Source organism: Camelimonas fluminis (genome assembly GCF_014656355.1).
Classification (GTDB): Bacteria; Pseudomonadota; Alphaproteobacteria; order Rhizobiales; family Beijerinckiaceae; genus Camelimonas; species Camelimonas fluminis.
Genome location: NZ_BNCG01000019.1, coordinates 1 through 56,592, shown reverse-complemented (window position 1 = coordinate 56,592; position 56,592 = coordinate 1). Strand labels below are relative to the sequence as shown.

The following is a 56,592-nucleotide window of genomic DNA, read 5'->3' as shown; positions in this document are numbered from 1 at the left end:
AGCGGAGATTTATCATGCTGCGCGAGGCCTTTGCGACCGCCCAGAAAGAAGCCCTGCGCTCCGGCGACAAGATGCGGCTCGCCGCCGTGCGCCTCATCACCGCAGCCCTGAAGGACCAGGACATCGCGGCGCGCGGCGATGGTCGCGAGCCCCTGTCCGACGCCGACATCCTGGCGTTGCTGCAGAAAATGGTGAAGCAGCGCCGTGAGGCGGCCGACATTTACGCCAAGGCTGGCCGCCAGGAACTCGCCGACCAGGAGCTCGGTGAAATCAGCGTTCTGGAAAGCTTCATGCCCGCGCAAATGGACTCCGCCGCCATTGGCGCCGCCGTTCGCGAGGCGATCGCCGAAACCGGCGCCGCATCCATGAAAGATATGGGAAAAGTCGTCGCGGCGCTCAAGGCCAAATATACCGGCCAGATGAATTTCGCCGAGGCCAGCGCGGCGGTGAAGGCGGCGCTGTCGGCGTGAACTCCGGCTGCGGCGTTTCGTCTGAAATGCAGACGGCGCGCCAGCTTTGACCGGATCCGTCTGGCGCCGCAGGTCCGCTGCTCCAGAGCGGAAATGAAAGTGACGCGGAAACGCGTTGCGGGTGTGGTAGTTTTCCATGCCGGTTTTTCAGGCGGAGGCGGTCGTCGTCTCCGCCATCAATTTTTGTGACAGGCCGATGCGTTTTCCACCGTCGATTCTGGATGAAATCAGGGCGCGGCTGCCGGTCTCGGCGGTTGTCGGCCGGCGCGTGCGGCTGATGAAGGCCGGGCGCGAATGGAAGGGGCTGTCGCCGTTCAACGCCGAAAAAACCGCGTCGTTCTTCGTCAATGACGACAAGCAGCGCTATTTCGATTTCTCCTCGGGCCGCAACGGCGACATCTTCAATTTCGTCATGGAGACGGAAGGGCTGAGCTTCGGCGAAGCGGTGGAGCGCCTTGCCGCCGAGGCCGGCGTCAGCCTGCCGCGCGAGACGCCTGAGGACGCCCGGCGCGAGGAGAAGCGTCAGGGTCTGCACGAGATCGTCGAACTGGCGGCGCGCTGGTTTGAATATGAGCTGACCACGGAGCGCGGCGCGCGGGCGCGGGACTATCTGGACCGGCGCGGCCTGGGGCCGGACGTGCGCCGCCGCTTCCGTCTTGGCTACGCGCCGGCCGGCCGGCATGAATTGCAGAACGCCCTGGCGGCGAAGGGCGTTTCCGTCGAGGCGATGATCGACGCCGGCCTGCTGATCGCCGGCCAGGACATCCCCACCCCCTATGACCGTTTTCGCGACCGGGTGATCTTTCCGATCTGCGACGCGCGCGGCCGGCCGGTGGCTTTCGGCGGCCGGGCCATGGCGGCCGACGTCCAGCCCAAATATCTGAACTCGCCCGAGACGCCGCTGTTTCACAAGGGCGCGCTGCTCTACAATTTCCACAACGCCCGCAAGGCCGTGCATGGCGGCGGCGACGCCCGCGCGCCATTTCCCATCATCGTGGCTGAAGGCTATGTCGACGTCATCGCCCTCGACATGGCTGGCGCGCCCCAGGCCGTGGCGACCCTCGGCACGGCGATGACGCCCGATCATCTGGCCCTGCTGTGGCGTTCCGTCGATGCGCCGGTGCTGTGCTTCGATGGCGACAGGGCTGGCCGGCGCGCCGCCTTTCGCGCTCTCGATGTGGCGCTGCCGCTGCTGGCGCCGGGCAAGTCCGTGAATTTCGTGCTGCTGCCCGAGGGGCAGGACCCGGACGACCTGTTGCGCGCCGGCGGCCCCGAGGCGGTGCTGGCGGCCCTGGGCGTTCAGGTTCCGCTCATCGACATGCTGTGGACGCGGGAAACCGAGGCCGGAGCCCTCGACACGCCGGACCAGCGCGCGGCGCTGGAGCACCGGCTGCGCGACGTTGTGTTCCGCATCCAGGATGAGACGGTGCGCCGTCACTACCGGGCGGAAATCGACATGCGCGTCGCGGCGCTGATGCCGGGAGCCCAGGGGCGGGATGAACGCGCCTTCAGCGGGCGCAGGGGCAACTGGCAGGGGAACCCACAGGGCGGCTGGCGGCAGGGAAGCGGCGGCGGGCGATTTCAGTCTGGCGGCAGGGGCGGGCGCGGCGCGGCCGGCCAGATCAGCCCCGGCGCGTCGCTGGCGGCGCATCCAGGTTTCGCCGCCTCGGCGGAGTTTCCGCGCGAGATGCTGATCGTCGCCCTGCTGATCGCTCATCCGGATCTGCTGGCCGATCATGGCGAAGAACTTGCGGCGCTGGAGTTCCGGGGCCCGGAGGCGCGTCGCGCCGCGGCCGGATTGCTCGACTGCATCGCCGCCCACGGCGCCGATCAGGATTACAGCGTGGCGCTGCGCCGCGCGGTGCAGGACGCCGGCCTGCTGGCGCGGCTGGACGGCCTGCGCAAACGCATGGCGGCGGGGGCCGCCTGGGCGCTTGCCCCTGAAGCCGACCGCATCGACGTGGAAGGCATGCTGCGCCAGGCCATGACCTTGCAAAGCCGCTCCGGCGCTCTACATAGCGAACTGGCGGCTGCGGAGCGCGCCTTCGCAGAGGAGGAGTCTGAAGCGAATTTCAGCTGGCTGTGCGACGTGAAGGCCCGGCTGACGACCCTGGAAGGGGCAGAAGCCCAGGCTGATGAAGGTCGCTGGTGACAAACGTCGCCCCTGCCTGGCTCTCCGCTGCGGATGATTCGCGTCATATCAGCGCAAGCGCCTGGTCCGGCCGGCTGGAGGCGGTTGCGCGCGGCGATGAAATTCCCGCCCGGCGATGACGTGGCCGGGCCGGCGGATGGCGCAACGATTTGTAAGGGTCCTCAAGGCAAGCTGGCCGTTATGGCAAAGGCGCGCCACAGGCGCTGTGATCCACGCGGACGATGGTCTTCGGATGGCTATTGTGCTGAATCCGTAGCCGTCTGGTAAAATTGGGAGACAGCCGCACATTCAACTGATTCGACTTTTGCCGCTGCTCGGCGCATGACCATCAGCCGCCGGCTCCGGACACTCTCCTTGTGGAGCGCAAAAGACAGGAATGGCGTGGAGGTCCGGTCAGGTTCTGACCGGGGCGCTTTGGCGTTTGCGGGTTCGGTCGCCGGGGCGCGGGCGAATGCGGCAGGTCCGAAGCTGTTCGCCGATTGCGTCGGCAACGTGATGCGCTGTCACGTGGTGGTGGACAGGGATGGTGGTCAGGCGCGCGTGCGCGTCTGAAGCATTTCCCCTCGGGCCGTGAGCCCGAGAGGAAATGCTTCAGTGGAACGGCGGGATGTCAGGGTGGTCCACCTTGGGGGCGCCTGGCCTGAGGTCGCGGGGACCTCAGGAGCGCGCGTTTGACGTGCAAGGGCGGGAACCGGGGCGGCAGCTGGGGGCGGCGCCGTTTTGACGGTTCCGCCAGGCACAGGGCTGCGCCTGACGGCGCCGGCAACGGGACGGGCCCCTTCACAGGGGTTGAACATTCAGATGGTTTTCTCTGCAAGGGGAAATCCGGTGATGCGCTGGAGCGCGATCGCCGGCCGTGGACACGGCCAGGTTGATCGCTCTCCAACATATTGAATCGATACGGATTCGCCGTACATACCGGATCGCTGGAGCGATCCGGTATGTACGGGTCCGGATCCTGGCCGCCGCGCCTGGCGGCTGACAGTGGAGCTTGAGCGAATGGCGACCAAAGCGACGGAACGGGAAGACGCGCCGGAAGCAGCCGAAACCCAGACCGACGGCCCTCTCCTCGACCTGACCGACGCCGGCGTGCGCCGGATGATCAAGCTCGCCAAGAAGCGGGGCTATGTCACCTACGACGAACTGAACGAAGTGCTGCCGCCGGAGGAGTTCAGCTCCGAGCAGATCGAGGACGTATTGTCCCAGCTCTCCGAGATGGGCATCAACGTCGTCGAGGCCGACGAGAACGACGATAACCAGGAAGGCGAGGCCGAGGAAGAGGAAGCCGAGGGCGGCGAACTCGTCGAGGCGGCGCCGCGCGCCGTCGTCGCGCCCACGACAACGACCCGCGAGCCTTCCGAGCGCACCGACGACCCGGTCCGCATGTACCTGCGTGAAATGGGGTCGGTCGAGCTGCTGTCGCGCGAAGGCGAAATTGCCATCGCCAAGCGCATCGAGGCTGGCCGCGAGGCGATGATCGCCGGCCTGTGCGAGAGTCCGCTGACCTTCCAGGCCATCATCATCTGGCGCGATGAGCTGATCGAAGGCCGGGTTCTTCTGCGCGACATCATCGATCTGGAAGCGACCTACGCTGGGCCGGACGCCAAGAATGGCGCGGCGGCGGCGGCCGAGAACGCCGAAGGCGAGGAAGAGGCCGAAGGCGAGGGCGAAGAAGCCTCCGGCGACATGGACGAAGAGGACATGGAGAACAACATCTCCCTGTCCGCCATGGAAGCCGAGATCAAGCCGAAGGTGCTGGAAACCTTCGACAGCATCGCTGACAACTACAAGCGTCTGCGTCGCCTGCAGGACCAGGACATCGAAAACCGCCTGCAGAGCCTGCGCCTGTCGCCGGCCCAGGAGCGCAAGTACAAGAAGCTGAAGGACGAGATCGTCGCTGACGTGAAGTCCCTCTCGCTCAACGCCAACCGCATCGAGGCGCTGGTTGAGCAGCTTTACGACATCAACAAGCGCCTGATCGGCATGGAAAGCCGCCTGCTGCGCCTTGGCGAAAGCCATGGCGTCGGCCGCGAGGATTTCCTGCGCCAGTACCAGGGGGCGGAGCTTGATCCCAAGTGGATCCTGCGCGTTTCCAAGCTTGGCACCAAGGGCTGGAAGAACTTCGTCGCGGCGGAGAAGGACCAGATCCGCTCCATGCGTCAGGACATCCAGACCCTGGCGGCGGAAACCGGCCTTGAGATCGGCGAGTTCCGCAAGATCGTGCTGATGGTGCAGAAGGGCGAGCGTGAAGCCCGCCAGGCGAAGAAGGAAATGATCGAGGCCAACCTGCGCCTCGTCATCTCGATCGCCAAGAAGTACACCAACCGCGGCCTGCAATTCCTCGACCTGATCCAGGAAGGCAACATCGGCCTGATGAAGGCGGTCGACAAGTTCGAATACCGTCGCGGCTACAAGTTCTCGACCTACGCCACCTGGTGGATCCGTCAGGCGATCACCCGTTCGATCGCCGACCAGGCCCGCACCATCCGCATCCCGGTGCACATGATCGAGACGATCAACAAGATCGTCCGTACCTCGCGCCAGATGCTGCACGAGATCGGCCGGGAGCCGACGCCGGAGGAGCTGGCTGAGAAGCTGGCCATGCCGCTGGAAAAGGTCCGCAAGGTCCTGAAGATCGCCAAGGAGCCAATCTCGCTCGAAACGCCGATCGGCGACGAGGAGGACAGCCACCTCGGCGACTTCATCGAGGACAAGAACGCCATCCTGCCGATCGACGCGGCGATCCAGAGCAACCTGCGCGAAACCACGACGCGGGTGCTGGCTTCGCTGACGCCGCGCGAAGAGCGCGTGCTGCGCATGCGTTTCGGCATTGGCATGAACACCGACCACACCCTGGAAGAGGTCGGCCAGCAGTTCTCGGTGACCCGCGAGCGCATCCGCCAGATCGAGGCCAAGGCCCTGCGCAAGCTCAAGCACCCGAGCCGCTCGCGCAAGCTGCGCAGCTTCCTCGACAACTAAGCCAGCGTGCTTCAGCACTCCCCGAGGCCGGCGATCCATTCGCCGGCCTTTTTCATGGGCGCGCCTGTCCGCCGCCAGCCAGTCTCGTCAGCATATGCCGGGTGTGTCTCCCGTCAGCGGTTTGTGATGAGGGGACCTGCGCTCGCGCGGGAGAACTCCGCCTCCAGCTCCAGGACGGCCTTGTGGCGCCGTCGGGCAGATGAAATGCTCGCAACCAGTATGATCCGCCCGATTCCGGCGCGCTTTGGCGGCGCGCCTGGCGGTGGATCTGGCGCAAGGCGTTGCGAGGTAAAACATGCGGGCGGCCAACGATGATCGCATTCACATCAGCGCCGCCGGCGTGTCAGCGGATATCGACCCCTTTGGCGCGGAGCTGTGCGTGTTGCGCGACTCTGAGGGCCGCGATCTGCTGTACGATGGCGATCCGCGCTGGTGGACCGGGCGGGCGCCGTTGCTGTTCCCGATCGTCGGCGCGCTCGCCAGCGGCGCCTATCGCCTTGGCCGGGAGGCGTGGCGGCTGCCGCAGCACGGTTTCGCCCGCCACAGCCTGTTCAATGTTGAGGCGCGGGAGCCGGATTCTGTGTCGCTGCGCCTGCGCGAGAACGAGGAGACCCGTAGCGTCTATCCGTTTCCGTTCCAGCTCGACGTGACATACGCCGTGGCCGCCGCGGCGTTGTCCGTGCAGGCGGCGGTGACCAATCGCGGCCGCCGGCCGATGCCGATGGCGCTGGGCTTCCACCCCGCCTTCCGCTGGCCGCTGCCCTATGGGGGCGCCCGTGAGGAGCACGAGCTGGAATTTGAGGTTCCGGAGCACGGCCAGGTCTTCAGACCCGATGGCGATGGCCTGCTGATCGGGCCCCGCCGCATGCCGGTGCGCGCGGATGGCCGGCTGCCCCTCAACGATGATCTGCTGGCTGACGGAGCCATTGTCTTCAAGGAGCTGGCCAGCCAGCGGGTGATCTATGGCGTCAGGGGGCGCCGGCGCATCTCCGTGGATTTTGCTGGCATGCCGAGCCTCGGCGTCTGGAGCAAGCCGCGCTCCGGGGCCCCATTCCTGTGCGTCGAGCCCTGGCAGGGCTATGCCGACGATGCGCCGCTGCCGGGCGATCCGCCGAAACCCCATGACCTGTTCAACAAACCCGGCATGATCGAACTGGCTCCCGGCCAGCGCCATGCCTTCGGCATGCAGGTGTCGCTGCTGGAGGCCTGAGTGTGGCGGCTGGCCAGAGCGCGTTGCCCGGCAAAACCGACGCCAGTTTGTGGTGCGTGAAGCGAAGCGTTTCGGCGGCAAGACCGCACTGCCCATGCTCCCTCTGCATGAGGGCGCAACCTGCGGTTTTCTGCCGCCAGAGAGCCGGCAGGGTTATTTCCAGGCGTAGTTGAAACTGATGCTGATGCGCTCGTCGTCCGACTCGTTCATCGGCACTTCGTGGCGCAGCCAGCTTTCCCACAGCAGCACCTCGCCGGGCTCGGGGGTCACCCTGACGAAGGGGCGGTTGGCGGCGCTGCGCCGGGTTGGGGCGGCCATCATGAAGGCAAGGCGCGGGTCTTCGAAGCGGATCGCCGCCGAGCCTTCCGGCAACGCCACATAGAATGTGCCGCTGATGACGGAGTGCGGATGCAGGTGCGAGGAATGCATGCCGCCGGTCGGCAGCACGTTCACCCACAGCGAGTCGCATTCCAGCTTGCCGCCCTTCAGGTCGAAATCCAGGGTCCCGGCGAAACTGGCCACATGCTGGTCGAGTTGTTCGACCAACTGGCCGAACACCGGAAACCGCCACGGCAGGTCATCCAGCGAGGCGTATGAGGTATAGCCGGGGTAGCCATTGGCTTCGCACCAGTCGAGCCCCGCGTCGTCGTCCTCGGCGAGGCTGCGGCAGGCGCCGTCCAGCTCCTGCACAAGCGGGGAGACTGGCGGCGCCAGGGCGGCGCGATAGATCTGCGTGGGGAAGTGAAGCGAAACGGTGGGGGCTTGTGCGCTCATGACGTTTCCATAGAGCATGTCGCCGTTGTGCGGAACCAGCTTTTGGTCCCGCACAACCGCGAAGACATCCCGAAGCGATTGCAGCGAAATCTGGTTGCCGCCAACGCCCCGTTTCCTTGATTGTATGTTTTTGCGCGCTGCGCGCGCCACCCTTCAGGAAAACCGCGGGTGGCCCTTTCTCCAAAATATTTCGGGCGCGCGCGAGTCACGGTAGCGGCCAGAGCCGCGTCATTCCCCGGTGAGAAAGACGAAGGGCGGCGCCTTGACGAACTGGCCGGAGACCTCGCCGCTATACACCTCGCCCTTGTCCAGATTGAGCTTCAGGCTCGGCGCCCCCGGCTTCAGGTCCAGCTTGTTCAGGTCGACCCAGAAGGTGTTCGGACGGGTGGCGGAGTCGAAGAAATAGACCAGGTTGGTCTGGTCCGAGGCGGTGCGCCAGATGGTCGAGGAGATATTGGGCTGGTCGGGGGTGGTGATGCCAAGCGGCACCGACACCGCCCGCATCAGGCTCACCACCTGGGCCCGGGCCTGATTGGCGAAGCTCTGGCCCGGAACGCCGGCCATATATTGCGGGGAGGGCGCTTTCGGCAGCGACTCCAGCAGGAAGGACGCGCGGGCGAAGCGGTCTGCGGCGCGGTTGGTGCCCGGCAGGAAAGTCAGGCCGCCGATTTCTTTCCAGTAGGCGTTGAGGGCCAGTTGTTTGTCGTAGGCCGGCGAGTTGGTCATCACCGTGTACTGGCGACCGTGGTGGATGACCAGCTTGCCGCCAATGTATTCGAAGATGGCGGAATCGCCGCTGGCGTCGGAAATGGACAGGTGCAGCGTCGCCTTCGCTCCATTGGGCGCGTCGGGCGTCAGCAGCGAAAAATCCTCGCGCGCCAGCGCCTTGACGGTTTCATCGACGGTGGCGAAATTGTCGAGCACATATTGCGCCCAGGCTGCAATCGTCAGCTTCTTGCGGCCGGCTTCCACCGGGCCGTATTCGGACTCCGCCAGATACAGCAGATTGGCGACGAGGCCTTTTTCATTGAGTCCGTCCGTCGTGCCGATGTTGTAGCCGGCGGCGATGACGCTTCCGTAACGCGATGTCCAGGTCAGGGCGTCGGCGGCTTTGGCGCCGCGCCGCGCCATGCCGGCGGGAAACACGTGCAGGTTGGTGTGCATGTCCTCCTTCCAGTCCATGTTGCGGCCGGTGATGACGGTCTTGTCGTCGCCCACATACAGGGCGCGCGTGCAGGCCCTGGCGGCGCCAGGCAGAACGCTGGCGGCGACGCCGAGGACAATGCTGGCGGATACGGTGGCGGTGAGAAGGCGGGAAAAGCGCATTTGTGACATCCCGGCAGGCTCGCGGACAGGAAGGGTGCTGGCGCACCATAGCCATTGCGCCGGCGGGCGCCAGATACAGATTGGGGGGCTGCCCGGTTTCAGGGCCGACCGCATGTTGTGTCGCGCGCCAGGCTGCATGGCGTGGCGGATACGGGATGCGCGAGGCTTGCATGATCGCGCCGGCGCCCACATCTTGGAAGGATCAGCTTCAATGGAGGAACGCCAATGACTTCCAATGTCGCAGAACGTGGACTGTACAAGACCAGCGATGGCTGGGTGCAGGTTGTCGCGGGCGAGCAGCTTCGCCGCATCCGGGCGCAGGCCTATATCGCCAGTGGCGCGCAGCCGCCCCTTGAGCTGCTTCCTCTCCGTAATCCTGAGCCACAGGATCACGAGGCGAAGGCAGCCGGCCGCCGGGAGTACACGCACTAACGTCGCGATCGGGCGGACGGTCGGGGAGCGTCAGCTTCACCGGCGCCATCTGTTTGTGACGGACGTTTTGCCCTGAGACGCTGCTTCCCTTCCCATGGCAGCGTGGGTGTTTGCGCGTCAGTTGGCGGCTGTTCGACCGGAGGGGGCTGGGCGAACAGCACGCCTGTATTGAATGCGCCCTGCAAGGCGCAATCTGGACCGCGCGGGCTGATTCAACGCCCCCGGGAGGCGGCCGGACGGGCCGCGGGTTTTTTGACCGCCGGCTTTTTGGCGACTGGCGTTCGGGTTGCGGTTGCGCGCGCTGCAGGCTTTCGGGCAGGTGATTTCGCTGCGGCGGCCTTTGGCTTCGGCGCGGTCGCCCTGGTAGCCGTGGTTTTTACCGCCGTGGTCGTGGTCTTGCGCGCTGGCGCTTTCGTCGCTGTAACCCGCGCCGCCGTGGTTTTGCTGACGGCCGGTTTTTTCGGCGCTGCGCGAGCCGCCGTCGCCGTTGTTGCGCGGCTGGCCGGTTTGGCTGCCGGCGCCTTCGCCGCTGGAGCCTTCGCCGTGGCGCGGGTTGTGGACTTCCGCGCGGCGGCGGTCGCCTTCTGCGGCTTCAGAAGAAAAACCATATGATGTCTCCATGTGTATTGTTTGTGCGCGGTGGCATCGCGCAGGATGAATATTGATGTGAGTTATAAATAATAAGTAAATATGAACCATATCCTGCGGATATGTCGATTTTTTATAATATTCATGAAGGAGTCATCGGATAAATACTGAAGTCCGGGTTGGCGTTTTTCGGAATTTATTCGTTGCGTATCGACCGGCAGGCTTGCGAGAGCGCCAATCTCGCGCCGGACAATGGCCGACAAGCCATTGCGCCGCGCGGATAAATATGCCGTGGCGTGCGGTGAGTTTTGCGCGCGGCAGTACTTCAGTCCCGTTTGAATATTGTGGTGACTCCCGGGTCCCGCGCCCAGATCGAGATGACTGATTCAAGTATATTTTAGTGGCGCGCCCCTCGTTTCGTCCTAGGCTGTGTATGTGCGACGGCGATGCCCGCGCACGACAGGTAAAGCAATTGACAAAAAATCTGACGCGAAGACGTCGGGGTTACAGGAAGGAAACGACATGACGTGGGCGACAAGAGGCGCTCTGGCGGCAGCAGTGTTGTGCGTGCTGCATGCGGGCGCCGCCATGGCTGAGAAGAAGTACAGCCCCGGCGCGACGGATACGTCGGTGAGGTTGGGGCAGACCATGCCCTATAGCGGGCCTGCGTCCGCCTATGGCACGCAGGGACGGGCGGAAGTCGCCTATTTCAACATGTTGAACGCGGCGGGCGGCGTTAATGGCCGCAAGGTGGAGCTGCTGTCGCTCGATGACGCCTACAGCCCGCCGAAAACGGTGGAGCAAACCCGCAAGCTGGTCGAGTCGGAGCAGGTTCTGGCGCTGGTGAATTCCATCGGCACGGCGACGAACGCGGCCGTGCAGCGTTACCTCAATACCAAACAGGTGCCACAGCTGCTGGTTTCCACCGGCGCCACGCGATGGAACGACCCCACCAAATTCCCGTGGACCACACCGGGTTTCGCCTCATACTCGTTTGAGGGGAAGGTCTATGGCCGGCATATCGCCGCCACCACGCCCAACGCGAAAATCGCCATCCTCTGGCAGAACGACGATGCCGGCCGGGACTATGTCAGCGGCTTCAAGGAGGGCCTTGGCGAGGCTGTCCGCAATGTGGTGAAGGAGGCCAGCTACGAAGTCACCGATCCCACGGTTGATTCGCAGGTGATCCAGCTGAAAAGTTCCGGCGCCGATACGCTGTTCATGATGGCGACGCCAAAGTTTGGCGCCCAGGCCATTCGCAAGATCGCCGAGATCGGCTGGAAGCCGGCTTTCTATGTCGCCTCGGTCGCTTCGTCGCGCGTCCAGACCCTGCAGCCGGCAGGTCTGGATAACGCCAGGGGCATCGTGACCGCAACGGCGCTGAAGGATCCCAGCGACCCCGTGTGGGCCAACGATCCGGCGGTGCTGGCCTACCGGAAGTTCATGCAGGACTGGTACAAGGAAGGCGACCCGCTCAATAGCGGCAATGTCTTCGGCTATACCGTGGCCCAGACCGTGGAGCACATCCTGCGCAACGCCGGTGACAATCTCACCCGCGAGAATGTGCTGAAACAGGCAACCACCATCAAGAACCTGGCGCTGCCCATGTATCTGCCTGGCGTGGTCATGAACGTGTCGCCGACCAACTACACCACGGTGAACGCCCTGAGGCTGCAGCGCTTCGACGGCAACCGTTGGGTAGTGTTTGGCGAGCCCATCGCCGTCGAATGAACTGGCTCCCTGGCTCCTGCGCGGCTTCAGCACGGGCCTCCCGTAACGTCGCCGGCCCCTGATCGATTTCACCAGCTGGAGCGTTTCCGGTGAGCCTGGCTCACGGGATGCGCTCTATCGCTTTGGTCAGGCCCGCTTCCGTTGCGAATGCGGAGTTCACTTTTCTCAAAAATGCTCCGGCGACGGCAAGGTCACCAGCCAACTCGCCGTCCCACAAGCGGCGGCAGCCGCCGTGGCCAATGTTGCAGGCTGGCGGTGGCGTTGAGGCGAGCTGTCGTTGCGCTGGGCGGTGACGTCGCTCCGCCGCATCCAGGCGCCAATACGTCGGAGCAGAATAGCTGACAACCCTCAGCGCCGGAGAGCCGGGCCTCTCCAGGAGCAGGGGGCCCGCTCCACAGATCAACACCGGTCCAGGCATCAACATGCTCCGGACCGTTTCCGGTTTTCTGCTCCATGAGGGAATTTGGTGGGCCCGGCAGGACTCGAACCTGCAACCAGACCGTTATGAGCGGTCGGCTCTAACCATTGAGCTACAGGCCCTTCCGTATACTTTCAATGCCCTGGATCAAATGCTGTTGCCGCTTGATCCAGCCTGGCGCAGATATGGCACAGAAACGACGGAATCGGGTGTCGCCACCAGAGGCGTTCATGCCACGCCGCCAGGCTGGCGGCAACATCCCCTTACGTTCGACGCTTGGGTGAGGCGAACGAGGTCGTGGGGGCCGTAAACGCTCCCAGCCCCGATCGTCACCGCTCCGCGCCTGCTGGCGAACGCCCGCAAGTCTTCTCCAACTGTCTTTGCCTGAGCGCTTTCCGGTCAGCCGGAATCGGCTGACCGGTCAGAATTCGCTCAAACAAGGAAAACTGGAGCAGTTTGCGATCCAGATTGATCGAAAACTGCTAGTTCAGCCGAAGCAGGAAGCGCCGGTTCATGGCCTGGATTGGCCGCGCGTTCATGGGGAAAATGGCCCGGAACGCGTCAATGTCCGCCTGCGCAACCTCGACTGGAGCAGCCAGCACGTTCCAGTCCACGACTTCCGAGCATGGCGGCGTGGTGAGCGACCCTTCATAGCGATAGACGCTGCGCGCGTGCGGCAGCAAGCCTGCCGGATCCAGCGCCCCATCGAGCGCCTGTGCGCCGGCGGCTTTTGGCGCTGTGGCCATGATCTTCGCAAAGGCAGGGTTCACCTGCCCGGGAACAAGAAACACGCCCAGCACCAGCAGGCTCCCATCCGCTTCGGCGTGGACGAAATGGGCTTCCATGGCGCTGCGCTTGCCAGCCACCGCATGCTCGCTGGGCGCATGAAAGTGGAACTGTCTGAGCATGTAGGTCTTGCCGCCTATCGTCGCCGCGCCCGCGTCGCCTGCGACATCGGCCTGGATGGTGTGGCCGTTGTTCGTCACCCTGAACGCGTCCGGCTTCCATGCGAGGGCGGGGCCGGCGCCCGCCGCCGTAACTGCGCCATCGAGATCCACCGGCGATTGCTGGTTGCCGACGGAGCAGGCGGCAAAGCCCTGTTCGAGCGAACCCCACCGGGCGGGTCCGCCGTGGCCTTCATAGCTCCAGTGGGGAGAGCCGCTCTCCGCGGCTCGCGCCACGCCGGCGCAGATGGGGCACACGGATAACGCGGCAAGCAGGGCGCGGCGGGTAAAAGCCATGATGTTCTCCAGAACCCAAAAGTTGTCCGCCGCTATTATATCGCGCGCTGCGAGTTTAAGCGCCTCCCAATACGAAATGTTCTTTCAACCAGGAGCGGCCAGCCATGCCGCGCTTTGCCTCATGGGCGTTATCCTTGGTTTTTGGTTTCAGTAATAATTCAACGCAATTCTCCCATGGAACTTCTGTAATATTCATTGGCTCAAAATTTTCGCGGAGCTTTGACGGCATAACGTTTTCCGCTCTGGCCACGGAATATGCAGGCGATATGCCAAATGTCGTATTATCCATTGAAATGGACTGCCTGACCACGCCGAAGTTCTTTGGCCGCCATGCCTGCGGTGCGCCTGATGCGGGATCGCTTGCCAGAACAGATTTCCGGGCCTGCCCATGGTGATTGGGCGCAGGAGGCGAACGTTCCTGCCGCAGATGCGCTCAACACGATCACCGCAATTCGATGAGCCGCCGCAAGGTCGTGGCGTCCTCCCTCTGCTGACGTAAGATAGAATTGATATCATGCTCATGGGCGGTGTGTCGCCAGAAGCGGAGCGGGCTGGGAGGATTGGTCCATGGCAGGAATTCCAGCGATATTGCCCGCCGGTCTGGAGCCGTATGCACGTTCCCCCGACTTCACGCCTGAGAACCTTCCGGTAAAATTACAGGCTGCTCACGCGACGAAGGCCGGCGCCTGGGGCCTCCTGCACGTGTTGTCGGGTCGTGTGCGATATTGTCTGGAACCCCCGGATGCAGTGGAGGTCATCGCATCGGCAGGAGAGATGGTCGTGATTGAGCCGCAGGTCGCGCACCACGTAAGCTTCGTTGAGCCGGGCTGCTTCTTCATCGAGTTTTACCGGGCTTCATGACGACGCCCCATGGTTCGGTTGGACTGGTCGGGTCTACCGGAAGCCGGGGCTGAAGCGAGGGCAGCCAGCAGGGGATTGGCCGGCCGGAGACGCCCGTGGGACTGGTGCGGCATATGCTGGAGGTCGCGAAAGCGGCTTGTCGCGCCGCCAGTGCATGGCGTGCATGGCGATGCGGCGGCCTGGCTCCGCGCCGGACCCCGTTCTGACGGGGCCGGATGGCGGGCGGGAAGCAAAACGGTTCTTCAGTCCCGGGGAAACCTGTCCATGCGCCAGTTGCCCGGATCCTGGGCGGGTTATCGCCGGGTTCATGCATACGCCGGCAGCGCCCGGCGCGCTTTCATGGGCGATAGACCTTGATTTCATCGGGTATGCCCTTCAACGCGAAGGTCCCCACCAGCTCAAACATGCCCCAGAGCTGTTCGGTCAGGGCCGCGGACATGATCAGCGGCTCGCCCAGCGCCTTGTTGAGGCCTGCGAGCCGGCTGGCGACGTTGACGTCGCGGCCGATGACCGTGAAGTCGAGGCGCGCGCCGGAGCCGACATTGCCATAGGCCGCTTCGCCATGATGCAGGGCGATGCCGGTGGCGATCGTCTGGTCAGGATGGGAGGCGTTCCATGCTTCCAGCCGCGCCAGCGCCGCCCGGGCGGCGTCGAGCGCCGCCTGGGCGGCGCTGCCGGCGTCATCGCCGCGGTCACGGAAAATCGCCAGCAGGCCATCGCCAAGATACTTCAGCACCTCGCCGCCTTCGGCTTCGATTGGCGGCACGATGCAGTCGAAATAGGCGTTGAGCAGGTCGACGGTCTGCTCCGGGGTCAGCGATGACGAGCGCTGGGTATAGTCGCGCATGTCGGCGAACAGGATGGCGGAACGGATGCGCGTGACATGCCCGCGTCGCACGTCGCCATCCAGCACCAGCCGGTGCGGTTCATCGCCGATATAGGTGCGGAGCAGCTGGTGCACGGCTTCGTAGCCGGCATAAATTTCCAGCACCGCCTCGATGGTCGGGGTCAGCGCATGCAACAGGTTGATGTCGCCGTCGCTGAATCCTCCCGGCGCCCGGGTGGCGAAACTGACGCCATTCTTGTGCCCGTTGGCGAACAGCAGCGGCGCGCAAAAATAGTGCGTGTAACCCTGGGCGCGCAGGTCAGGCACAATGCCGAAACGCTCGTTGGGAGTCTCGTCCATGCGAAAGCTGATGGCCGCGCGGGCGCGGTGCGCCGCCGCGAAGGGGATTTCCTCGTAGACCTTTTCTGAAAAATCGCTGTAGGCGATGGCCTCGGCCTCCAGGCCTTCGGCGCGCTTCCACTCCATGGCCATCGCGGCCTGCTCGGCGTGCAGCGTCTGCAGCACAAGCATGGCCCTGTCCACGGGAATATCAGCCTCAGCCAGCCGTTCGCACAGCCCGGCGACAATCAGCTTGAGATCGGAAGCATTGCGTCCGTCGGTCAGCAGCCAGTCACGGATGGCGAGGCCACGCGAGAGCATGGCCTCGTCCATTTCCAGCCAGGAAACGCCGGTGGCGCCTGGCTGCATGGCGGAAACGGGCGGAGTGTCAGCGCTCATGACCGCTTTCGGCCCTCCAGGCCCCGGCGCCGCGCGGCCACGTCGCGTCGCAGGCCGGCGGGACCATATCGCTTTCCGTCATTGAGCCCCTGCGTCGGTCATGGTGACGGGGCCATGGCCGGGCCGAGCACGATACAACCTCGCCGCGCCGCGTCAAACCGGCCGCGTCACGGCGCGCCACCCAGTCGCCGCATCATGCTCTTGCGAAGGCCTGGCGCTCCCCGCCACGCTGGCGCATCAGCAGGAACAGCACGATGGCGCCATTGAGAAGGTTGAACGCAAGCCCGTTGAGGAAGGCGATCTGATACGAGCCGGTCATGTCAAAGATCCGGCCGGACATCCAGCCGCCAAGCGCCATGCCGATCACGGTGGCGAGAATCAGCAGGCCGACCCGGCCGCCGGCTTCCTTCACCGGAAAGTATTCGCGCACGATGATGGCGTAGCTGGGCACGAGACCGCCCTGGAACAGGCCGAAAAGCGCCGAGATGACATACAGCGACGTCAGGCTGTCGAACATCAGATACAGCGCCAGCGCCGTGCCCTGGGCGATGGAGCTGAGGAACAGGGCGCCGAGACCGCCGATCCGGTCGGCGATGTAGCCGCAACCGATGCGGCTGATGATGCCGCAAGCCAGCATCAGTGACAGCATTTCCGCCCCCCGCGCCACGCCATAGCCCAGATCGCCGCAATAGGCGACGATGTGCACCTGCGGCATGGCCATGGCCACGCAACAGCCAACGCCAGCCACCGCCAGCAGGGTTTGCAGCCGCCCTGGCGAAACGCCCAGCGCCTGTTGCGGCTCGGCGTAGGTCTGGACGACGGACGCGCCCGCCGTGGCGGCGGCGACGTCCACCGGCGCGCGCCGCCGCAACAGCAGCGTCAGCGGCAGCATGGTCGCGGTGCAGAAAATGGCGATGCCGATGTGCGTGGCGCGCCAGCCCCACATGTTGATGGCGCGTTCAACAACCGGCGGCCAGAAGGCGCCCGCCAGATAGTTGCCGGAGGCGCAGATGGCGACAGCGAGACCACGCCGCTTGAAAAACCAGCAGGAAATATCCGCGACCAGAGGGCCAAAACAGGCGGACGAGCCAATGCCGATCATGGCTCCAAAAACAATGGCGAAACTGACGATGCCTGGCGTCAGGGTGGTGAGCACATAACCCAGGCCCATGATGACGGCGCCCAGCGCCAGGGGCGGCATGATGCCGACGCGGTCAGCCAGCCGGCCAAACGCCACGCCGCCAACGCCAAAGCCCAGCATGACCATGGTGAACGGCAGGGACGCCGCCGCGCGGTCGACGCCAAACTCCGCCTGAACCGACGGCAGGGCGACAACCACGGACCACATGCCGACGCCGCCAACCATGCTCAGCAGAACTGCCGCAAAAAGGCGTCGCCACGCAACGCCGCCGTCTATTTCGCTCATGCCCCTGCGCGTTCCCGGCTCTCGCGCCTCTGTCCGGAGCGGCGATCTGGCGCCCGCCGGCAGGCGCATTTCCCCCACACGAAAAATTATTCTACCAGGCTGGCCGGGCGTGCGCCATTGCTTTCAGTGCATGCGGCAGGGCCTGTTTCGCATGTAGCGGGGGATTTTGCCTCCTGGAAGCGGCGAGAGCTTCCGGAACGTCGTCGCCTGTGATCCAGTTGGCGATCGGCCGGTTTCGGCGGCCATGAAGGTCTGGCGGCTCACGCCGGAGCAGCGGGGGCGACGCATGTTGCGCATGTGGGTTATCTGGGTTGTCGCCAGCGCGGTCATTGGCGTGGCCATCGGCTTTCGCGCCGGCGCGCGGGTGGCCGTGATCGCGGGTCTCGCCATTGGCCTGTGCGCCTTCGCCATCAACGCCCTGCAGGGCGACGCGCTGGTTTCCGCCTTCTGGTCCATGGCGGCGGCGGGCGGCGGCCTTGTCGCCGGCGGTCTGCTGGGCGGCGCCGTCATGGTCATGCTGGGTGGTCGCGACTCCGGCGCCTGACCGGCCCGGGCGATGAGAATGACAGACTCCGGCGAGCCGGAGCGCAACAAGGGATGGAAACATGCAGACGGATCAGGGCCGCGTCATCATTGTCACTGGCGCGGGCTCCGGGATTGGCGCGGCTACGGCGGCGCGTTTCATCACCGCCGGCGATCGGGTGGCGCTGCTTGACCGGGATGAGGAAGCGCTGGCGCGCCAGCTCGGGCGCCACGCAGGCGCGGCGGATCGCGTGATGGCCCAGCGCGTCGACATGGCGGTTTCCGCTGATGTGGACGCCGCCGTCGATGCGGTGGTCGCCCGGTTTGGCGCGGTGGACGTGCTCGTCAACAATGCTGGCATTGGCGGCTTCGGACATGTCGACCGTCTGCCCGATGAGAAGTGGCGGCAGGTGTTCGCCGTCAACGTGGACGGCGTGTTTTACGCCAGCCGTCGCGCCTTGCCGCACATCATCGCCCGGCGCGGCAATATCGTGAACATCGCTTCCATTTCCGGCACCGGCGGCGATCATGGCTTCGCAGCCTACAATGCCTCGAAAGCAGCGGTGATCAACCTGACGCGGGCCATGGCGCTCGACCACGGCGGTGAAGGCGTGCGCGTCAACGCCGTGTGCCCCGGTCTGGTGCAGACGCCATTGTCGCAGCAGCTGTGCGAAACGCCCGAGGTGGCCGCGCGCTATATGGAGGCGATCGCCCTCGGGCGGCTGGCGCAGCCGGAGGAAATCGCCGAGACCATCTTTTTCCTGGCCTCTCCGGCGGCGTCTTACGTTACAGGCGCAGCCCTTGTCGTCGATGGCGGCCTCACGTCCGCAACAGGCCAGCCCAATTTCACCCGCCTGCTTACCGGAGAGACCCGCACCGGGACATGACCTCAGGCGCGGCCATGGCCGGCCATGCCGATGATCCGGCAGGGCTGGCGAAACTGGCGGCTCTGGCCGCCAGCGGCTATGCTGGCCCATCTTCAGCATGGGGGAGAACGTCTGTGTTTGAAACCATCACTGGCGGGCAATGCGCCGCCGCGAGGGCGCTGACCCAGATTTCGGTCGAGGTGCTGGCCAGCCGCAGTGGGTTGGGCGCGGATCTCATCAGGAAATTTGAAGCCGGCTCGACGCCGCCTGACGTTCCAGGTCTGCGCGCCCTCCAGGCCGCGCTCGAAAGCTTTGGCGCCCACTTCATTCCGGAAGACGACATGGGCGTTGGCGTGCGGCTGCGCTTTACCAGCAGCCTGTCGCGCAAGGTCGCCGGCTGGGAGAATGAAGGCGGCTCGGTCGGCGATGACGACGTGCCCTGACCCGTCAGCCGCCCCTGTGAGCCGGGCGTGCTTCACCCCCCGGTTCGCCAGTTCAGGGCAACGGACGTAAACGGCCGGTAGTTGGCTGAGCCTCTCGCCCGCGCATCCCGACGGCGGCGACTGAGGCGCGCGTCGCCGCTCCGTGTCGCAGCTTGACAAATCACCCGACTGGAACAAATAAGGAACAGATGGCCGCTCCGGCCGGACATCCGCCCGGAGATGGCAATGGAGACGCTCTTGGGAGGCCTGCCCCTCGGAGATGCGTTCCTGGACGCCGATGATGCAGGGCCTGGCGCACGGGCGGCGCCCGTTCCCGGGCGGGGCCCTGCAGTCCACGGTGGTGGACGCGCCACTGTCGTCCGAAAAATCTGCGGCCCAACCGCATCGACCGGACAATGTGCCCACGCCGCCCTCGCATGGCGCGACGGGCGACGCCCATCGCTGTTTGGGGTCGCCGAACTGGACAACGTGGTGGCCGATGGCGGGCTTGCCCAGGGCGCGGTGCATGTGGTGGAGGCAGCCAGCGGCGGTCCGGCGGAAGAAATCGCCCGGCACATGGAAGCGGCGGCAGCGTTTGCAGCCGGCTTCGGCCACCGTTCCCGCGGCGACGCCTGCTGGCTCGGACCGCCCGCGGATCTGTTGGACCATGGCGCCATGGCGGCAGGGGGCGAGGGCGCCCTTCCCATGATTGAAACATGCTGGGACGGCAGGCCTGGCGTCAGCCTCGCGGCGGTTCCTGCGCGGGTCATGGTGCTGGATGTGCGGCGGGCGCACCGGCTGTCGTTGCCGGTCCGTCTTGCCCGGGCCGCCCTGAAACAGGGACGGACCGTCGTGCTCCTGATGCTGGACGCCGCCCGGGTCGCCGCGCTGCCTGAGTTTCCGCCCATCTGCTGGCGTATCGGTCAGGCGGATATGGACGCGGATGTCGCGCGGCGCCTCTGGCAAGTGGAGCTGACGCGTGGGGAGGCGGTGCGGCGCGTTCTGGTGAGTGCCTGCGACAGGGAGGGGCGGATGGTTGCTGCTCCCAGGTTGTCGGCGAATGGCGGCAAGGAAATGATGCGCCGGTTTGCCCGAGCCTGAGCTGCGCCTGACAGACCAGGCGCGCCCTCCAGCGCGGGCCTCTGGGGGGATGCATTCGCCCCGGCCCCTGCCGCCCGATGACGTTGCGGCCGGAACGCGTTTCGCATGCGGGCCGCATGGCGATCCATCTGGCTGTTGATGTGGTGTGGGCGGCTTCTGCTGGCGCTTGCGAGCGCCTGCCGCGTCGGGGCCTGTCAGTGATGGCGGCGTCGCGCTGTCTCCGGCAAAACGTCTGCCCTGGCGAAGCGCTGTGAATTTCCAGGTTCTCAAATGATATCATAACGATATGTCGGGCGCGCCTCCGATATGCGGATATGCGCGCGCCTCGGCGGCCCCTCCGCTCGCCGCGACCAGTTCCCAGGGAATATAGATTGCAATTGCAAATCGTTTGCAATTGCATATTATCGCGACGGCAAGCGCTGCTCTGGATTGCGCTGAAAAGGGGAGCGCCGGAGAATGTGGCCAATGGGCAAGGGGCCGAAAGAGATGGGATCAGGGGTGGGGCGGTTCGGGCGGATGATTGTGGCCGGCGGGGTATTGGCGACGGCGCCTGTAATTCAGGTTGGGCCCGTCCAGGCGGAAGAGACTGCCAGAGAGGCTGTGAAGAGCAGGGCGTGGCCTGGGCAGCTCAATGCAACGGGGCAACCAGAACGGGGGGGAGGGGCCTCAGTCCGCAGCGGAGATGAGCCGCTGGATACTGAGCATCTGTTTGGTTTTGCCGAGGGCTCCGATATTGGCCAGCCCGGCGAGCTTGAACTGGAAACCGAGACAACCGGGCGTTTTGGCAAGCGTCATGGCAGCTTTTCCGCCGTTGACGCGGCCATTTCGCTGAAAGCGCCGGTCACCCGGAGTTTTCGCCTGTCGCCGGGTTTTATCGTGTCGCGTTATGACATTCATGGCATGCCGGATCAGCCGGACCGCCACCGCACGGCGCTGGACGGCGCCTTTCTTGACATGCGTTTTCGCGTGCTGGACCGCGCCGCCGCGCCGTTTGGCCTGACCCTTGGCGTAACGCCAGGATTTGGCGGCGTCGAGCCGGGCACGGGTCTGCGATCACGTGAATACGGCGCCAGCTTCAAGGTGCTCATCGACCGGGAGATTATTCCCGGCCAGCTCATCGCCGCCCTTAACCTCACCTACGACATGGGCGTATCAAGGCCGCACGCCAGCGGCGTTGGCCGCGCATCGGGGTTCGACATCACCGGGGCCCTGTCGTGGCGCCTGGGGCCGGATGTGTTCGTCGGCGCCGAGGCGCGCTACGCCAGGGCATATGAAGGGCTTGGTCTCGATCGCTATGCCGGACAGGCGCTGTTTGCCGGGCCAACGCTCTATGTTGGGCTGGGCGCGCATCTGTGGGCGTCGGTGGCCTGGCACGCCCAGCTTGCTGGCGACGGCCGCCAGCATGCCGGGCATTTCGATCTGGACCAGTTTGAACGCCACCAGGTGCGCCTGCGCGTCGGCGGCCATTTCTAGCGACTGGATTCTGAATGGCGGTCCAGCAGATGAGGCCGGACGATTGTCAATATGCCGGAATGCTCCCCTCCACGGCGCTGGATCACCGCTTCGCTCCACAAACCAGGCTATCGCATTGATTCTGGCGTCCTGGCGCAGCAGATTTCCTCGTCAGGCTGACGCGCGGCTGATCGATTCCCATATAGGGGAGGGCGCTTCCCACAGCCGGAGTGATTGTCGGGATCGCTGACAGATTTTCAGGAGGTTGACGCCATGTTTTTTGGGCGAAAGAAAACCAGCCTGCCGGGGCCGGGGGAAGCCTTGCCCGGCCGCCAGACGCCGATTTCCACCAGCCAGCGCCATTTCGTCAGTGATGCGCCGCTGCATGGCCCGTGGCCTGGTCTGGCGCAGATCCAGCTTGGTCTTGGCTGCTTCTGGGGCGCCGAGCGGCTGTTCTGGAACCTCCCGGGCGTGGCCGTCACCGCTGTTGGTTATGCCGGAGGCGCGACGCCCAACCCGACCTATGAGGAGGTGTGCTCCGGCATGACTGGCCACACGGAGGTGGTGCTGGTTATCCATGACGAGAAAAAAATGCCCACCGCGGAACTGCTGGCGACATTCTTCGAGAATCACGATCCCACCCAGGGCATGCGTCAGGGCAATGACATCGGGACCCAGTATCGCTCGGCCATCTACGCGACAACGCCGGAGCAACTGGCCGCCGCCCGCGCCGTGCGCGACCAGTATCAGGGTTCCCTGAGCGCCGCCGGCTTCGGGCCGATCACCACGGAAATCCGTGATGCGCCGCCGTTCTACTACGCCGAGGACTATCACCAGCAGTATCTGGCGAAAAACCCTGGGGGCTATTGCGGCATTGGCGGCGTTGGCGTCGCTTGCCAGCGCGGCGTCGGCGTGGCGGCTGGCTGAGCCCGTGGTCCGTTCCGACATTCGCGTTCCTCCGTGCGGGGACGAATGCCGGAACAGGGACTTGGCTGGCGTTCCGTTGATTTCCCGGCGGCGTCCGTGCCTATGACATGCGCTCCTGGCGTGACGCCAGCCAGGGCGCATCGGTCAAATTTCGCTGCACCAGCGTCGCCACGCCGCCCCTTACGGCGCCTGCAACACCGCCTGACACGCTGGCGGCAGGTCGGCCATGGTCAGCGCGCGCGGCGGCTTGCCGGGCGGGCGTGGTTTGGGATGCAACACTTCCGGCCTGAACCACCAGTCCAGCTCCTTGCCGCAGCCATCGCCAGGCGGCGGCGGCGGCTGGTTGCGGCAGGCGTCGCCGCTGTTGCAGCTCAGGCGCACGTGGAAGTGGTAGTTGTGTCCCCACGTCGGCCGGACCTTGCGCAGCCATGCCCGGTCGGCGCCGGCGTCGCGGCACAACGCTTTCTTGATCGCCGGATTGACGAATACGCGGGCCACATGCGGGCTGGAGGCGGCGAGCTTCAACAGTTGCACATGGCTGGCGCTGTAGGTGCGCGGGTCGATGTCCAGCTTGTCCTTGCGCACCAGGTCGGTGGAGGAAACTTCCTCGCGCTCGGCTGCGGAATAGACGCGACCGGTCATCGGTCGCAGCCAGATGTCCGCCTCAATGCCCAACTGGTGCGAGGCGTGCCCTGTCAACATGGGACCGCCGCGCGGCTGCGCCATGTCGCCGATCAGGATGCCCTGCCAGCCGGTGACGCTCGCGGCGTCGGCGGAGAATTTTTGCAGGAACCGCACCAGACGCGGTGTGCCCCAGCTGCGGTTGCGCGACAGGCGCATCACCTGCCAGGTCTCGCCGGTGTTCGCCATCTGCACGCCGCCGGCGTAGCAGCCGCGGGAGTAAAATCCGATGGCGTGACCGGCGCCAGGCGCCGCCGTCGTCACTTGCCCGAACAGCCGCCGCGCGGCGTCAGGCGGCAGGGTTTTGAGGGCCTGGGCGCGTCTGGCGGCTTCCTGACGCGCGTTTTCCTGGGCCATGGCGGGGCTGGCGATCAGGGCGGCTCCGGCAATGGCGAGGCAAATCAGTTGCTTCCACATGCGGAAAAGGTCTCACAGTGATGCGGCGCGGACAACCGCGCTCCTGGGCATTCTCGGGAAAAGGGAAATCCGATTCGGATTAAGAAAGTATCCCGGATCAAATGGATGGCGCGGAGGCGGGCTGGCGGATTTCCGGTTTGCAGATATTGCGCATCAGGCGATGGATCAGTATCGGAGCAGGCGGATATCTGATTGAGGCCCGCATGAGCCTGCTGTCGCCCGCCGTTCTGCCCATCCTGCTGTTGCTGGCCTCCAACGTCTTCATGACGACGGCCTGGTATGGCCATCTGAAGTTCCCTGGCGCGGCGTTGCCGACGGTGGTGCTGGTGTCCTGGGGCATTGCCCTGCTGGAATACTGTCTGGCCGTGCCCGCCAACCGCATCGGCCACGCCGTCTACAGCGCCGCCGAACTCAAGACCATCCAGGAGGTGATCTCTCTGGTGGTCTTCGCCGGCTTCTCCGTGGCCGTGCTCGGTGAGCGCCTGACTCTCAACCACGCCGTTGGCTTTGTCCTGATCGCCCTTGGCGCCCTGTTCGTTTTCAAGGGACCACTATAGGCGCCTCATGACGGGTGCCCGAGGCGACGCCATCTTGCCGGAAAACGCCCTATAGCCAGCGCGCCCGCTTGAAGCGCAGGTAAAGCAGGCCGCACAGGCTCAGGATGATGGAGATCACGACGAAGTAGCCGTACTCGGTCTGCAACTCCGGCATGTTTTTGAAGTTCATGCCATAGATGCCGGCGATCGCCGTCGGCACGGCGAGAATGGCGGCCCAGGCGGCAAGTTGGCGGGTAATTTCGCTCTGGCGTTGCTGTTCAAGCAGATTGCTCGCCTCAAAAACCGACGTCAGGATTTCCCGCAGGCTGGCGACCCGGCTTTCCACCCGCGTCACATGGTCATGCACGTCGCGAAAATAGGGCCGCGCCTGTGGATCAATCGACGGCAGCTCCAGATGCGCCAGCTTGCTGCACACCTCCGACATGGGGCCGAGAATGCGCTGGAAGCGGATCAACTCGCGGCGCAGCGTGAACAGGCGGCTGACTTCGCTCCGGCCGATGAAGGAGTCGAGCATCCGCTGCTCCATCGCCAGGACTTCTTCCTCAATGTTCTCAACGATCGGCAGATAGCCATCGACGATGAAATCAAGGATGGCGTGCAACACATAGTCCACGCCCTGCTGCAGCAGGGCCGGCGCCGCTTCGAGCTGGTGGCGCAGCTCGGTATGGGCGCGGGCCGAACCATGGCGCACGCTGATCAGATGGTCGCGGCTGACGAATATGTCCGTTTCGCCATAGGAGATGCGGTCGCCGTTCAGATGCGCGGTGCGCGCCACGACAAAAAGCTGGTCGCCGAACACCTCGACCTTTGGAAGTTGATGCGCCTTCAGCGCGTCTTCGACGGCGAGAGGGTGCAGGCCGTAATTTTCCTGCAACAGGCGCAGTTCATCCTCGTTCGGCTCGTGCAGGCCAATCCAGACAAACTCCGAACGGTCGCTGGCGCACATGGCCGGCTGGTCGAGCGGGACGGGGGTGACCGGGCGGCCATGACGGTAGAGGTAAGCGGCGACAACAGTCATGCGGATTCATTCCAGGCGAACGCCAGCAGGCGGTTTTGACGCCACGTGGGGTTCTCAGGCGCCCGAGTGTCCGGAAGACCGGTTGTGTATTGGTTAAGGCGTTTGCCCCACGGAACGGGAGCTGCCCCGGCCAGGCGAGGGCTGGCCTGCATGACCATGCGGAAGCCCGTCGCGAATCGCGCGGTTCCCCCATGGTCAGGTCATGTCTCCCTGTCGGGAGCCGCGCCGGTTCTATACGGTCTCAGGCCTGCGGTTCGCCGATGCTGTATTGCGCAGGGAGCGGAGGACCGAGAACAGGACCTCCGGACGGAACGGCTTTTCGACTACCGGCGTATCCGGGAAATCCTGCGGCAGGTGGGCGCGTCCGTAACCTGAAACAAAACAGAAGGGGATGTTGCGCCCGGACAGCGCAATGGCGACCGGATCAACCGGCTTGCCGCAGAGGTTGCCATCCAGGACGGCGAGATCAATGTCCCCGGTTTCCGCAACCGCAAGCGCGTCGCTGACCGTAGCGGCGATGGCGACGATCTCCGCGCCGGCCTCTTCCAGTTCACTGCTGAGATCAAAGGCAATGAGCGGCTCGTCCTCGACAACAAGAATGCGGCAGCCATCAAAACCGCCATCGTCCGGCAGCGGCGCCGGCGGGGTTCGCGCCGGCAGCGGCGCCGCCGCCACGTGGGTGACGCCGTCGGACAGGCGGATGGTCCAGATGACGCCGGCCGGTCGCCACTCCACCGAGATGGCGTCGGGATCGGCGCCCGCGCCAGAGCGTATCAGCGTGGAGCCGAAGCCGGCGCGTTTGGGCGGCGTGACGGGCGGGCCGCCGCGCTCCTCCCACTGCAGCTCCAGGCCATCGCCAAGCCGGCGCCAGCTGATCAGCACCTCGCCGGCCGGCGCCGAGAGCGCGCCGTATTTGGCCGCGTTCGTGCCCAGTTCGTGCAGGCTCAGCGCCATGCGCAGGGTGTTCTCGGGCGACAGCTCCACCTTGGGGCCATGCAGATGCACGCGGTCCCGATCGAGCGTTCCCGCCTGAAACTGGTCATGGACCAGCTGGTCGAGCAGGGTGCTGGACCAGGTGGCGTCCGACAGGATGGCGTGGGCGCGCGACAGCGCCTGCAGCCGGCCGCCAAAACTTTGCTCGAAGGAGCCCAGGCTGTCGCTTTGCCGCAGGGTCTGGCGGGCGATGGCCTGAACGTTGGCCAGGGTATTCTTGATGCGGTGGTGGAGCTCGCCAATCAGCAGCGTGCGCACCTTCTCGGACCGGTGGCGCTCACTGACGTCGAGAATCTGCAGCGACAGCGACAACTTTCCGGTGATGGGATCACGCAGGACCGAGCCGTAAATCTCGCAATGAATGTTGGCGCCATCCGGCCCAAGAGCGTTGGCTTCGGCGGCGTAACGCGGCGGCACGTCAGCCTCTGGCCGCAACCATCCGCGCAGTACATCCAGTCCTTCCGGCGCCAGCCAGGCGATCTCGCCGGCGAGGCGGCCGGCGACCGCCTCCGCGCTGCGGCCGAACATCCGCTCCGCGCCAGCCGACCAGGCGAGAATGGTCAGGGCGCTGTCGATCTCCACATAGGCCAGAGGGGAGTTATCGGCGTGCGCTTTCAGCCGGGCGATCGCCAGGTCCCGGTGGCTGGCGATGGCGCGCAGCTCATCGCGCTGCCGCTCCAGATCGCGCGCCTGCTGGCCGATCCGGAAAAACACCTCGGCCTTTGACTTGAGCACCAGCGGATCGATGGGCTTGAAAATATAGTCCACCGCGCCGGCTTCATACCCCCGGAAGCGACGGGTGTCGTCCCGTTCAGCGGCTGTAACGAAAATGATCGGCACGCGGCGCGTGCGCTCGGCGCCGCGCATCAGCTCCGCCAGTTCGTAGCCATTGGTTTCCGGCATGTGCACATCGAGAAACGCCAGCGCATAGTCATGGACCAGCATCAGCTCCAGCGCCTCCGGGGCCGATGACGCGTGGTGAATCTCAAGCCCCTCCCGCTGCAACAGCGCGTCCAGCGCCAGCAGGTTCTCGGCGACATCGTCGACAATCAGGAAGCGGATGGGATCAGCGGGCATGGGTCACGTCCTCGCTTGCCGTGCGACGCCAGATACGCTCGCGTTCATTGAATGGGGCCCAGGCGGCGGATGAGGCCGAGAACCGCAGTGTTTCATGGGCGCCGAGTCCCAGAAATCCGCCGCGCACCAGAGCGTCAGAGAACAGTCCCAGCGCCCGATCCTGGAGCGCTGCGTTGAAATAAATCAGTACGTTGCGGCAGGACACGAGATGCACCTCGGAAAATACCTGGTCCGTGGCGAGATTGTGCTCGGAGAACACCGTCCGACTTCTCAGGCTCCGGTCGAAAACGGCGTGACCATAGCCTGCCGTATAGTAATCTGAAAGGGAGGCCTTGCCGCCGGCCTGCTGGTAGTTGGTGGAGAAGCCAGAAATACGGTCAATGTCGTAAATCCCCGCAGAAGCCTTGTTCAGGGCGCGCCGGTTGATTTCCGTAGCGTAAAACAGCGTGCGCCCGAACAGCCCCTCCTCATGGAAGAGGATGGCGAGCGAGTAGAGCTCTTCCCCATTGGCGCAGCCGGCGACCCAGACCTTCAGCGACGGAAAGGTCCGCAGGTGCGGAATCACCTCCTCACGCAGCGCCAGATAGTAGCCAGGATCGCGGAACAGCTCGCTCACCTGCACCGTCATGGCGTCGAGAACCTGCGGCAATACCGCTGGCTCGTGCAGGACCCGCTTCTGCAGATCCGAGATGGTGTCGCAACCCAGGCGCTCCCGCGCCAGCTCTGCCCGTCGCAGCAGCGAGGCGCGGGAATAGGAGCGGAAGTCATAGTGGTAACGCCGGTAGAGCGCTTCCAGAAACAGCTCCAGCTCCACCGGCTCCACGGGCGGCGCTGTCATCGGGCCTGCGGTCATCGCGACATCCACACGCGCGTGAGCGACAGCAGCTTGTCGACGTCGATGGGTTTGGGAATGTAGTCGTTGGCGCCCGCGGCAAGGCAGATGTTCTGGTCCTCAACCATCGCCTTGGCCGTCAACATGATGATCGGCAGGTTGGCCCAGCGATCCAGTCTGCGGATCTCGCGGGTTGCCGTCAGGCCGTCCATTTCCGGCATCATCACGTCCATCAGCACCAGGTCGACGCCCTGCGCCCCGTCCGCCACGCGTCCAAGCGCCTCCAGCGCCTCCCGGCCGTTGCGGGCGACCTGGACCTCGACGCCGTGCGGCTCAAAGATGCCGGTCAGGGCGTAGACGTTGCGGATGTCGTCCTCCACCACCAGGATCCGGCGTCCTTCCAGTATGGAATCGCGGTTGAGGGACACCTTCAGCATTTCCCGCTGACGCTCCGGCAACCCCGCCACCACCTGATGGAGGAACAATGTCACCTCGTCGATCAGGCGCTCCGGCGATTTGGCTCCCTTGATGATGATGGACCGCGAATAGCGGCGCAGTCGCAGTTCTTCGGCTTCACTCAGGATGCGCGCCGTGTAGACGATGACCGGCGGGAATGACGCCGCGTCATCTGCGTCGAGCTGTTCAAGCACGTCAAACCCGGAGGCGTCGGGCAACGTCATGTCCAGCACGATGCAGTCAAACGTCCCCGCCCGGCACGCGGCCATCGCCTCCGCTGCTGTCGCCGCGCCAACGGTTTCCACCTGGTCGCTGGCCAGCAGGGCCTTGAGGCCGGCAAGCTGCGCGGGATCATCCTCGACGATCAGGACGCGCCGGGTCCGTTGCTCCAGCCGCCCTTCAAGCCGCTGGATGGTTTGCGACAGCTCATCGCGGTCGACGGGCTTGAGCAGATAGCTCATCGCGCCCTGGGCCATCGCCTCGCGCATATGGTCGCCCGCCGAGACGACGTGAATGGGAATGTGACGGGTCTGGATGTTGCGTTTCAGCCTGTCGAGAACGGAAAGTCCGGAATGATCGGGCAATCCCACATCAAGGACGATGGCCTGAGGCAGGTAGCGTTGCGCCGCGTTCACCGCGTCTTCGGCGCGATCGACCACGATGCAGCGGAACTCAAGGTCGCGCGCCAGATCAAGCAGAATCCGGGCGAACGCCGGATCGTCCTCGACCACCAGCATGACGCGATCGCTGTCCTGGATGAGGGCGCGATCATCCTCCACGCCGGCCATGCAGCCGATGGTCGTGGTTTCGCCTGGCGCGGCTTCCGGCATGGCGACCGGAAGCTGTGGCGGCGGCGGCGTTCCGGGAGCAGCCGCGCGTCGGCGCACCGCGCTGTTTTCCGGGAAGCGGCGCGGCAGGATCAGGGTGAAGACGCTGCCGGCTCCAGGCGTGCTTTCGAGCGTGATGCGTCCGCCAAGCAGATCAGCCAGCTCGCGTGAGATGGACAGACCGAGGCCGGTGCCGCCATACCGGCGCGATATGGCTCCATCGGCCTGGCGGAAGGCCTCGAACACGCCCTGCTGGTCCCCGTCCTTGATGCCAATCCCCGTATCGCGCACGGCGAATGAGACGCCGTCCCCGACCGCCGAGACCCGCAGCGACACGCTGCCGGAATGGGTGAACTTGATGGCGTTGGAGAGAAAATTGCGCAGGATCTGTTCAAGCCGGGCCGGGTCCGTTTCAATGGTCTCGATCTCGCCGGCCACATCGACGTCCAGCGCCAGCCCCTTGTTCTTCGCCTGCATCTCGAAACTGCGGAGCAACTTGTTGGCGACGCCCCCGGGAGAAACCGGCATCGGCGCAACGTCAAGCTTTCCCGCCTCGATCTTTGCCAGATCAAGAATATCATTGATCAGCGTCAGCAGATCCTGACCGGCGCCAGTGATGGTCTGCGCCCACTTCACCTGTTCGCTGGACAGGTTGCCGGTGCGGTTTTCTCCAAGCAGCCGCGCCATGATCAGCAGGGCGTTCAGCGGGGTTCGCAATTCGTGCGACATGTTGGCGACGAATTCCGACTTGTAGCGGCTCTCCTGGGTCAGCTGGTCGGCCTGGTCAGCCAGCTGGCGCCGTGAACGCACGAGGGCGTCGCGCTGCTCCTCCAGTTGCTGCGTCTGGGTTTCGAGACGGGCATTGCTTTCTTCCAGCGCGGCCTGCTGTTGCTCAAGCTGTTCGCGGTTTTGCTCCAGCAACTGGGTCTGCTCTTCAAGCTCTTCGTTGGACGCCGCCAGCTCCTCGGTATGGCTGCGCAATTCCTCGGTCTGCCGACGGGTTTCCTCAAGCAGTTCCTGAAGCTGTTTGCGGTAACGGGCGGAGCGCAGGGCCACGCCGATGCGCTCCGGCATGCTTTCGAGCAGGCGGCGCACGCGTTTGGCCGGCTCCGCGTCAAAGCCCAGCTCCATGACGCCATTGACCTGCGCGCCGTCATGGGTTGGCACGATGATGCTCCAGGCGGCGCGACCGCTCATCAGCCCCGAGGTCCACGCGAGCTGCGCATCTTCAACGCCGCGAATGTCGACCAGCGCATTGCTGTCGATCGCCCGCCAGAGGTGGCCCGATCCGGGTTGCACTTCTGATGGAAGCCGCGCGACGTCGGCTCCCCAGCTCGCAACCTGCAGCAGCCCGGTGGCCGAGCGCGCATAGATCACGCCGGCGCGGGCCCGCGTGGACTGACACAGGGCGCTCAGAAATTTTTCTCCGGCCTGTTCGGCTGAAAGATCGCCCTGAAGCGCCTGCGCCGCTTTCACCTGGCCGGTTTGCACCCACGCCCAGGCGGCGGTGGCCTGACGGCCGCGGATCAGGAAATATCCGGTGACGCCCATCGTCGCCATCATCAACCCGCCCATCGTGCGGTTGATGACGGCGATGTGCGGGTCGACGCCAGGGATGGCGACGAAATACCCAACAACAATGGCGACAAGGACCAGGGCGGTGACGATTGGCGCAAGGATGGCGCGGGTGGCCATGAAGGTCAAAGCGAGTGGAAGCGCGTACAGCGCCCAGATCGCGGCGCCGAGAGGCACTTCGACGTCCACCAGAAACGTCGCGACGATTGCTGCAAGCGCCGCGATCGTGATTGTCAGGTTCTTCCGATAGGTCAAGGCGCTCACTCATACACAATTTCTGATGACGACCCTGCGGGATCAGCAGGGGCGCCTGGGCGTCCGCCGGGATGGGGGAGGGTGCGTCGCATGGACGTCATCGGAAGCGAAAGGCCTGCGGAACACGCGGTTTTCTGGACAAAGTCCGTGAAATTGACCAACTGGCCAAGGTGTTCATCAACATGTCCGGAAGCCCAACCCCTGGATTTGTACCCAACGATAACCGCCGCGAGGTCGAGAAGTTCCAGTTTTTTTGGAACAAATTGGCGGGGAGGGGGTTTTACGCAGAATGGGCATGAACGCCGGGTCGGCGGATGCGGCAAGATTTTGGCAGGGCCATCAGGGCTTTCGCGGCGAATTGATCCTCGGGTTTATGACGCGGATCGCGACAGGACAACACATCATGATTTTGGCAAATGGGCGCGCCCGGGAGGTTCGGGCGCAATGAACTGCTGGCGAATTGATCAGAGCGGGGGCGCCGCCGGTTGGGGCGGCGAGGATACGGTCCGACTGTCGAATGGGGTTACAGATGCGGCTATCGCCGCGGTGAACCAGGCGATTGGCTCGCAACTTCGCGCCGTGTACGGCGACGTGGTGCGCTGTCCGCTGCCCGACCGGCTTCAGGCGCTGCTGGAGAAGCTGGACAACGCCTGACGCCAGGGCGTGCGGATGCTTCGCACCCACAGCCTGCAAAGCTCAGGCGCTTGGGGAGCCTGAGCAGAATTCGACGGGTCTCGTCGGGTGCTGGGATGAGGGCCTGTCTGGACACGCCCGACAGGTTGATCCAACGGCTGATTGGCGGCCCGCCGCGCCTGCCCTGGCGGCGCCAGCAGATGCTGGCGGTTGCGCATGACCGGGCGGGTCACGCTGGTCAGGCCGGTGCGGAGCGGGATGCGCCAGCATCTTCGCGACCTTTATCGCGCCGGGCGCCGGTCAGGCCGCCGGTTGTCCTCATGTTTTTTGACGAACCCGCGATGGCGGCGGCGACGCGTTTGTCGGGAAAGTCGCCTTTGCCCGACTTGTTGAACCTGCGCCAGGCGCTTGTGATCTTTCAGGGAATGCATCCCGGGAGCGCCGGCGGCGCCAGGCCTTTGCCGACCGTGCAGCAGGGACACGGAACGGGACGGCTCGCCGGCGTGGATTCAGCGTGCGTCAACGGTGGCTGCGCCTTGACCGCCTCCCGGAACAGGCGCAGCTTTGCAGCGGTTCAGCAGGTTTTACCTGCCAGCGTATTCCCAGACAGGAGCTACACATGCAGCAGTTACAGAAGCGTGTTGGTCAAACTCCCCTGCGTGGCCTTCTGGCTGGACGAGCAGGACTCGCGCTCGCAGCCGTTGCCGGAGCAATCACGCTATCTGCCTGTCAGACAAAGGCTCCGGCGCCGACGGGCAACCTGCTGACGGCCGCCGGGTTCACCGCGAAAGTTGCGGATACCCCGGCCCGGCAGGCCAAACTGGCGGCCATTCCGGCCGGCCGGCTGATTGCCAAGCAGGTCAAGGGCAAGACCGTATACGTCTACGCTGATCCAAAGGGCTGCAACTGCGTCTATGTCGGCGATGAGACTGCCTATCAGAGTTTCCGGCAGCTGGGTCGCAACCGCGCGCTTCCTTCCGACCAGGCGCTGGTCGCTGAAATGAATTCAGAAAACAGCTGGGACTTCAATTCGATTGGCCCGGGACCGAACTGGTAAGGGCCGAACGGGTAACCTGACGGAGGTTGAGCCGACCCGGCTTCCGGGAAAGATTGCGGAGGGCGCAAGCGATTGCAAACCCCGTCCAGCCCGCACCACGGGACCGGGCGGCGCGCCCTTCGTCGCTCATACGCCGGACCTTGCTGATGAGGCTCTGCCAGAATTGCCTGGCGCGCCATCTGCGGCGACGCGCTGGTCCACGATAGCGCCTCGGGAAAGTCTGTAGCGCACGCGCTGTCACAGACGGGTCCCGCACGAAGCTCCTGTTGCGCGTCGCTGCTGTTGCGCGTCGCTCCTTGCCCGGATCTCAAGCGCCAGCCGGTTCAGACGCGCCTGAGAGCGCTGCCCTTGTGGGCGGCGACATGGTCGGTTTTGTCGCTCTTGATCTCGTATTGAGGGTCATCAGCCGACGCGTGGCGCCGGCGCCCCTTGTAGTCGAAGTCAGACGTGTGAATCCTGATGATCGTGCCGGAGACGCACCCGGCCTCCGAATTCCATGTGACATGATCGCCGACGCCAAACTGCGTTTTCATCTCACAGCCCTCCGTCTTCACATCCAGGCCTGTCTGGCCGTCTGGCCTGCCCGGACAGTCTCTCATGGTAGCGCCGGACTGGCCGGCGGTCGCGGCGACAGATCATCGGCAAATTGAGCTGCGCCCAGTCGCATATGTCGCTTGCGGCGTTGCGAATTTGTCTTCTAACATCAACCCGGGGCAGGGGCGCGATCCGCGGGCTATGGTCAGTTGCGCGGGATGGTTTGACAACCGGGCCCGGACCAGATGAGTTCGCCATTCTGACAGGGGGCCGTGGTCATGATCTCAAGGATCAATCGTCTGGCGGGCGGGGCCCTGCTGTTTCTGGCGGCCGGCGTTTGTCCGACCTTCGCGGGGGATTTCGCGCAACTTCAGGGCGCCTGGGTTGAAAGCGGCGCGCCGTGCAAGGACGTCTTTGTCCGGAAGGGCAATGGTTTTGCCTTCAGGCAACCGGTCAACCCCTTCAGGCCCGCCCTGCTTATTTCGGGCTCCACCATTCAGGGGCCCGCCTCGACCTGTCGGATTGTCAGTCACCGCACCATGGGGGAGCGCCACGTTCTGGCGTTGAACTGCGCCACCAGCGTCGCCGGTGGGGAGACCGGGCTGGTGCTGGGTGGTGAGGGCGATCGCCTTAATCAGTATCCCATGGCCAATGACAAAATCGGTCAGGGCTACGATCGCTGCAAGCCCTGATCCGGATGCAATGACCCATCGGCCAGGGCCAGAGCCAAGGCCTGGCGAGGCGGGTCGCGGGCCTGTTCAGGATCAAAAAATCTGGCGAAAAATGGCGTACAGCGCGCCGGAAAGCAGGATGGCGCAAGGCAGGGTCAACACCCAGGCCATCAGCAGATTGCGGATGGTCGCGATTTGCAGTCCCGAGCGGTTCGCCGCCATGGTTCCGGCGACGCCTGACGACAGCACATGGGTCGTGGAAACCGGCAGGCCATAGACGTCCGCCGCAAAGATCGTGCCGGCGGCGACCAGCTCAGCCGAGGCGCCCTGAGCGTAGGTCAGGTGCGATTTGCCAATCCGCTCGCCCACGGTGACGACGATGCGCTTCCAGCCCACCATGGTGCCGAGGCCAAGGGCAAGCGCGACTGCGATCTTCACCCACAGTGGAATGAAGCGGGTGGCGGCGTCCACCTCTGTCTTGAAGGCCTTGAGTTTCCCGGCCTGCGCCGGGGTGAGGCCGCTCTTGTGGTCCTTTGTCAGGAGGCGGATCGCCTCTGACACCAGGTAAAGGTCATTGCGGATGTTGCGAACCGAAGCTGCCGGCGTCTTGCCGATGGCGCCGACCCTGGACGCCTGGGTTAAAATGTCATTCACCAGCGCCGCCAGCGCCGGGTAGGTGGTTTCGCTGATGGTGCGGGTGGCGATGTATTGCGACACGGCGGGACGCGGATCGCCGGGCGCGCCATGACTTTCCAGCGCGCTGTGGTGCGAGGCCCTGACGGAAAGGACCTGCGCCGCGTCATGCGCGGCGGCGGTGAAGGCAGCGACATGGTTGGGCGCTGGCGAGCGGTTCAGGGCGTAGGCGGTTGGCACGGCGCCGATCAGGATCAGCATGATGAGACCCATGCCCTTCTGACCGTCGTTGGAGCCGTGGGCGAAGGAAACGCCGGTGCAGGTGGCGATCAGCGCGCCGCGGATCCACCACGGCGGCGGCTGGTTGCCCCTCGGCTCGGCGTACAGCTCCGGCTTGCGCACGAGCCATTTCAGCACCAGCAGCAGCAACGCCGCCATGCAAAAGCCGAACAGGGGCGACAGCAGCAGCGACCAGCCGATCTCCGTGGCCTTGGACCAGTCAACGCCTGATGTCCCGCCATGACCGTTGAACAGCGAATTGGCGATGCCGACGCCAATGATCGAGCCAATCAGTGTGTGTGAACTGGAGGCGGGTAGGCCGAGCGCCCAGGTGCCGAGGTTCCAGATAATCGCCGCGATGAGCAGGGCGAACACCATGGCGAAACCAGCGCCTGTCCCCGCCTGGAGGATCAGCTCGACCGGCAGCAGCGCAATGACGCCAAACGCCACCGCCCCGCTGGAGAGCAGGACGCCGAGGAAATTGAAGACGCCTGACCATATCACGGCGACGTTGGCGGGCAGCGCGTTGGTGTAGATGACCGTGGCGACCGCATTCGCCGTATCGTGGAAGCCGTTGACGAATTCAAAGCCGAGCGCGATCAGCAGGGCCAGGACAAGCAGGGCAAATGGCGCCAGCGCGATGGCGGGCGCGTCCGCCGCGATGACGTCGCTATAGAGGCTGAACGCAGCGTAAGCGAGGCCCGCCCCGAGGAGCCCGACGAATCCGGCTAACGCGGCGAAACTGGTTTTGCGCTCACGACGGCCCCCCGTTTCCGGGGAAGACGCTGGACGCGATAGCATGAGTGTGGTGTCAGCCATGGTCGCACTGGAGATATCGCGTCAGCCGGCGTCTGGCCGACGCCGTCATTCAGCTGTCACATGACAAGCGGAGGCCCTTTTGGCAAGCTCCGGCGGGATCGAAATTCCGTTTACGTCAACTGGCGCCAGTTCTGCAGCCAGAAACCCGCCTGTGGATCCGTGCGTTGCTGACAAGGTCGGCGTCGTCGCGCGAGCTGACGTTGCGGCAGGCCCCATTGACGCGCCATCTGCGGTGACGCCGCAGTCAGCGGGCCGGCCGGGGGAAGGACTCCCCCCCGGCGCAGCGTTCGGGTCAGAGGGATATCACCGGCGATCGGTAAGAACGAACTCGTTGGCTTCCGCATAGTTAAGGACGATCAGTGAGCCCTTCTTCACTTTTTTAAGCGCGGCAAGGACCTCAGGGTCCACCACCTTGATCGTGCCGGGGCCTTGGGGTCCGCTAAAGCTCACCACGCCGTTGGCGGCGTCGAGACCATCGAACCTGGCGGTGACGGTCATTTTCCGCACGACCCACCGGGCAGGAAGATTATCGAATGTTCCGGTGTCGCTGGACGTCGTGGAAACGACGCTCGGCTTCGCTCCGCGCTTCGCTGGAGCGACCGAGACGAGGGCTCCCTGAACACGGTTGATCTGCAGCCGGTCGCGCACGCGGATATTGGTGAGGGGGCCAAACTCCTGCGGCAGCGTGAGATCCCACTGATGCCCCTTGCTCTCAACGCGCACCGTCCGGGACGGGATATCAATGGCCAGGATCCTGACGTTCATGTTCTGGATGTCGACGGCGCCCACGCCGCGCACATTCATCCCCTGGGCGGCAAAGGCCGGCGTCGTGTAGCCGTGCACGCCACCAAAAAGAGGAATGGCGACGAGCGATGCAAGTACAGCGTTGCGTAATGCAGACATGTTGAGGCTCCTTGGTTGACGTTAATCTCATGGGTGGAGTAGCTGCATGTGTGCCGAATTGTGTAGTTTGGAAATTATAGAGTAGCAACTCCGCAATGAACTGTTTCCAGTTTGTGTTTTATCAATACGTATCTTGGGGTAGTTTTCGGGAAAATTTGCTGGGTTGATCTTGTTCACCGGGTCTGCCGCCTCCTTCCTGTTCTTCCGTGCGGGCGTGCGACTGGCGATGCGCAGGTCGTTCACCGCCTGACTCACCGTCGCAAGCGGGCTGATGGCCTCGTCGGCGCCCAGATCTGTTTCGAAGGACCGGTCGGCCGTCATCGTGGGGAGGACGCCCCGTGGCTTCCGCAACGGCTGCGCGGCGAAACTGATCCCCGTCATGGCTTCCCCTCCGGTCCAGGGCGTTTCGGGCGCCTCGGGCTGCCCGCGCCAGATGCCGATTGATCGCGTCATCCAGGGGGTGTGGGCGCTCGCGCCACGCCTTCTGGTTGCCGAAAGGCGGTCGGGGCCGGATCCAGCCCCCGCACGGCGTCCTCCAGATCATCGAAGGCGACGGTCGCCTCTGGTCCGTCAAAGAAACCGGCGCGCTCCAGAATCTCTTTGGGCTCCTTGTGCAACTCGGCGATCGCCAGCGTCATTCCCGCCGCCCGCAGGTCAACGCGCCATTGCAGCAGCATCGTCGCCGCCGTGGAATCGATCTGGGCAATGGCGCCGGCATCAAAAACAAATCGCCTGGTCCCGGGCGGCGCGGCGCTGGCAACGCTGTCGAGCCGGGCGCGGATATAGTCGGCGTTGAAGAAAAGAATGCTGCCCTGAACCATGAACAGGATCATCCCGTCCGGTGGCGCCGCGTCCCCGGCGCGGTGGAGCTTGTAAAAGCCGGGACGGCCGGGAACGCGCCCCAGCAGGGCGTCCCGGGGCCGCATTTCCTTGAGAAGCACGTAGAGCAGGGTGCCCGCGATGGCGATGACGACGCCGCTGAGGACGCCGAGGCTGATCGCCCCCCACATGCTGATGAGGGCGAACCCAAATTCCATGCGGCTGATCCGCCAGGTTTCGCGAAGGCCCTGGAGATCGATCAGGCTCAACGCGGCGAAAGCGAGAATTGCGCCCAGCGCCGCGTTCGGCAGGACGCGCAGCGCGTCGTTCAGAAAAAGCAGCAACACTGTCAGGGTGATGGCGGCGATCAGGCCAGCCAGTTGCGAGCGTCCGCCGGTGGCGAGATTGATCGCAGTGCGCGAATCCGAGATCGTGACAGGGAAGCCGCTGAACGTTCCGGCGAAGATATTGGCCGCGCCCAGCCCGGTCAGCTCCCGGTCGGCGTCCACGCTGAACCCGTCCTTCGCGCCAAAACTGCGCGCCGCGACAAGGCCGGAGCTGACCCCCACCAGCCAGATCGCCGCCGCTCCAAGCAGAAGCTCCCGCAGCGGCAGGCTGGTGATGGATGGAAGCGCCGGCGCGGGCAGCCCGCCCGGCAGGCTGCCGATGACTTTCATGCCCCGGTGCTCAAGATCGAACAGCGCCGACGCCACCACAGCCACAAGCACGACGATGACGGGGCCCGGCACCGGAGAGCGAAGCCGCGCCGCCACGACAAGCAGCGCGAACATGCCGGCGCCAAACATGACGCTGAGCCAGTGGATGTCGCCTGCCTTGCGGATGATCTCAAGGACCGGCGCCACCAGCCCGTCGGATTCGATGCGAACGCCGGTGAAGCGGCTGATCTGACCGACCAGGATCGAGATCGAAATGCCGCTGATGAAACCGATCAGGATCGGGCGCGACAGGAAGGAAGCGACGACGCCAAGCCGGAGCCAGCGCGCGATGATGCAGAAGACGCCGACAATCAGCGCCAGCGCCGCCGCCGCCGCCACCCGGTCCGCCATGTTGGCCAGGGGCAGCGTTGCGAGCGTGGCGGCGAGCACGGTCATGGTGGCGGCGTCGGGGCCAACCACGAGCTTTCGCGACGGACCAAACAACGCGTAGCCAACGAGCGACAGAATGCAGGCGTAAAGGCCGGTTTCGGCTGGAAGGCCCGCGATCGCCGGGTAGGCGATCGCGCTTGGAATTGAAACCGCGGCGATGGCGAAGCCTGAGGTGAGATCCAGACGCAGCCATTCAGGTTTGTAGGGGAGCAAACCCCTCGCAACTGCCAACATCCGAGTCATGCCCGTCATTCCGGTTGCGGGGGGGCCCGGAGCCCGGGACCCGATGTCATGCGGCCGACCCGGACCTTGCTTCGCGGCGATCCTAGTGGCCGCTGAAGACAAGTGTCCGGATGGGGAGGACAAGCGCCTGGATGCGCAGCAGCAGGGCGTGCACGAGACCGACGGCGTCAACGGCGTGGAGCGCGATCTTGCGGCCCGTCGACAGTTTGCCCGAGGCAATCAGGTCGTGGTTGTTCGAATAGGCGTTGGCGATGCAACTGCTGCCCGGCGTCACCCCGTCAAGCCCGCCCGGATAAAGCGGCTGAAGGTACGCCAGCAGTGTTCCTGGCCTGTTGACCTGCTGGGCGTCCAGGAGCTGCTCGCCGCCCCGCACCTGGCCGGCGGCGATGAAATCCTGAACTTCGATCACCACCATGGGGATCACTTCCCAAGGTTTTGACATGCAGGTGGCCTCAGCCACCATGCCTGGCTTCATCACCTGGGCCTCGATCTGCGAGAAGCCGGCCTGCATGGTGTTGCGCCCCGCCTCATCGGGGATGAGGACGCCTGCTGGCCGCATGAAGGGATTGACGATGTCGCCGACGCGCAGGGTGAACTGCTCGACGCGACCGTTGACGCCAGCCCGGACAACCGTCCGGTCCAGGTCGGCCTGCGCCTGCACCAGGGCGGATTCAGCGCTCGCCTTCTCCGCGGGAAGCTGGGTTGTCAGCCGCGTCTCGGCCGCGGCGCGCGTGGCCTGCGCGGCGGTGAGCGCGGCCTCCCGGCCCGCCACCAGATTCACCAGCCGCTCGATCTCCCGACGGGCTACGATGTCATCGTTCCGCCGCCGCAGCTCCTGCTTGGTTTCCAGTTCGTCAAGCGCCTGCTTGTGAGCGCTTTTTGCCTCAAGAATCCGGCTGTCGTCGGTGGCGATTTCAGCCCGGGCGACGCTGATCGCTGCATCGGCCTCGGCGACCTTGCGCCGGGCGGATTCGACGGCGGCTTCCTGCCTGGAGCTGTCGAGCCTGAAAATCGGCGCCCCCTTGGCGACAGGGCCGCTGACGCCGACATAAATCTGCGCGACGCGCCCATTGATCTCCGGCACGATCGGCACGGTGCGGAACATCAGCGTGACGTTCGTCGTCGACGGATGGTTATAGAAGATGACCGTGATCAGGCCGATCGTGAGGATCAGGCAGGAAACGATTCCCCACCTCAGCTCGAACCATACGGAATAGAAGGTAATTTCCTTGCCAAAACGCTTGCCCTGCCGGTAGCGCCGGTACAGGTAATCCGGGAAAATTGTCAGCAGGGAGCAGAACAGAAGCTCAAGCATGGCCGCCCTCCGCCGCGCCGGACGCCGCCTGTTTGCCGACCTCGGCGCCGCCTGCGTCAGGGCTGGCCGGCGCCGCGGGATCACTCTCCGGCGACGGCGTTCCGGCGAGGCGCTCAAGCGCATTCGCCATCCGGCCGAACAGGCCAGAGAAATCCGGAATGTCAATCAGGGCGAGCAACAGGCCGTCTTCATATATCGCTGTCAATGGAATCTTGAAGGGTTTTGCCCCATAAAGATGGGGGAATGCGTGTTTCCTGCGCCCCTTTGGGGCGCCGCCGGGCGTCATTCAACCTGACGAATGATCCCTGGAGCGCAACGCGGCAAGCCAGGGCGCCGCGATCACGTCGGGCCGGCGCAAGGCTTTGCGCGTCAAGGCGTTGTTTGGAATGAGGTCATGGCCCCAGCTGGAAGCCCTTCACGCGCAGGTCATGGGCGCGTTGCCAGGCGACCGCCTGACCTGGCGAGCCGGAAGCGCGGGGCTGGTCCGACGGCGACAGTGCGGCCGCAAAGTCCGCCTTGATTTACAAACATGTCAGAGAGGAAAATGCGGATCGCGGAACGGGTTGACCAGCATCCGGCAGATCAGGGACGCAGGTCCTGTTCTGGCCCTGGATCGCGGTAAAGCAGCGGACCGGGGCATTTTCGCAGGCCGCATGGCGCGGAAACATCCAGGTTGGCCGGGACGGGTGGAAAGGCGCACATGTCGACACTCATTGTCATTCTAGGCGGCGTCGGGCTGTTTCTGCTTGGCATGACCGTCATGACCGATGGTCTCAAGGCTCTTGCGGGCTCCTCGCTGCGGACCGTGCTTGGCAAGGCGGCGGCGACGCCGGTCTCCGGCGCCTTCTGGGGCGCGGTCATTACCCTGCTGGTGCAGTCGTCCAGCGCCGTGACGATGACGACCATCGGCCTGGTCAACGCCGGCCTGCTGACCTTTCCCCAGGGGCTTGGTCTGGTGTTCGGCGCCAATGTCGGCACCACGGGCACCGGCTGGCTGGTGGCGTTGATCGGCGTGCGGGTGTCGTTGTCCGCCTACGCGCTGCCGCTGATTTTTGTGGGCGCGCTGACGCGGCTGCTGGCCAGCGGGCGGGTTGCGGCGAGCGGCGGCGCCCTCGCGGGTTTTGCCCTGGTGCTTTACGGCCTCACCACGCTTCAACAGGGCATGGGCGGCCTTGCCGAAAGCCTGCACCCTTCCGATCTGCCGGCTGTGTTGGGAATGCCGGGGGTGAGCTGGTTGTCCGGCATGGGCGGACTGATGATCCTGATCCTTGTCGGTCTGGCCATGACCGCGGTGATGCAATCGTCAACCGCCGCCATCGCCGTGACCATCTCCGCCTTTTTCGCCGGCGCGGTGAGCCTCGAGCAGGGCGCGGCCCTGATCATTGGCCAGAACATAGGCACGGCGACGAGTTCGGCTCTTGCCGCCATTGGGGCCAGCGTCACCGCCAAACGCCTGGCCCTCGCCTATGTGCTGTTCAAGCTGATTGCGGCGCTCATCGCCATCGTCGCCTTTCCGCTGACCACGCGACTGATGCAGGGGCTGTCGTCGACCCTCGACGGCACGACCCTGCTTGCCGCCTATCACACCGCCTACAACGTTATCGGCGTCGCCGTGCTTCTGCCGGCCACCCAATGGTTCACCCGGGTCGTCTCCCGGATGTTGCCCTCCCGGGAAACGGCCCTGGAGCGTGCGCTTGACCCAAGCGCGCTCGCCAGCGCGGTGATCGCGGTGGAGACGGCGCGGCGGGTTGTGGCCGACGTTCTGAAAACAGCGGCGGCTTCAGCGTCAGTGGCCTTTGCCGGAGGCAGGAGCACACCCGAAACAGGGACGGCCGCCGCCACGCTTGAAAAGGTGTGGACGTTCCTCTCCGGCCTGAAGGAGGCGCCGGCAAGCGCGGAGGAGCGGTTGCGTTTGACCAGCACGTTGCATGCGCTCGACCATGCCATGCGCCTGATCGAGGTGCTTGAGGGGGAGCGGCCGGGCGGCGTTCCGGCGGGTTCGCGGGAGGGCGCCGCCGTTGCGCTCTGCGATGCGACGTTGCGCGACGCCCAGACCATTGCCGGGGCGATCGCCACGGAAACCGCGCTTAGCGGCCAGGCCGCGCCGATTGGCTGGACCCCGTCGGCCACGGAAGACGCGACGCTGGCCAGGATGGCCGCCGCCGCGAAGCAACTGGAGGAGATGCAACGTGGATTGCGCGCTGACGTGCTCGCGGCCGTGGCGTCAGGCAATCTTGCTGCTTCAGAAGCATTCACGCGCATCGAAATGACGCGCCGGCTGGATCAGATCGCCAGGCATGCGTGGCGCACCGCGGCTCATTTGCTCGGCCAGGGTGGACCGGGGGGCGATCACAAAAGCGCCTGACAGGAAACAAAGGCGGACGCGGGGGATAATCCCGTCGCTGGATCGGCCCAGGCCATGGCGCGGCCGGCCGGATCTCAAGTTCAGCCCTTGGGTCAATTTGGCGCGGCCCAATTCTGGAGCGATGGTCCGAACCATCTTTCAGAAAACCGCTTTGCCGAAGAGTTGCCGGCCAATCCGCAAGCAGGGGATGGGGCGAAATACGCCCCATCCAGGGGCCGGCGTTCAACCCGCAGCGGTCACCTTGTCGCCGAGCACCCAGTCGCCGTCTGTGTATTTGCCCATGATCAGGGCGTTGAACGGCGAATAGTCGGTGGGCTGGGTTGCATAGGAGATGCCCGGCAGAAGGGCTGGAGTGGTCAGGCCCTGCAGGTTGGTGGCCTGACGCAGCAGGTTCTCGTGCGTCAGCTCATCGCCACAGCGCTCGAGAATCTGGTGCATGAGCACGGCGACCCCGTAGCCCAGAAACGCCGTCGAGTTGTCAGGCGTGATGTTTGGCAACCGTTTGGCGCGAAGCGCCTGCCAGGCCACCACGCCAGGATCATTCTCCCAGGCCTTGCTGCCAATCTGCTTGACATAGTGCGCCGCCACAATGCCCTGGGCGGCCGCCTTGCCCGCAGCATTCAGAATGGCTGCGCTGGTCGAGGTGCTGATCAGAACCTGCTCGGCCTTCCAGCCCAGCTCATGCGCCTTCCGGATCGACTGGGAAGCGGCTTTTGCGGAGGCGCAGTTGTAGAATATGTCCGCGCCAGACTGGACCAGCTTCAGCATTTGCGAGTCGACCGTCGCGTCGGTCAGATCGTAGTGCGCTTCGGCGACAATCGCGCCCCGGTCACCGAGCCCTTCGCGGAAGGCCTTCACATAGTCACGACCGAATTCATCGTTCTGGTACAGGGTCGCAATCTTCGCGCCCGGCTTCCGGGCAGCGACATAGTTTGCCAGAATCCGGCCTTCGATCGAGTAAACAGGTATCCCCGGCGTCGTGTACGGGAAGTTTTTCGGATCATTCCAGCGCGGAGCGCCCGCATTCAGCAGAAGCTGCGGAATTTTTTTGCTGTTCAGATATCTCTGGACGGCGGCCTGCGTCGCTGTGCCGAGCGAACCGAACAGGCCCAGCACCTCTTCCTGCTCGACAAGACGCCGGGTGGCCTCCACCGTTTTCGGGGCGCTATAGGCGTCATCAAGGGAGATGAACCTGATCTTGCGGCCATTCACGCCGCCCTTCTCATTCAGCTCATCAAAATATGCAGCCTGAGCGAGGCCAACTGCGCCATAAACCGAGCCCGCGCCACTATAGGGAAGCGTCTGGCCGAGGCGGATCTCGGCGTCGCTGGCGCCCTTGTCATACTTCTTGACCCCAGCGGCCTTCGCCGCTCCCCCACGCAAAACCAGCCCTGCGCCAACCGCGCCTGCGCCAGCCAGCAAAAACTTACGTCTGTCCATGTCGTTTCCCCCAAAAGGAAGCCCCATGCGTCACGCGGTAGGTGACGCCGTAAAGCGTTGATTGCACGATTTAAGCGCGAATTTAAAGCTATCGATTGATAGGGTCATTTTTGCAAGCGCACGCCACGCCAGATCGTCGTCTGGCTGAAGCGCTGACGCAGGATGCCGGCGTCGGCCATATCGCTTATTCAGTGGGAACGGCCGCCAGGCAAGGCGTGCGAACGAAACCTTGCAGTTTGAAATGGACGTCGACATTCTCCAGATAGCGCGACTGATGCGGAAGCAGGGCGCGCAGCCCGAATGATGACATGAACGGACGAACAGCCCGGCGGCGATCAGTGGCCGTGAATTTTAGATGGCATACATGTTTGATATTTTTTCAAACTTTGATTCTATGATTACATCGCCAATTTTCAGAATTATGAAAAGTATATAGAAAGATATTTGTGCTGAATGATTTCAATTCTATATTTTTATAATTGTAGTCAACGGATTTTTATCAAAATTGGAGGAAAATGCTCTGATCGATTGCAGCGATGATTATAAAAACAATGATAGATCACTGCGTATCAGGCCATGCTCTCGCGAGCGCCGCCGTTTTTCCGGGCGGCCGGACCTGCAAGTCCATGCGCCGGCGCCGGCGCCGACGCCCGGTCTGGCGACGCCATGACGGCGCTTGTTCATCCAGACCAGTTTTGCAGGAATGTATTCTAGCTCCGCTTCAGATTTGTCGGGCGGAGTGGCGCGGTCTCGCAAGCACGGTCAAGGTTCATGCGCGGATGATGATGTATATCCGTTCAACCCGCCAGAGGCTGACGTGCCGGGTGATGGAGCGACACACAATCCTGCCGTCCTTGCGGGTTAAGGGGAATGATCAACGTCACTCTCCGTAAGGAAAGGTTCGATAGTTGCCCGATGTTTCGTTCCTGATCGCCGCATTCAATGCTGAACACACTCTTGAAGCGGCTGTCGCGTCGGCGCTGGCGCAGCGCGATGTCACGGTGGAGGTCATCATCGTTGATGACGTCTCGCGTGACGGCACCCTGTCAAAAGCGCGGGAGCTGGCGCGCAACGAGCCACGGCTCGAGGTGCTGGCGCAGCAGCGTAATATGGGGCCTGCGGCGGCGCGCAATCGCGCCCTGGCGACAGCGCGCGGCGACTGGATAGCCATTCTGGACGCTGACGATTATCTGGCGCCGGAGAGAAGCCGGACGCTTGTCGCACTCGCGCAAGAGCGCGGCAGCCAGATCGTCGCCGACAATCTTGTGCGGTTCCGGGATGATGCCCCAGAGATCGTCTGGCCGCTCCTCCCGCAACGTCATGACGATGTTCCTTATGACGTCGATCTTGTCGATTATCTCAATTGCAACCGAATGACCGGCGGCGACTCCACGCTCGGCTATCTCAAGCCAATGTTTTCAGGGGAATTCCTTCGGGAGAATGGCGTTATCTATGAAGAAGGGTTGCATATCGGCGAAGATTTCAACTTCGTCCTGAAGGCCCTTTGCGCGGGGGCGCGTTTCACGATTGCGCCACATACGTTCTATTTCTACCGCGCCGTGACCGGTTCCTTGTCCCGCCGTCTGTCGGCCGCTGACATCGAACGCCTTGCAGCCGCGAATGACAGCCTTCTTGATGAACGGCGAATGGAGCCCGGGTTGCGCAGGGCAGCGGCGGCCTATCGACGTGCGGCCTGGGACCTGGCCGCCTATTGTGAATTTCGCGCCGCTGTCGGACAGCGGCAATGGCGGGCGGCCCTGGAGCGGGCGACGGCGCCGCGGTTGTGGGGAACCATGGCGCAGATGCTGGCGCATGCGGCGCGCCGCAAGCGCGCCCAGCGTCTTGCCGCCGGACAGGCCATGGGCGCCCAACGTCGCCACCAGCAAGGCTGAGCTTGCAGGAAGGTTAAGGCCCGGGGCGCCTTCCGGCCAGACGGAAACGTCTACTCAAGCAGACTTCACCCGGAGCAGGAAAATCTGGGGCGTCTTCCGATCGATACTGACCGGACGCCGCCCCGGTTTGGTCTCCGCCCTCAACGGGACGGGCCGGCCCTGTACATCTCCGCCGCCATCTTTGGCCGGAACAGCTTGCGCATTGTCCGGAACGCTCCTGGCGCGCGCCAGCGTAATCCGGTTTTCAGTTGCAGAAGGCGCTGGCTGGCGCTTCGCGGCTGGGCCGGCGCCGGCAACAATGCTGAGGGAACGCCGGATGCCTGGGCTGCGGCGAAGAAACGGGCGCTATAGTGGACCCGATACGCAGAGTTCCAGGGTTTGAACGATGTGGTGTAGTGGATGACTGCCGGTCTGGCGCGGCGTTTGTCATAGGCTGCCCGGTCGAGCCCGAGAAACCCGGCCGGGACGTCTGCGCAGCGCGGCTGCCAGTTCCATTTCAGGTCAAGAATATGGGTTTCACCGCCCAAGGCCATATTAAGCGCATCCTGATCCATCCAGGCCAGTTCATGCGCGCGTTGTGCGAGCACATCCAGGACCCGTTTTTCGCAATTGCGCGCCCGCCATCGCTCCATATCGATCAACAGCACGCCCGAATTGAAATAAAACTGGTCTTCGGAAAATCCGGTCTGGGTGAGGTTCAGGTGGAAGGGATCTGGCGCAGCAGCCAGCGTCGCGTCTCCCATGTTGGTTTGCCAGAGGGGCGTAATATCTTCACAGGCGATCGTATCGGCGTCGAGGTACAATATCCGCCGGTGCGGGCGGTCGATAAAACGTTGGAGGATCAGGCGAATATAGATACTTCGACTGAACTGTCCCGTGACGGGCAGATCCTGAAACAGTTGATCGGGGAGGTCGACGAAGCGCAACGAGCATCGGGGATGTCGCGCGAGCACCGGAGCGAAGGCTGCCTCCGAGAGCGCCGGATCACGCTGAAAGGCGGCGATGGTCACCTCGAAGCGCGCGCCTGGCGCGTTGTCGAACAGCGAGCCAAGCGAAACAGCTGCCTGAGGGACATAGGCGTCGTCAATGCAATAGAGCACGGCGACAGGGTCAGCAGACATGGCGCATCCTCCTTGCGATCATCCCCGGACCTTCAATCCCGCATGGGGCGGCTGGGGCGTATTGATCAGGAAGTTGCGCGCTGCGGCGGCGAAAGCGTCCAGAAGATGACGCGCCGACAGCTTGCGGCGCGAGACGAAATAGCCGCCGACCAGCAGTTTGCGCACGAACTCGAACATCAGCGCCGGTCGCTGCCCGGCATGGCGCGCCAGTACGATCAGCGCGCCGCGGTAATATTTGGCGGCTGACGTCAGATCCGGCTCGGGGTGGGCGATCAGGGCCCGGTCAACCAGGCCGGCGCGACCGGCGGCCAGCAGGGCGCGAATGGCGTAATCCGTGTCTTCAGCGCTGCCGTTGACCGTTCCAACGCCAAGGTCTGGCGCGAAACCGCCCACGCGCAGAAATGTTGTTCCGCGGATAAACAGGCTGTTGGACGTGGTTAGGCGGACGATGTCGCTGACGGCGGCCTGTCTGACCTCTTCCGTGGCGACGGGGGCGTCGTCCGGCTGCCGCGCGACGCGACAGATCATCACCTCAAGATCCGGCAAAGCGGTAAAAATGCGGGATAACGAAGTCCCTGTATGATCGGGATACCAGCAATCGTCGTCGGGGAAGCCGACAACGTCATCATAACCGGGCGTGGCCTCCGCCAGCGCGGCCTCAATCAACTGGTTGCGCGCCGCGGAAAGCGGGCAGCGGTCGGAGATCGCGACCAGACGGCAGCACGGGGGGGCCTGTTCGCGTAATCTGGCGAGGCTGGTCGGCGGGCAGTTCTGCAGGAGCAGATAGAGGCGGATATCCGCGCCATTTTGAACATTGCGCCCAATGGAGGCAAGCAACCGGGTGAGTTCCCGCTCTCTGCTCCCGGCAAGATCTGTCGTTGAAAACAGGATCAGGGCCATGGTTTTTCTCCTCGTTCAGATATTCACCATTGCGCAAACAACACCGTTCCGGCTCCAGTCCGGCGCAAAACCACGCCATATGCGAACAGGGCGCAGACCAGGATCGTTGCGCAGGTCGCCGCCCAGTCCGCGAAGGTCATGGCCGGCGCCATGACGGCAAGCAATGCGAGCGCCCCGACGGATGCGAAGGGCAGGAGCACCGCGAAGGCCAGAGTGCTGCGTGTGAAGGGGAAGGCCTGGCAGGCAAGGCGCGCGAGCGCCAGAAGCGCACAGAACTCCGCAACCGCCATGACCAGGACGAAGACTTCCAGGGTGCTCCCGCCATAGATGGAAATCGCTGCCGGGAGGATCGAGACGGCGGACAGGATCGACCCCCAGCTGATCAGCCGGGTGACGCCGTTCGCATAGGCTGCGGGGGCGGGCAGCAATGTCAGGATCTTGACCCCAACGCTCAAGCCGGTCAGGCACATGAACAGGCGCGAAGGCTGGTACAGCGGGCCAAACACCAGCCCAAGCGCGCGATCGCCCAGCAAGGCAAGGCCCCAGCCGTAGAGGAATGCGATGGCGGAAAGGCAAAGCGCCCAGGCGTCGAGCAGGGGGCGGGCGCCCCGGCCCTGATCGCGCTGCTCGACGAACAGCGGCAGGAAAGCGTTGGTCAGGAAGCGGGCCAGGATGCTGCGCGGCAGGGTCGCGGTGCCATAGGCCACGTTATAGAGAGCCAGTGCAACCGGCCCAAGCATGGCGCCGACCAGCAGCCGGTCGCAGGTCATCAGCGCCACGGCCGCGCCATTGATGAGCAGGGGACGTCCGAAAGCCGCTGCTTCCCGCGCGGTTTCCGGTTGCCATCCCAACCGGTAGGGGACAGGCGACAGGACATGGGAAAGGAGCAGCGTCATGCAGGTGCTGGCGATCATGCCAACGATCATGGCCGCCATTCCCGCGCCGGTGAGCGCCGCCACGAGGGTTGCGACAAGCCCAATGGTCTGCGCCGAGGCAATAACCACGGCTTCGCGTTTGAACGCATAGCGACGGACCATTTCCTTGACGCCGAGATTCTCGAAACCGCGCAACAGCACGACCGGGCCGAGCAAGGCGTAAACCCAGTGAGAGGACCGGGCGTCGAAGACCTGGGCGAACAGCGGCGAGAGGCCGATCAGGATGAGCGCCAGCACGGCGGAGCGGATCAGCGACATGCTGTGCAACGTCGCCAGCGCCTCCGCCGATGGCAGCTCATCCGGCTTGCGGATGGCAAAGACAGGCAGGCCGAAATCTGAAAGAACCTCGATCAGCCCGAGAACGACGGCGAGCGAAATGGCGAGGCCGAACTGCCCGGGGGGCAGGAAATGGGCCAGCGCAATATTGCGCAACAGGGGCGCGAGCGCCTCCACCAGATTGGCGAGCAGGAGCGGCGTGCTCGAAGCAAGTTTATGGCCGGTGCGCTGGCCTGCGGGGGCGGCCAGCTCTTCGTCAGCCGTGACGGTTGAATGGCTCATCCGGGCGTCCCTCCCAGAGCCCGGAGCGTCGCGTCGTCGAAGGCGCGGTTGTCTGGCGACACCAGACCAAACGCGGCGCTGTTGTCCCAGTGCGCCCAGCCCCAGCCGTATCTGGCGAATGCCGCGCAGGAGGCGGACAACCATCGCAGCCGGGCCTCGCGCGGAGCCTTTAGATAAACTCCGAACTCTCCAACATAGATTGGCGGCCTGCCATGGCGCTGGCTCCATGTCGCCAGCCGGGCGAACGCGTCCAGCATAAACGCCTCGGTGAACTGGCCCCTGGCGATCTGATCCTGCAGGACCGGGCGGTCGGAGGGGGCGGCGGCGGCGCTGGCCTGCTCCGCCGCTGTGGCCGCAACTGGCCAGGTCAGGTCGCGGGTCCGTCCAGCGACGTCCCATGTCCAGTCGGCGCCCTGATGTGTGAAAAGCAATGGCGCGTAATGATGGAAAGTATAGATCAGTCGATCCTGGGCATAGGGTTGACGGCTGGCCAGTTCATCCACGCCGCTCCAGCCGCCGCCATTGACAACAAGCCACCGCAACGGATCGACGCCCCGGATGGCGGACATGATGCGTTCCTGAAGCTTCCACCATGCGTCGTCGCGCAGTGGTTCGGGCTCGTTGAGGAGTTCCAGTGCGAGTTGGCCATGCGCGACTGGCGTCAGTCGTTGCGCCAGCAGGCGCCAGTTGTCGATCAGGCGGCCGGCGCCTTCATCAGTCAGATAGCGGTCCTTGCTGGCGCCGACGGGGTGCATGTCCAGTACGACGGACAGATTCCGGGAGCCAATCATGGTGAGGGCGTCGAGCAGCCTGGTCATGACCGCTTCGTTCAGGGCGGGTTTCCCGGACGTGGCGAACAGGGCGTCGGGCTCGACGCCAAGCCGGACGTGGGTGAAGCCCGCCGCGGCGACGCGGGCGATGTCGGCGCTGGTGACGAACCGGGCCAGGTGATCCGCCCCGTACCCGTTGTGGCTCTGGGCGAACCAGTGGGACAGGTTGACGCCGCGCGACAAGTCAGGCCCCCGGGCGCCGGGAGAAGAGGGGCGCGGCGTGGCCCGGGATCGGACGGCCGAACCGGTTGCCGCAAGGCCAGCCAGCGCGCCGATGGCGGCGCGACGGTTGATCCATCCGGCCCCCGGGCTCCCTCCCGGCCTCATGGCGCCGGCTCCGGCTGCGCCGCAGGCGGTCCGGCGGGGACGTCGGCGGCGAGGGCAACCTCGATGGTGTCGCCCGGTTGCACCGGACTGTCCTCGGAAACGCGCTGTGAACCCCCGCCCGCGGCGGCGGAATGGAAGACGGTGATGACCGGGCTGGCGCCGCTGCCGCGCACCAGTTGCGAGCGGATGACGCCGGTATAGGTGAGCTGTTCGCTGACGGATTGCAGTCGCGATTGCGCCTGCGTCAGGGAGGCCGTGGCCTCTTCAAGGCTCCTGAGGATGCGGGCGCGCTCCTTTTCAACATAGCGGCCAATGTTGCGCTCCGCTTCATCGCGTTCGCGGGTGACATTGGCGAGTTGCACGGTCGTCTGCAACGCCTGGGTCGACGAATAGAGAAACAGGCGCCGTGATTCGGACAGGCGGTTCATTGGCACGACGCCGCGCGCAGAGAATTCTTTCAGCTTCCTGTAGTCAGAATCGTCAACGGAAACGTTTTCCGCATCCCTGTCCTTGCGACTGTTGAGCAGAGTGATCTGCTCGTCGGCAACCTTTACTGCGTTTCGCAGGAAATCGCGCTCGCGATTGAAGGCATTGCTGTCGAGTTCGAGTTGCTGACGGGTGAGATTGCGCAATTGCGCAAGCTGCTCCTGCGGCAATGGAGCCTGGGTCATCTGCTCGAGGGACAGGGACGGCGCGGGCTTTCCGGAAATCTGGGCCAGTTCCTGGCGGAGCCGCCAGATCTGGCCTTGCGCCTGCACATGGCGCAGCCATTGGGCCTGATAGTCATCGCGAAGGCTGGCCGATTTCAGGAACGGATTCTCCGCCCTGAAACGCATGATCTCGTAGCCGCCGGCCAGCGCCACGGCCTGGCGGACGGTCAGCCCCGGCCGGTAGGCCTGCTGTCCAGGGCGGGTGACGTCGCCGTTGAGATAGATCGGACGATACTCGGCGATTGTCAGCGTGATGGCGTCGGGGGAAATCGCGCTGATATTGTCCCGGCCGTCCGGCCCCCGCTGCTGATAGAGTTTACGCGACAGGTCGTCTTTCACGCGCGCCAGAACGGTTTCCAGATCCTGGCCCGCAACTTCGGTTGGACGCATCATCGGCAGCGAAATTTTGCCGTCGGGGTTGACCACGCTTCTGGAGCGGAAGTCCGGCAGGCCAACGACGCCAAGTTCGAGAATGTCGCCGGGCTGCAGCCGGTAGACGGGCTGAGCCTGGGCGCCTGCGTGTGCGACGGAGCAAAAGCCCATGCCAACGGCAATTGCGCAGTTTGCAAGCTTCATGGTTGTGATCCTCATCGCGCGCCGGAGATGACGGCGCCATGGCGCTGTCATCAGCGCGAACATGTGAGCGGATGGATTCAATAGGCCGAGGAACTGAGGAGCATCTCCCGCACTGTCGCTGCAAGTATGCGCAGATCCGTGCGCAGGGAGGCGGTCTGGATGTATTCCAGATCGTAGGCGAGCCGACGCTCCATATCAGCCAGTCTGGGCGTGGCTCCACGGGCGCCATTCACCTGCGCCAGGCCCGAGAGCCCAGGCAAAACGGTGAAGCGGTGCGCGTATCTGGAAATTCGTTTCGTATAATAGGCATCATGCTCGGCCGCGTGTGGACGGGGGCCGACAAGCGACATGGTGCCGTTCAGTACATTAAGAATCTGCGGAAGCTCATCAATGCTCGTCCGTCTGATGAAATGACCGAATGACGTGATGCGATCATCGCCGCGCTGCGCCTGGACAACAGTCGCTGGCGCTTGTTGATGCAGTTTCATCGAACGGAACTTGTAGATGGTGAACGCGCGGCCGCCGGCGCCCGTCCTGGCCTGGCGAAACAGGGCGGGGCCCGGCGAACTCAACCGGATGATCAGGCCGACGGTCAGCAGCAGCGGGCAAAGCACAACCAGCACGGTCGAGGCTATCCCGATGTCCAGCGCCCGCTTCCGGCAAGATATGAGGTAGGGGTTGAACGTTTCATTTCCGGTTTCGACCAGGTTCGCCCTGTTGTTTGGCAGGGCCAGCAACCACGAAGGGTAATCGGAACGCGTATCGCGGATGTATGGACTCATTCCGGGAGTGGTGGTGTTTTTTGTGCTGTTGGGACTGGATTCCCTTTTGTGGCTGATGTTGCTTTGTGATGTGGGGTCCATCATCACCTCCCGAGGGTTGTAGCCTCATGGTTCTCACCGGACTTGTGTCATCGACCAGGTCGCGAAGCTGCGCGACCTGCAAAGCTCAAATCCGTATGACGCATTGCCTTGCAGGAAATGCTTTTGCTCCGCCTGGGCCTGACCCGAATCCAGTGAATCCGACTCATTGGATTCTGACAGCCGGCCTGCGATGTGTGGATTCGGATGCGGAGGGTTGCCCTCCATGTTGTTCAAGTCAATCACGAATTTCAGAATTTGCGCACGATTGCTAACAACTGGATGTGATTTGGTTCGATTTTTTAACAAAAACAGCACGATATCGCGTATGTATTTGGTAATATTTTGTGAATTCAATAAAATTGCCTGATAATAATCAAAAAAAAATCTGATTCTGGCTTATATCTCGCCATAAACATTATTCAGCGTTCGGGCAATGTCTGGAAAATGCCTGAATAACTGAATCTGTAGCTATGCTGCAGAGGCCGCTCACATCAGGATGGCGCGACGATGGATTTACGTTATCAGGGCGGCCCCGCGGCAGCGCGTGACCTGCCCCGTGATTTGCCCAATGACAGCCAGCCGGCGGCGCGAAGCGAGATAGTGACGTCAGCCCGTGTGTTGGCGCGGCGCTGGCCAATGATCGCGACTGTCGCGCTCATCTTTCTGGGCGCTGGCGTCGCCTATATTCGCATGGCGTCGCCCCAGTACCGGGCGGCGGCGCTCGTTTCCATTGACACACGGGCGGATGCGGTCGTTCGCACCATGACCGAGCCGCTGGATTTCAATATCCAGTCAGCCAAGGTCGACAGCCAGGTCGAGATCCTGCAATCGGAAGAGCTGATCCGGAGCCTCGCCGGATCGGTGGCGAAAGACGCCAGCCTTCTCGCCATGCTCCAGCCTGGTGGATTGTCATTGTCGTCCGTGAAAAGTGGCGCAAGGGAGTGGCTGTCGCCAGGCGCCGCGGCGGCGAAAGATGCGGCGGGGGATACGGCGGGAGACCTCGTGCGCCAGTTGCAGGCGCGAACCACGGTCAAGCGGGTCGGCCTGACGCATCTGATCGAGATTTCAGCCCGCGCCGCGACCCCCGCCGCCGCAGCCCAGATCGCCAATGCCTATGCGCGCGTCTTCATTGACGATCAGCTGAAGCGTCGCGAGGAAATCGCCCGCCGGACCAGCCAGGCGCTGCAGGCGCGCGCCGATGAATTGCAGCACAGCGCCCAGGTCGCCCAGAATGCGGTCGAACAGCTCAAATTCTCCGGCTCGCCGCAGGATGAAAATTCGGCGGCAGCCCGGGTGAGGCTGCAAACCCTCGAAAGCACGGCGCGCGCCTACCGGGATGTGCACGACCGGTTTCTGGCGCGCTATGTCGAAACCTGGCAGCAGCAGTTTCTGTCCGTGCCGGAGGCACAGATCGTCAGCCGGGCCTTTCCCCCGGGTGCCAAAGCCTGGCCGCGCGCGTTGTTGATACTTTCGGCCCTCCTGCTCGTCGGCGTGTCGTTGGGGTCGGTCATGGCGCTCGTTCTGCGCCGGTCGGATAGGCATTTGGGATGAACTGGCCTTACCGGAAAAACCCCAGCCACAGGAGGGAGCAGCCAGGGGCAGTGTGATCACCGGGGGGCATCCGGCAGGCCGCGAGGCGGATTGCAACACTGGCGACGAAGGAGAATCCTGTGCTTACCAGCGTCGACATCCTGGGGGTTCGGGTCCATTCCGGACCGACTGATGACGTTATTTCCCATATCGATGGCCGCATGAGAGCGGGGCCTGGGCTCCGCGTCGCCTTTCTCAACGCCCATCTGTCCAATCAGTGCGCCCGCGATCCTGCGATGCAGAGGGGGTTGCGGAGCTTCCTCGTTCTCAACGACGGGGTCGGCGTCGATCTGGCGCGTCGGCTGCTTTATGGGGCCAAATTCCGCCAGAACCTCAATGGAACGGATTTCATCACGGCTTTTCTCGACCGGACGACCGCGAACCTGAGGATCTTTTTGCTGGGCGCCCATGCGGACGTGGTCGCGCAGGCGGCCGGGCGTCTGGATCGTGAATGGCCGCGTCACGAGGTGGTCGGATTCCACCACGGGTTTCTCGACGGGACTGACGAGGAGGCTCTGGCCGAACTCATATCGCGGACGCGCCCTGATCTGATGCTCGTTGGCATGGGCAACCCGCGTCAGGAACAATGGATTGCACGTCATATTCCGGAAGTCAGTCCTTGCGCGATGGCGACTGGCGCCTGGTTCGACTTCTACTCGCGGTCAATCCCCCGCGCGCCGCGGTGGGTCCGCGCCATGCGGGCGGAGTGGGTCTACCGTCTCTGCCGGGAGCCTCGCCGGCTTGCGGGGCGTTACCTGGTCGGCAATGGGGTTTTTCTGGTCCGGCTGGCCAGGTGCTGGCTAACCAGGTCCGTCAGGTCCCGTGCCGGCGACAACAGCAGGTGATGACGTGAGCCCCGCCGCAACCCGGGGAATGCTGACGGTTATGGTCGGGGCGATGTTGCTGGCCGTGGTCAGCGTCATCGCCGTCGCCAGCATTGCAGCCGGAGACGTGCTGGCGCTGGCTTGCCTTCTTGCTGCCGCGGCTGCGCCGTTCGGGTTGGTTTTCATTGATCGCGCCGCCGCGTGGGAGGGGCGTGACGCTTACAGGATGGTGATCTTTCTGATCATCGTTCTCAGTGCGGTGTTCCGGCTGCGCGCTATCGACGACAAATCTGTCGACGCCCAGATTTTGCTCAAACTCCTGGCGATCGGTCTTGCGGGGCTGATGGCGGCTGTCGGCCTTGTTCGGGCCGACCCGCTACGCCAGGGCCCTGCGCTCCCCATCTGGTGCGCATTCTTCGCGTATATGATGATGACGTCGTTCATCACGGTCACGCCGACGCTTGCACTGGTGGAGACGGGCTCCAATCTGGCGGCTTTTCTGTTGCTCTACTGTACCGCAGGCTTGCTGGGGCGAGACAATCTGGTGCGGGCGCTGATTGCGTCCTGCTTCATTCTTTGCCTTCTCTCGCTGGGAGCCTACATCGTCATGCCACAGCTTGGGCGCATGAGCGATTGGGTCAATGGCGCCTTCACGCCGACATGGCGCCTGCAGGGCGTCTTTGGCACGGCCAATGCGGCGGGCGGCGCCGCGGCGGTGGGAATCATCCTGACGCTGCTGTTGCCCGTGCGTTCAGGAAGCCGGTTGCTGCGCTTGACAGGACTTGGCGTTTTCGCCCTTTGCCTGCTTCTGAGCAACAACCGCATGGCGATGGCGGGGCTGGGCGCGGCGTTGCTTTACGCCAGTTGGCCCAAGGGTGGCTGGGCGCTCAAACTCGCCATTGTGGCGCTGGCGACAGGATTGATTTTGCTGATCTATCTTGGAGCAGGCGACGGGCTCCTTCAGGTTTTATCGCGTTCGGGGTCATCCGACGAGATCACCAGCGGCACCGGGCGCACCCGAATCTGGGCTGTCGTTCTTGAGCTTTGGTCAGAACAGCCGCTGTTGGGCTACGGCTCCGGCGCGGCCAAATACATCCTGCCCAAAAATCCCCTTCTCTTCACCGCCGCCGCCCATGCCCATAACCTCTTCCTGAACATTCTGTTTTCCGGCGGCATCATTGGCCTGTGCCTGTTCGTCAGCGGTCTGGGCGTCGCAGGGTGGCGGGCGGTGAAGCGGGCAGACCGGCAGGCGCTTGCGCTTTTCATCTTCTTTATGGCCTACGGCATTACCGAGCCGACAATCGGCGGTCTCGTCTCATTTGTGCCGATGGCGTTTTATGCGGCGGTGGTTTTGGCCATCAACCCGTCGCCCGGGCTCGGGTTCGGGAAAACCCGTCCGGGGCAATGCCTTGCAAGGCAAATGCCTTAAATCCGGGTCATTTTAGAGCGGTTTTCGAACGTCTAGAATCATAAGAGGTTCCCCCTTCGCGAGATTTCTG

General features: G+C 64.2%; 50 protein-coding genes and 1 tRNA gene. 24 read left to right on the top strand and 27 right to left on the bottom strand.

Features of this window, described 5'->3' with window-relative positions:
• Window positions 1–14: 14 nt before the first annotated feature.
• The 5 genes from IE243_RS16860 to IE243_RS16840 all read left to right on the top strand — a co-directional run bounded on the left by IE243_RS16860 (window position 15) and on the right by IE243_RS16840 (window position 6,811).
• Window positions 15–470, top strand: a complete 456-nt coding sequence (locus IE243_RS16860) for a GatB/YqeY domain-containing protein (RefSeq protein ID WP_191320564.1) — start codon at window positions 15–17, stop codon at window positions 468–470.
• A gap of 196 nt (window positions 471–666) precedes the next feature.
• Entirely contained in the window at window positions 667–2,622 is a 1,956-nt protein-coding gene (dnaG, locus tag IE243_RS16855; RefSeq protein ID WP_191320583.1) for a DNA primase, read from the top strand.
• A 354-nt stretch (window positions 2,623–2,976) separates the two neighbouring features.
• Entirely contained in the window at window positions 2,977–3,174 is a 198-nt protein-coding gene (locus IE243_RS16850; protein ID WP_194624598.1) for a hypothetical protein, read from the top strand.
• A gap of 447 nt (window positions 3,175–3,621) precedes the next feature.
• Complete coding sequence (rpoD, locus tag IE243_RS16845; RefSeq protein WP_191320562.1) at window positions 3,622–5,601, top strand: RNA polymerase sigma factor RpoD; 1,980 nt, start codon at window positions 3,622–3,624, stop codon at window positions 5,599–5,601.
• A 295-nt stretch (window positions 5,602–5,896) separates the two neighbouring features.
• On the top strand, window positions 5,897–6,811 hold the full coding sequence (locus IE243_RS16840) for an aldose 1-epimerase family protein (protein WP_191320561.1): 915 nt from the start codon (window positions 5,897–5,899) through the stop codon (window positions 6,809–6,811).
• A 153-nt stretch (window positions 6,812–6,964) separates the two neighbouring features.
• Here IE243_RS16840 and IE243_RS16835 read toward each other — a convergent pair whose 3' ends face one another.
• Together IE243_RS16835 and IE243_RS16830 are read right to left on the bottom strand one after the other, a co-directional pair.
• Window positions 6,965–7,585: a TIGR02466 family protein gene (locus IE243_RS16835; protein WP_191320560.1), complete on the bottom strand. Its 621-nt coding sequence runs from the start codon at window positions 7,583–7,585 to the stop codon at window positions 6,965–6,967.
• A 228-nt stretch (window positions 7,586–7,813) separates the two neighbouring features.
• The gene (locus IE243_RS16830; RefSeq protein ID WP_191320559.1) at window positions 7,814–8,911 is read right to left on the bottom strand and encodes a linear amide C-N hydrolase; all 1,098 of its coding nucleotides are present in this window, start codon (window positions 8,909–8,911) and stop codon (window positions 7,814–7,816) included.
• 225 nt (window positions 8,912–9,136) lie between these two features.
• Here IE243_RS16830 and IE243_RS16825 point away from each other — a divergent pair, with 225 nt between their 5' ends.
• Window positions 9,137–9,343 (top strand): hypothetical protein, encoded by a 207-nt coding sequence (locus tag IE243_RS16825; protein WP_191320558.1) that lies wholly within the window; start codon window positions 9,137–9,139, stop codon window positions 9,341–9,343.
• A gap of 117 nt (window positions 9,344–9,460) precedes the next feature.
• On the opposite strand, the gene IE243_RS16820 is transcribed toward IE243_RS16825, so the two are convergent.
• The gene (locus IE243_RS16820) at window positions 9,461–9,964 is read right to left on the bottom strand and encodes a hypothetical protein (protein ID WP_191320557.1); all 504 of its coding nucleotides are present in this window, start codon (window positions 9,962–9,964) and stop codon (window positions 9,461–9,463) included.
• 489 nt (window positions 9,965–10,453) lie between these two features.
• Between IE243_RS16820 and IE243_RS16815 the strand changes: the two genes are divergently transcribed.
• Window positions 10,454–11,662 (top strand): ABC transporter substrate-binding protein, encoded by a 1,209-nt coding sequence (locus IE243_RS16815; protein WP_191320556.1) that lies wholly within the window; start codon window positions 10,454–10,456, stop codon window positions 11,660–11,662.
• Window positions 11,663–12,126: 464 nt separating this feature from the next.
• Here IE243_RS16815 and IE243_RS16810 read toward each other — a convergent pair.
• Both IE243_RS16810 and IE243_RS16805 read right to left on the bottom strand, forming a co-directional pair.
• Window positions 12,127–12,202: transfer RNA gene (locus IE243_RS16810), tRNA-Ile, on the bottom strand.
• 360 nt (window positions 12,203–12,562) lie between these two features.
• On the bottom strand, window positions 12,563–13,321 hold the full coding sequence (locus IE243_RS16805) for a carbonic anhydrase (RefSeq protein WP_191320555.1): 759 nt from the start codon (window positions 13,319–13,321) through the stop codon (window positions 12,563–12,565).
• 104 nt (window positions 13,322–13,425) lie between these two features.
• Here IE243_RS16805 and IE243_RS16800 point away from each other — a divergent pair, with 104 nt between their 5' ends.
• The gene (locus IE243_RS16800) at window positions 13,426–13,716 is read left to right on the top strand and encodes a hypothetical protein (RefSeq protein WP_191320554.1); all 291 of its coding nucleotides are present in this window, start codon (window positions 13,426–13,428) and stop codon (window positions 13,714–13,716) included.
• A gap of 172 nt (window positions 13,717–13,888) precedes the next feature.
• Complete coding sequence (locus IE243_RS16795; protein WP_191320553.1) at window positions 13,889–14,182, top strand: TehB family protein; 294 nt, start codon at window positions 13,889–13,891, stop codon at window positions 14,180–14,182.
• Window positions 14,183–14,519: 337 nt separating this feature from the next.
• Here IE243_RS16795 and IE243_RS16790 read toward each other — a convergent pair whose 3' ends face one another.
• Window positions 14,520–15,746, bottom strand: coding sequence for an adenylate/guanylate cyclase domain-containing protein (locus tag IE243_RS16790; protein WP_191320552.1), 1,227 nt, complete (start codon window positions 15,744–15,746; stop codon window positions 14,520–14,522).
• A 193-nt stretch (window positions 15,747–15,939) separates the two neighbouring features.
• The gene (locus IE243_RS16785) at window positions 15,940–17,172 is read right to left on the bottom strand and encodes an MFS transporter (RefSeq protein ID WP_191320551.1); all 1,233 of its coding nucleotides are present in this window, start codon (window positions 17,170–17,172) and stop codon (window positions 15,940–15,942) included.
• A 244-nt stretch (window positions 17,173–17,416) separates the two neighbouring features.
• Here IE243_RS16785 and IE243_RS16780 point away from each other — a divergent pair, with 244 nt between their 5' ends.
• From IE243_RS16780 to msrA, 6 genes are all read left to right on the top strand, one after another.
• Window positions 17,417–17,716: a hypothetical protein gene (locus tag IE243_RS16780; protein ID WP_191320550.1), complete on the top strand. Its 300-nt coding sequence runs from the start codon at window positions 17,417–17,419 to the stop codon at window positions 17,714–17,716.
• 61 nt (window positions 17,717–17,777) lie between these two features.
• Entirely contained in the window at window positions 17,778–18,581 is an 804-nt protein-coding gene (gene budC / locus IE243_RS16775; protein ID WP_191320549.1) for a meso-2,3-butanediol dehydrogenase, read from the top strand.
• Entirely contained in the window at window positions 18,578–19,003 is a 426-nt protein-coding gene (locus IE243_RS16770; RefSeq protein ID WP_244643236.1) for a helix-turn-helix domain-containing protein, read from the top strand. Before budC ends, IE243_RS16770 begins: the two co-directional genes overlap by 4 nt.
• 225 nt (window positions 19,004–19,228) lie before the next feature.
• Entirely contained in the window at window positions 19,229–20,083 is an 855-nt protein-coding gene (locus tag IE243_RS16765; protein ID WP_191320548.1) for a hypothetical protein, read from the top strand.
• 456 nt (window positions 20,084–20,539) lie between these two features.
• A complete protein-coding gene (locus tag IE243_RS24125) occupies window positions 20,540–21,556 on the top strand; it encodes a DUF6662 family protein (protein WP_505661114.1) in 1,017 nt (338 codons plus the stop codon).
• Between the two features lie 252 nt (window positions 21,557–21,808).
• Window positions 21,809–22,462 carry a peptide-methionine (S)-S-oxide reductase MsrA gene (msrA, locus tag IE243_RS16755; protein WP_191320546.1) on the top strand — a complete coding sequence of 218 codons (654 nt, stop codon included), beginning with the start codon at window positions 21,809–21,811 and terminating at the stop codon, window positions 22,460–22,462.
• Window positions 22,463–22,642: 180 nt separating this feature from the next.
• Here the strand turns inward: msrA and mepA are convergent, their stop codons facing one another.
• Window positions 22,643–23,560 (bottom strand): penicillin-insensitive murein endopeptidase, encoded by a 918-nt coding sequence (gene mepA / locus IE243_RS16750; RefSeq protein WP_191320545.1) that lies wholly within the window; start codon window positions 23,558–23,560, stop codon window positions 22,643–22,645.
• 203 nt (window positions 23,561–23,763) lie between these two features.
• Between mepA and IE243_RS16745 the strand changes: the two genes are divergently transcribed.
• On the top strand, window positions 23,764–24,117 hold the full coding sequence (locus tag IE243_RS16745; RefSeq protein WP_191320544.1) for a DMT family protein: 354 nt from the start codon (window positions 23,764–23,766) through the stop codon (window positions 24,115–24,117).
• 49 nt (window positions 24,118–24,166) lie between these two features.
• Here IE243_RS16745 and IE243_RS16740 read toward each other — a convergent pair whose 3' ends face one another.
• The 4 genes from IE243_RS16740 to IE243_RS16725 form a co-directional block, all read right to left on the bottom strand.
• Window positions 24,167–25,135, bottom strand: a complete 969-nt coding sequence (locus IE243_RS16740) for a magnesium and cobalt transport protein CorA (protein ID WP_191320543.1) — start codon at window positions 25,133–25,135, stop codon at window positions 24,167–24,169.
• A 231-nt stretch (window positions 25,136–25,366) separates the two neighbouring features.
• Window positions 25,367–27,205, bottom strand: a complete 1,839-nt coding sequence (locus IE243_RS16735) for a response regulator (RefSeq protein ID WP_191320542.1) — start codon at window positions 27,203–27,205, stop codon at window positions 25,367–25,369.
• A complete protein-coding gene (locus IE243_RS16730) occupies window positions 27,195–28,058 on the bottom strand; it encodes a CheR family methyltransferase (protein WP_191320541.1) in 864 nt (287 codons plus the stop codon). The genes IE243_RS16735 and IE243_RS16730 overlap by 11 nt, the downstream gene beginning before the upstream one ends.
• Window positions 28,055–31,150 (bottom strand): response regulator, encoded by a 3,096-nt coding sequence (locus IE243_RS16725; protein ID WP_210319885.1) that lies wholly within the window; start codon window positions 31,148–31,150, stop codon window positions 28,055–28,057. The genes IE243_RS16730 and IE243_RS16725 overlap by 4 nt, the downstream gene beginning before the upstream one ends.
• 444 nt (window positions 31,151–31,594) lie before the next feature.
• Here IE243_RS16725 and IE243_RS16720 point away from each other — a divergent pair, with 444 nt between their 5' ends.
• Window positions 31,595–31,804 (top strand): NepR family anti-sigma factor, encoded by a 210-nt coding sequence (locus IE243_RS16720; RefSeq protein ID WP_191320540.1) that lies wholly within the window; start codon window positions 31,595–31,597, stop codon window positions 31,802–31,804.
• A gap of 598 nt (window positions 31,805–32,402) precedes the next feature.
• Window positions 32,403–32,840, top strand: coding sequence for a hypothetical protein (locus tag IE243_RS16715; protein ID WP_191320539.1), 438 nt, complete (start codon window positions 32,403–32,405; stop codon window positions 32,838–32,840).
• A 323-nt stretch (window positions 32,841–33,163) separates the two neighbouring features.
• Here the strand turns inward: IE243_RS16715 and IE243_RS16710 are convergent, their stop codons facing one another.
• A complete protein-coding gene (locus IE243_RS16710; RefSeq protein ID WP_191320538.1) occupies window positions 33,164–33,373 on the bottom strand; it encodes a hypervirulence associated TUDOR domain-containing protein in 210 nt (69 codons plus the stop codon).
• A 279-nt stretch (window positions 33,374–33,652) separates the two neighbouring features.
• On the opposite strand from IE243_RS16710, the gene IE243_RS16705 reads away from it, so the two are divergent.
• Window positions 33,653–34,066 (top strand): hypothetical protein, encoded by a 414-nt coding sequence (locus tag IE243_RS16705; protein WP_191320537.1) that lies wholly within the window; start codon window positions 33,653–33,655, stop codon window positions 34,064–34,066.
• 72 nt (window positions 34,067–34,138) lie between these two features.
• Here the strand turns inward: IE243_RS16705 and IE243_RS16700 are convergent, their stop codons facing one another.
• The 6 genes from IE243_RS16700 to IE243_RS16675 form a co-directional block, all read right to left on the bottom strand.
• Entirely contained in the window at window positions 34,139–35,776 is a 1,638-nt protein-coding gene (locus IE243_RS16700) for an inorganic phosphate transporter (protein ID WP_191320536.1), read from the bottom strand.
• 303 nt (window positions 35,777–36,079) lie between these two features.
• Window positions 36,080–36,679 carry a hypothetical protein gene (locus IE243_RS16695; protein WP_191320535.1) on the bottom strand — a complete coding sequence of 200 codons (600 nt, stop codon included), beginning with the start codon at window positions 36,677–36,679 and terminating at the stop codon, window positions 36,080–36,082.
• Window positions 36,680–36,706: 27 nt separating this feature from the next.
• The gene (locus IE243_RS16690; RefSeq protein ID WP_191320534.1) at window positions 36,707–37,060 is read right to left on the bottom strand and encodes a hypothetical protein; all 354 of its coding nucleotides are present in this window, start codon (window positions 37,058–37,060) and stop codon (window positions 36,707–36,709) included.
• A 68-nt stretch (window positions 37,061–37,128) separates the two neighbouring features.
• Complete coding sequence (locus IE243_RS16685; protein WP_191320533.1) at window positions 37,129–38,847, bottom strand: SulP family inorganic anion transporter; 1,719 nt, start codon at window positions 38,845–38,847, stop codon at window positions 37,129–37,131.
• Between the two features lie 82 nt (window positions 38,848–38,929).
• Window positions 38,930–40,162, bottom strand: coding sequence for an HlyD family secretion protein (locus IE243_RS16680; protein ID WP_191320532.1), 1,233 nt, complete (start codon window positions 40,160–40,162; stop codon window positions 38,930–38,932).
• Window positions 40,155–40,367, bottom strand: coding sequence for a hypothetical protein (locus IE243_RS16675; RefSeq protein ID WP_191320584.1), 213 nt, complete (start codon window positions 40,365–40,367; stop codon window positions 40,155–40,157). Before IE243_RS16675 ends, IE243_RS16680 begins: the two co-directional genes overlap by 8 nt.
• A 495-nt stretch (window positions 40,368–40,862) precedes the next feature.
• On the opposite strand from IE243_RS16675, the gene IE243_RS16670 reads away from it, so the two are divergent.
• Window positions 40,863–42,527, top strand: coding sequence for a Na/Pi cotransporter family protein (locus IE243_RS16670; protein ID WP_191320531.1), 1,665 nt, complete (start codon window positions 40,863–40,865; stop codon window positions 42,525–42,527).
• A gap of 222 nt (window positions 42,528–42,749) precedes the next feature.
• Here the strand turns inward: IE243_RS16670 and IE243_RS16665 are convergent, their stop codons facing one another.
• On the bottom strand, window positions 42,750–43,967 hold the full coding sequence (locus IE243_RS16665) for an ABC transporter substrate-binding protein (protein ID WP_191320530.1): 1,218 nt from the start codon (window positions 43,965–43,967) through the stop codon (window positions 42,750–42,752).
• A gap of 908 nt (window positions 43,968–44,875) precedes the next feature.
• Between IE243_RS16665 and IE243_RS16660 the strand changes: the two genes are divergently transcribed.
• A complete protein-coding gene (locus IE243_RS16660; protein WP_191320529.1) occupies window positions 44,876–45,859 on the top strand; it encodes a glycosyltransferase family 2 protein in 984 nt (327 codons plus the stop codon).
• Between the two features lie 140 nt (window positions 45,860–45,999).
• On the opposite strand, the gene IE243_RS16655 is transcribed toward IE243_RS16660, so the two are convergent.
• From IE243_RS16655 to IE243_RS16625, 7 genes are all read right to left on the bottom strand, one after another.
• Window positions 46,000–46,980 carry a glycosyltransferase family 8 protein gene (locus IE243_RS16655; protein ID WP_191320528.1) on the bottom strand — a complete coding sequence of 327 codons (981 nt, stop codon included), beginning with the start codon at window positions 46,978–46,980 and terminating at the stop codon, window positions 46,000–46,002.
• Window positions 46,981–46,998: 18 nt separating this feature from the next.
• Window positions 46,999–47,880, bottom strand: a complete 882-nt coding sequence (locus IE243_RS16650) for a glycosyltransferase family 2 protein (RefSeq protein WP_191320527.1) — start codon at window positions 47,878–47,880, stop codon at window positions 46,999–47,001.
• A gap of 23 nt (window positions 47,881–47,903) precedes the next feature.
• Window positions 47,904–49,373 (bottom strand): oligosaccharide flippase family protein, encoded by a 1,470-nt coding sequence (locus IE243_RS16645; RefSeq protein ID WP_191320526.1) that lies wholly within the window; start codon window positions 49,371–49,373, stop codon window positions 47,904–47,906.
• Complete coding sequence (locus IE243_RS16640; RefSeq protein ID WP_191320525.1) at window positions 49,370–50,530, bottom strand: glycoside hydrolase family 5 protein; 1,161 nt, start codon at window positions 50,528–50,530, stop codon at window positions 49,370–49,372. The genes IE243_RS16645 and IE243_RS16640 overlap by 4 nt, the downstream gene beginning before the upstream one ends.
• Window positions 50,527–51,816 carry a polysaccharide biosynthesis/export family protein gene (locus tag IE243_RS16635; protein WP_191320524.1) on the bottom strand — a complete coding sequence of 430 codons (1,290 nt, stop codon included), beginning with the start codon at window positions 51,814–51,816 and terminating at the stop codon, window positions 50,527–50,529. The genes IE243_RS16640 and IE243_RS16635 overlap by 4 nt, the downstream gene beginning before the upstream one ends.
• A gap of 77 nt (window positions 51,817–51,893) precedes the next feature.
• Window positions 51,894–52,682: a sugar transferase gene (locus IE243_RS16630; protein ID WP_244643235.1), complete on the bottom strand. Its 789-nt coding sequence runs from the start codon at window positions 52,680–52,682 to the stop codon at window positions 51,894–51,896.
• Window positions 52,683–52,712: 30 nt separating this feature from the next.
• Window positions 52,713–53,033 carry a hypothetical protein gene (locus IE243_RS16625; protein ID WP_191320523.1) on the bottom strand — a complete coding sequence of 107 codons (321 nt, stop codon included), beginning with the start codon at window positions 53,031–53,033 and terminating at the stop codon, window positions 52,713–52,715.
• 153 nt (window positions 53,034–53,186) lie between these two features.
• Between IE243_RS16625 and IE243_RS16620 the strand changes: the two genes are divergently transcribed.
• The 3 genes from IE243_RS16620 to IE243_RS16610 all read left to right on the top strand — a co-directional run bounded on the left by IE243_RS16620 (window position 53,187) and on the right by IE243_RS16610 (window position 56,522).
• Entirely contained in the window at window positions 53,187–54,230 is a 1,044-nt protein-coding gene (locus tag IE243_RS16620; RefSeq protein ID WP_280514604.1) for a Wzz/FepE/Etk N-terminal domain-containing protein, read from the top strand.
• Between the two features lie 119 nt (window positions 54,231–54,349).
• Window positions 54,350–55,114 carry a WecB/TagA/CpsF family glycosyltransferase gene (locus tag IE243_RS23970; RefSeq protein WP_191320521.1) on the top strand — a complete coding sequence of 255 codons (765 nt, stop codon included), beginning with the start codon at window positions 54,350–54,352 and terminating at the stop codon, window positions 55,112–55,114.
• Between the two features lie 4 nt (window positions 55,115–55,118).
• The gene (locus tag IE243_RS16610; protein ID WP_191320520.1) at window positions 55,119–56,522 is read left to right on the top strand and encodes an O-antigen ligase family protein; all 1,404 of its coding nucleotides are present in this window, start codon (window positions 55,119–55,121) and stop codon (window positions 56,520–56,522) included.
• The last annotated feature ends 70 nt before the right edge of the window (window positions 56,523–56,592 follow it).

What these genes read in the sequence shown, in the direction of transcription:
- IE243_RS16860 (WP_191320564.1), top strand. Translation starts at nt 15, where the DNA reads ATGCTGCGCGAGGCCTTTGCGACCGCCCAGAAAGAAGCCCTGCGCTCC.
- dnaG (WP_191320583.1), top strand. Translation starts at nt 667, where the DNA reads ATGCGTTTTCCACCGTCGATTCTGGATGAAATCAGGGCGCGGCTGCCG.
- rpoD (WP_191320562.1), top strand. Translation starts at nt 3,622, where the DNA reads ATGGCGACCAAAGCGACGGAACGGGAAGACGCGCCGGAAGCAGCCGAA.
- IE243_RS16840 (WP_191320561.1), top strand. Translation starts at nt 5,897, where the DNA reads ATGCGGGCGGCCAACGATGATCGCATTCACATCAGCGCCGCCGGCGTG.
- IE243_RS16835 (WP_191320560.1), bottom strand. Translation starts at nt 7,585, where the DNA reads ATGAGCGCACAAGCCCCCACCGTTTCGCTTCACTTCCCCACGCAGATC.
- IE243_RS16830 (WP_191320559.1), bottom strand. Translation starts at nt 8,911, where the DNA reads ATGCGCTTTTCCCGCCTTCTCACCGCCACCGTATCCGCCAGCATTGTC.
- IE243_RS16825 (WP_191320558.1), top strand. Translation starts at nt 9,137, where the DNA reads ATGACTTCCAATGTCGCAGAACGTGGACTGTACAAGACCAGCGATGGC.
- IE243_RS16820 (WP_191320557.1), bottom strand. Translation starts at nt 9,964, where the DNA reads ATGGAGACATCATATGGTTTTTCTTCTGAAGCCGCAGAAGGCGACCGC.
- IE243_RS16815 (WP_191320556.1), top strand. Translation starts at nt 10,454, where the DNA reads ATGACGTGGGCGACAAGAGGCGCTCTGGCGGCAGCAGTGTTGTGCGTG.
- IE243_RS16805 (WP_191320555.1), bottom strand. Translation starts at nt 13,321, where the DNA reads ATGGCTTTTACCCGCCGCGCCCTGCTTGCCGCGTTATCCGTGTGCCCC.
- IE243_RS16800 (WP_191320554.1), top strand. Translation starts at nt 13,426, where the DNA reads ATGCCGCGCTTTGCCTCATGGGCGTTATCCTTGGTTTTTGGTTTCAGT.
- IE243_RS16795 (WP_191320553.1), top strand. Translation starts at nt 13,889, where the DNA reads ATGGCAGGAATTCCAGCGATATTGCCCGCCGGTCTGGAGCCGTATGCA.
- IE243_RS16790 (WP_191320552.1), bottom strand. Translation starts at nt 15,746, where the DNA reads ATGAGCGCTGACACTCCGCCCGTTTCCGCCATGCAGCCAGGCGCCACC.
- IE243_RS16785 (WP_191320551.1), bottom strand. Translation starts at nt 17,172, where the DNA reads ATGAGCGAAATAGACGGCGGCGTTGCGTGGCGACGCCTTTTTGCGGCA.
- IE243_RS16780 (WP_191320550.1), top strand. Translation starts at nt 17,417, where the DNA reads ATGAAGGTCTGGCGGCTCACGCCGGAGCAGCGGGGGCGACGCATGTTG.
- budC (WP_191320549.1), top strand. Translation starts at nt 17,778, where the DNA reads ATGCAGACGGATCAGGGCCGCGTCATCATTGTCACTGGCGCGGGCTCC.
- IE243_RS16770 (WP_244643236.1), top strand. Translation starts at nt 18,578, where the DNA reads ATGACCTCAGGCGCGGCCATGGCCGGCCATGCCGATGATCCGGCAGGG.
- IE243_RS16765 (WP_191320548.1), top strand. Translation starts at nt 19,229, where the DNA reads ATGGAGACGCTCTTGGGAGGCCTGCCCCTCGGAGATGCGTTCCTGGAC.
- IE243_RS24125 (WP_505661114.1), top strand. Translation starts at nt 20,540, where the DNA reads ATGTGGCCAATGGGCAAGGGGCCGAAAGAGATGGGATCAGGGGTGGGG.
- msrA (WP_191320546.1), top strand. Translation starts at nt 21,809, where the DNA reads ATGTTTTTTGGGCGAAAGAAAACCAGCCTGCCGGGGCCGGGGGAAGCC.
- mepA (WP_191320545.1), bottom strand. Translation starts at nt 23,560, where the DNA reads ATGTGGAAGCAACTGATTTGCCTCGCCATTGCCGGAGCCGCCCTGATC.
- IE243_RS16745 (WP_191320544.1), top strand. Translation starts at nt 23,764, where the DNA reads ATGAGCCTGCTGTCGCCCGCCGTTCTGCCCATCCTGCTGTTGCTGGCC.
- IE243_RS16740 (WP_191320543.1), bottom strand. Translation starts at nt 25,135, where the DNA reads ATGACTGTTGTCGCCGCTTACCTCTACCGTCATGGCCGCCCGGTCACC.
- IE243_RS16735 (WP_191320542.1), bottom strand. Translation starts at nt 27,205, where the DNA reads ATGCCCGCTGATCCCATCCGCTTCCTGATTGTCGACGATGTCGCCGAG.
- IE243_RS16730 (WP_191320541.1), bottom strand. Translation starts at nt 28,058, where the DNA reads ATGACCGCAGGCCCGATGACAGCGCCGCCCGTGGAGCCGGTGGAGCTG.
- IE243_RS16720 (WP_191320540.1), top strand. Translation starts at nt 31,595, where the DNA reads ATGAACTGCTGGCGAATTGATCAGAGCGGGGGCGCCGCCGGTTGGGGC.
- IE243_RS16715 (WP_191320539.1), top strand. Translation starts at nt 32,403, where the DNA reads ATGCAGCAGTTACAGAAGCGTGTTGGTCAAACTCCCCTGCGTGGCCTT.
- IE243_RS16710 (WP_191320538.1), bottom strand. Translation starts at nt 33,373, where the DNA reads ATGAAAACGCAGTTTGGCGTCGGCGATCATGTCACATGGAATTCGGAG.
- IE243_RS16705 (WP_191320537.1), top strand. Translation starts at nt 33,653, where the DNA reads ATGATCTCAAGGATCAATCGTCTGGCGGGCGGGGCCCTGCTGTTTCTG.
- IE243_RS16700 (WP_191320536.1), bottom strand. Translation starts at nt 35,776, where the DNA reads ATGGCTGACACCACACTCATGCTATCGCGTCCAGCGTCTTCCCCGGAA.
- IE243_RS16695 (WP_191320535.1), bottom strand. Translation starts at nt 36,679, where the DNA reads ATGTCTGCATTACGCAACGCTGTACTTGCATCGCTCGTCGCCATTCCT.
- IE243_RS16690 (WP_191320534.1), bottom strand. Translation starts at nt 37,060, where the DNA reads ATGACGGGGATCAGTTTCGCCGCGCAGCCGTTGCGGAAGCCACGGGGC.
- IE243_RS16685 (WP_191320533.1), bottom strand. Translation starts at nt 38,847, where the DNA reads ATGACTCGGATGTTGGCAGTTGCGAGGGGTTTGCTCCCCTACAAACCT.
- IE243_RS16680 (WP_191320532.1), bottom strand. Translation starts at nt 40,162, where the DNA reads ATGCTTGAGCTTCTGTTCTGCTCCCTGCTGACAATTTTCCCGGATTAC.
- IE243_RS16670 (WP_191320531.1), top strand. Translation starts at nt 40,863, where the DNA reads ATGTCGACACTCATTGTCATTCTAGGCGGCGTCGGGCTGTTTCTGCTT.
- IE243_RS16665 (WP_191320530.1), bottom strand. Translation starts at nt 43,967, where the DNA reads ATGGACAGACGTAAGTTTTTGCTGGCTGGCGCAGGCGCGGTTGGCGCA.
- IE243_RS16655 (WP_191320528.1), bottom strand. Translation starts at nt 46,980, where the DNA reads ATGTCTGCTGACCCTGTCGCCGTGCTCTATTGCATTGACGACGCCTAT.
- IE243_RS16650 (WP_191320527.1), bottom strand. Translation starts at nt 47,880, where the DNA reads ATGGCCCTGATCCTGTTTTCAACGACAGATCTTGCCGGGAGCAGAGAG.
- IE243_RS16645 (WP_191320526.1), bottom strand. Translation starts at nt 49,373, where the DNA reads ATGAGCCATTCAACCGTCACGGCTGACGAAGAGCTGGCCGCCCCCGCA.
- IE243_RS16640 (WP_191320525.1), bottom strand. Translation starts at nt 50,530, where the DNA reads ATGAGGCCGGGAGGGAGCCCGGGGGCCGGATGGATCAACCGTCGCGCC.
- IE243_RS16635 (WP_191320524.1), bottom strand. Translation starts at nt 51,816, where the DNA reads ATGAAGCTTGCAAACTGCGCAATTGCCGTTGGCATGGGCTTTTGCTCC.
- IE243_RS16630 (WP_244643235.1), bottom strand. Translation starts at nt 52,682, where the DNA reads ATGATGGACCCCACATCACAAAGCAACATCAGCCACAAAAGGGAATCC.
- IE243_RS16620 (WP_280514604.1), top strand. Translation starts at nt 53,187, where the DNA reads ATGGATTTACGTTATCAGGGCGGCCCCGCGGCAGCGCGTGACCTGCCC.